The 57,671-nt window shown below is 70.5% G+C and carries 48 protein-coding genes and 1 tRNA gene (1 of these 49 running past the window's edge); 31 read left to right on the forward strand and 18 right to left on the reverse strand.

The annotated features are described in order from the left end of the window. Positions 1-129: 129 nt before the first annotated feature. From ABD213_RS07040 to ABD213_RS07060, 5 genes are all read left to right on the forward strand, one after another. A complete protein-coding gene (locus tag ABD213_RS07040; protein ID WP_344326300.1) occupies positions 130-1,056 on the forward strand; it encodes a Ppx/GppA phosphatase family protein in 927 nt (308 codons plus the stop codon). Beyond that, positions 1,053-1,985, forward strand: a complete 933-nt coding sequence (locus ABD213_RS07045) for a 2-hydroxyacid dehydrogenase (RefSeq protein ID WP_344326302.1) — start codon at positions 1,053-1,055, stop codon at positions 1,983-1,985. The genes ABD213_RS07040 and ABD213_RS07045 overlap by 4 nt, the downstream gene beginning before the upstream one ends. Positions 1,986-1,996: 11 nt before the next feature. Continuing rightward, positions 1,997-2,860 carry an aldo/keto reductase gene (locus ABD213_RS07050; RefSeq protein ID WP_344326304.1) on the forward strand — a complete coding sequence of 288 codons (864 nt, stop codon included), beginning with the start codon at positions 1,997-1,999 and terminating at the stop codon, positions 2,858-2,860. Between the two features lie 19 nt (positions 2,861-2,879). Next, positions 2,880-2,952 (forward strand) — tRNA-Leu (locus tag ABD213_RS07055). Positions 2,953-2,995: 43 nt separating this feature from the next. After that, complete coding sequence (locus tag ABD213_RS07060; RefSeq protein WP_344326306.1) at positions 2,996-4,273, forward strand: uracil-xanthine permease family protein; 1,278 nt, start codon at positions 2,996-2,998, stop codon at positions 4,271-4,273. Here the strand turns inward: ABD213_RS07060 and trmB are convergent. Beyond that, entirely contained in the window at positions 4,266-5,006 is a 741-nt protein-coding gene (gene trmB, locus ABD213_RS07065; protein WP_344326308.1) for a tRNA (guanosine(46)-N7)-methyltransferase TrmB, read from the reverse strand. The genes ABD213_RS07060 and trmB overlap by 8 nt on opposite strands. A gap of 239 nt (positions 5,007-5,245) precedes the next feature. On the opposite strand from trmB, the gene ABD213_RS07070 reads away from it, so the two are divergent. Continuing rightward, positions 5,246-6,103 (forward strand): Bax inhibitor-1/YccA family protein, encoded by an 858-nt coding sequence (locus ABD213_RS07070; RefSeq protein ID WP_344326311.1) that lies wholly within the window; start codon positions 5,246-5,248, stop codon positions 6,101-6,103. A 104-nt stretch (positions 6,104-6,207) separates the two neighbouring features. Here the strand turns inward: ABD213_RS07070 and ABD213_RS07075 are convergent, their stop codons facing one another. Next, entirely contained in the window at positions 6,208-7,131 is a 924-nt protein-coding gene (locus tag ABD213_RS07075) for an SGNH/GDSL hydrolase family protein (RefSeq protein WP_344326313.1), read from the reverse strand. A gap of 85 nt (positions 7,132-7,216) precedes the next feature. Here ABD213_RS07075 and ABD213_RS07080 point away from each other — a divergent pair, with 85 nt between their 5' ends. Beyond that, positions 7,217-7,918 (forward strand): tyrosine-protein phosphatase, encoded by a 702-nt coding sequence (locus tag ABD213_RS07080; protein ID WP_344326315.1) that lies wholly within the window; start codon positions 7,217-7,219, stop codon positions 7,916-7,918. Between the two features lie 15 nt (positions 7,919-7,933). Here the strand turns inward: ABD213_RS07080 and ABD213_RS07085 are convergent, their stop codons facing one another. Then, entirely contained in the window at positions 7,934-8,434 is a 501-nt protein-coding gene (locus tag ABD213_RS07085) for a GNAT family N-acetyltransferase (protein WP_344326318.1), read from the reverse strand. A gap of 73 nt (positions 8,435-8,507) precedes the next feature. On the opposite strand from ABD213_RS07085, the gene ABD213_RS07090 reads away from it, so the two are divergent. After that, a complete protein-coding gene (locus tag ABD213_RS07090; RefSeq protein ID WP_344326320.1) occupies positions 8,508-9,404 on the forward strand; it encodes a pirin family protein in 897 nt (298 codons plus the stop codon). A 65-nt stretch (positions 9,405-9,469) separates the two neighbouring features. Beyond that, complete coding sequence (locus ABD213_RS07095) at positions 9,470-10,291, forward strand: SDR family NAD(P)-dependent oxidoreductase (protein ID WP_344326323.1); 822 nt, start codon at positions 9,470-9,472, stop codon at positions 10,289-10,291. A gap of 75 nt (positions 10,292-10,366) precedes the next feature. Here the strand turns inward: ABD213_RS07095 and ABD213_RS07100 are convergent, their stop codons facing one another. Beyond that, entirely contained in the window at positions 10,367-10,798 is a 432-nt protein-coding gene (locus ABD213_RS07100; protein WP_344326326.1) for an Hsp20/alpha crystallin family protein, read from the reverse strand. A gap of 152 nt (positions 10,799-10,950) precedes the next feature. Continuing rightward, on the reverse strand, positions 10,951-12,948 hold the full coding sequence (locus ABD213_RS07105) for a M13 family metallopeptidase (RefSeq protein ID WP_344326329.1): 1,998 nt from the start codon (positions 12,946-12,948) through the stop codon (positions 10,951-10,953). A gap of 18 nt (positions 12,949-12,966) precedes the next feature. On the opposite strand from ABD213_RS07105, the gene ABD213_RS07110 reads away from it, so the two are divergent. Continuing rightward, a complete protein-coding gene (locus ABD213_RS07110; RefSeq protein ID WP_344326331.1) occupies positions 12,967-13,809 on the forward strand; it encodes a siderophore-interacting protein in 843 nt (280 codons plus the stop codon). Between the two features lie 694 nt (positions 13,810-14,503). Here ABD213_RS07110 and ABD213_RS07115 read toward each other — a convergent pair. Next, entirely contained in the window at positions 14,504-15,817 is a 1,314-nt protein-coding gene (locus ABD213_RS07115; protein WP_344326333.1) for a sugar nucleotide-binding protein, read from the reverse strand. Continuing rightward, on the reverse strand, positions 15,814-16,815 hold the full coding sequence (gene rfbB, locus ABD213_RS07120) for a dTDP-glucose 4,6-dehydratase (RefSeq protein ID WP_344326336.1): 1,002 nt from the start codon (positions 16,813-16,815) through the stop codon (positions 15,814-15,816). Before rfbB ends, ABD213_RS07115 begins: the two co-directional genes overlap by 4 nt. A 54-nt stretch (positions 16,816-16,869) precedes the next feature. Here rfbB and rfbA point away from each other — a divergent pair, with 54 nt between their 5' ends. From rfbA to ABD213_RS07140, 4 genes are read left to right on the forward strand one after another with little or no spacing between them, the layout of a single operon-like run. Next, a complete protein-coding gene (gene rfbA / locus ABD213_RS07125; protein WP_344326338.1) occupies positions 16,870-17,739 on the forward strand; it encodes a glucose-1-phosphate thymidylyltransferase RfbA in 870 nt (289 codons plus the stop codon). Between the two features lie 25 nt (positions 17,740-17,764). Continuing rightward, complete coding sequence (locus ABD213_RS07130; RefSeq protein WP_344326341.1) at positions 17,765-19,309, forward strand: DUF2142 domain-containing protein; 1,545 nt, start codon at positions 17,765-17,767, stop codon at positions 19,307-19,309. 37 nt (positions 19,310-19,346) lie between these two features. Next, complete coding sequence (locus ABD213_RS07135) at positions 19,347-22,805, forward strand: glycosyltransferase (RefSeq protein WP_344326344.1); 3,459 nt, start codon at positions 19,347-19,349, stop codon at positions 22,803-22,805. Position 22,806: 1 nt separating this feature from the next. Continuing rightward, on the forward strand, positions 22,807-23,952 hold the full coding sequence (locus tag ABD213_RS07140) for a glycosyltransferase family 2 protein (protein ID WP_344326346.1): 1,146 nt from the start codon (positions 22,807-22,809) through the stop codon (positions 23,950-23,952). Between the two features lie 15 nt (positions 23,953-23,967). Here ABD213_RS07140 and ABD213_RS07145 read toward each other — a convergent pair whose 3' ends face one another. Further along, on the reverse strand, positions 23,968-25,911 hold the full coding sequence (locus ABD213_RS07145) for a CmcI family methyltransferase (RefSeq protein ID WP_344326348.1): 1,944 nt from the start codon (positions 25,909-25,911) through the stop codon (positions 23,968-23,970). A 302-nt stretch (positions 25,912-26,213) separates the two neighbouring features. Between ABD213_RS07145 and ABD213_RS07150 the strand changes: the two genes are divergently transcribed. Beyond that, a complete protein-coding gene (locus tag ABD213_RS07150; protein ID WP_344326351.1) occupies positions 26,214-27,776 on the forward strand; it encodes a DUF2142 domain-containing protein in 1,563 nt (520 codons plus the stop codon). A gap of 58 nt (positions 27,777-27,834) precedes the next feature. Continuing rightward, positions 27,835-28,797 carry a glycosyltransferase family 2 protein gene (locus ABD213_RS07155; protein ID WP_344326353.1) on the forward strand — a complete coding sequence of 321 codons (963 nt, stop codon included), beginning with the start codon at positions 27,835-27,837 and terminating at the stop codon, positions 28,795-28,797. A 13-nt stretch (positions 28,798-28,810) separates the two neighbouring features. Here ABD213_RS07155 and ABD213_RS07160 read toward each other — a convergent pair whose 3' ends face one another. The 6 genes from ABD213_RS07160 to ABD213_RS07185 all read right to left on the reverse strand — a co-directional run bounded on the left by ABD213_RS07160 (position 28,811) and on the right by ABD213_RS07185 (position 34,934). Next, complete coding sequence (locus ABD213_RS07160; protein WP_344326355.1) at positions 28,811-29,560, reverse strand: ABC transporter ATP-binding protein; 750 nt, start codon at positions 29,558-29,560, stop codon at positions 28,811-28,813. Continuing rightward, positions 29,560-30,420, reverse strand: coding sequence for an ABC transporter permease (locus ABD213_RS07165; RefSeq protein ID WP_344326357.1), 861 nt, complete (start codon positions 30,418-30,420; stop codon positions 29,560-29,562). The genes ABD213_RS07160 and ABD213_RS07165 overlap by 1 nt, the downstream gene beginning before the upstream one ends. 97 nt (positions 30,421-30,517) lie before the next feature. Continuing rightward, complete coding sequence (locus ABD213_RS07170; protein WP_344326360.1) at positions 30,518-31,765, reverse strand: polysaccharide pyruvyl transferase family protein; 1,248 nt, start codon at positions 31,763-31,765, stop codon at positions 30,518-30,520. Further along, the gene (locus ABD213_RS07175) at positions 31,762-32,745 is read right to left on the reverse strand and encodes a lysylphosphatidylglycerol synthase domain-containing protein (RefSeq protein ID WP_344326362.1); all 984 of its coding nucleotides are present in this window, start codon (positions 32,743-32,745) and stop codon (positions 31,762-31,764) included. Before ABD213_RS07175 ends, ABD213_RS07170 begins: the two co-directional genes overlap by 4 nt. Beyond that, entirely contained in the window at positions 32,745-33,818 is a 1,074-nt protein-coding gene (locus ABD213_RS07180; RefSeq protein WP_344326364.1) for a nitroreductase family protein, read from the reverse strand. Before ABD213_RS07180 ends, ABD213_RS07175 begins: the two co-directional genes overlap by 1 nt. 108 nt (positions 33,819-33,926) lie before the next feature. Then, positions 33,927-34,934, reverse strand: a complete 1,008-nt coding sequence (locus tag ABD213_RS07185; protein ID WP_344326366.1) for a glycosyltransferase family 2 protein — start codon at positions 34,932-34,934, stop codon at positions 33,927-33,929. 141 nt (positions 34,935-35,075) lie between these two features. Here ABD213_RS07185 and ABD213_RS07190 point away from each other — a divergent pair, with 141 nt between their 5' ends. Further along, a complete protein-coding gene (locus tag ABD213_RS07190; protein ID WP_344326368.1) occupies positions 35,076-36,956 on the forward strand; it encodes a hypothetical protein in 1,881 nt (626 codons plus the stop codon). 9 nt (positions 36,957-36,965) lie between these two features. On the opposite strand, the gene ABD213_RS07195 is transcribed toward ABD213_RS07190, so the two are convergent. Continuing rightward, the gene (locus ABD213_RS07195; RefSeq protein ID WP_344326371.1) at positions 36,966-38,261 is read right to left on the reverse strand and encodes a UDP-glucose dehydrogenase family protein; all 1,296 of its coding nucleotides are present in this window, start codon (positions 38,259-38,261) and stop codon (positions 36,966-36,968) included. Between the two features lie 145 nt (positions 38,262-38,406). Here ABD213_RS07195 and glf point away from each other — a divergent pair, with 145 nt between their 5' ends. Then, positions 38,407-39,564 carry a UDP-galactopyranose mutase gene (glf, locus tag ABD213_RS07200; protein WP_344326373.1) on the forward strand — a complete coding sequence of 386 codons (1,158 nt, stop codon included), beginning with the start codon at positions 38,407-38,409 and terminating at the stop codon, positions 39,562-39,564. On the opposite strand, the gene ABD213_RS07205 is transcribed toward glf, so the two are convergent. Together ABD213_RS07205 and ABD213_RS07210 are read right to left on the reverse strand one after the other, a co-directional pair. Then, positions 39,542-41,077, reverse strand: coding sequence for an ArnT family glycosyltransferase (locus ABD213_RS07205; RefSeq protein WP_344326375.1), 1,536 nt, complete (start codon positions 41,075-41,077; stop codon positions 39,542-39,544). The genes glf and ABD213_RS07205 overlap by 23 nt on opposite strands. A gap of 38 nt (positions 41,078-41,115) precedes the next feature. After that, positions 41,116-43,023 (reverse strand): glycosyltransferase, encoded by a 1,908-nt coding sequence (locus ABD213_RS07210; protein ID WP_344326377.1) that lies wholly within the window; start codon positions 43,021-43,023, stop codon positions 41,116-41,118. Between the two features lie 101 nt (positions 43,024-43,124). Here ABD213_RS07210 and ispD point away from each other — a divergent pair, with 101 nt between their 5' ends. After that, a complete protein-coding gene (gene ispD, locus ABD213_RS07215; RefSeq protein WP_344326379.1) occupies positions 43,125-43,844 on the forward strand; it encodes a 2-C-methyl-D-erythritol 4-phosphate cytidylyltransferase in 720 nt (239 codons plus the stop codon). A gap of 6 nt (positions 43,845-43,850) precedes the next feature. Here the strand turns inward: ispD and ABD213_RS07220 are convergent, their stop codons facing one another. Continuing rightward, complete coding sequence (locus ABD213_RS07220; protein WP_344326381.1) at positions 43,851-44,816, reverse strand: glycosyltransferase; 966 nt, start codon at positions 44,814-44,816, stop codon at positions 43,851-43,853. An 81-nt stretch (positions 44,817-44,897) separates the two neighbouring features. On the opposite strand from ABD213_RS07220, the gene ABD213_RS07225 reads away from it, so the two are divergent. The 12 genes from ABD213_RS07225 to holA form a co-directional block, all read left to right on the forward strand. Further along, the gene (locus ABD213_RS07225; protein WP_344326383.1) at positions 44,898-46,244 is read left to right on the forward strand and encodes a TrkH family potassium uptake protein; all 1,347 of its coding nucleotides are present in this window, start codon (positions 44,898-44,900) and stop codon (positions 46,242-46,244) included. Then, on the forward strand, positions 46,237-46,911 hold the full coding sequence (locus tag ABD213_RS07230) for a potassium channel family protein (protein ID WP_344326385.1): 675 nt from the start codon (positions 46,237-46,239) through the stop codon (positions 46,909-46,911). Before ABD213_RS07225 ends, ABD213_RS07230 begins: the two co-directional genes overlap by 8 nt. A gap of 73 nt (positions 46,912-46,984) precedes the next feature. Continuing rightward, positions 46,985-49,870: a leucine--tRNA ligase gene (locus ABD213_RS07235; RefSeq protein WP_344326387.1), complete on the forward strand. Its 2,886-nt coding sequence runs from the start codon at positions 46,985-46,987 to the stop codon at positions 49,868-49,870. Between the two features lie 22 nt (positions 49,871-49,892). Continuing rightward, a complete protein-coding gene (locus tag ABD213_RS07240) occupies positions 49,893-50,756 on the forward strand; it encodes a DegV family protein (RefSeq protein WP_344326389.1) in 864 nt (287 codons plus the stop codon). 119 nt (positions 50,757-50,875) lie between these two features. Beyond that, positions 50,876-51,787, forward strand: coding sequence for a helix-hairpin-helix domain-containing protein (locus ABD213_RS07245; RefSeq protein ID WP_344326391.1), 912 nt, complete (start codon positions 50,876-50,878; stop codon positions 51,785-51,787). Continuing rightward, positions 51,784-54,027, forward strand: a complete 2,244-nt coding sequence (locus ABD213_RS07250; RefSeq protein ID WP_344326393.1) for a ComEC/Rec2 family competence protein — start codon at positions 51,784-51,786, stop codon at positions 54,025-54,027. The genes ABD213_RS07245 and ABD213_RS07250 overlap by 4 nt, the downstream gene beginning before the upstream one ends. A 134-nt stretch (positions 54,028-54,161) precedes the next feature. After that, positions 54,162-55,583 (forward strand): hypothetical protein, encoded by a 1,422-nt coding sequence (locus ABD213_RS07255; protein ID WP_344326395.1) that lies wholly within the window; start codon positions 54,162-54,164, stop codon positions 55,581-55,583. Beyond that, positions 55,584-56,219, forward strand: coding sequence for a hypothetical protein (locus ABD213_RS07260; RefSeq protein ID WP_344326397.1), 636 nt, complete (start codon positions 55,584-55,586; stop codon positions 56,217-56,219). It abuts the gene before it with no gap. 34 nt (positions 56,220-56,253) lie between these two features. Further along, positions 56,254-56,892, forward strand: coding sequence for a hypothetical protein (locus tag ABD213_RS07265; RefSeq protein ID WP_344326400.1), 639 nt, complete (start codon positions 56,254-56,256; stop codon positions 56,890-56,892). Between the two features lie 81 nt (positions 56,893-56,973). After that, a complete protein-coding gene (locus tag ABD213_RS07270) occupies positions 56,974-57,399 on the forward strand; it encodes a hypothetical protein (protein ID WP_344326402.1) in 426 nt (141 codons plus the stop codon). Beyond that, positions 57,344-57,610, forward strand: a complete 267-nt coding sequence (locus ABD213_RS07275; protein ID WP_344326404.1) for a hypothetical protein — start codon at positions 57,344-57,346, stop codon at positions 57,608-57,610. Before ABD213_RS07270 ends, ABD213_RS07275 begins: the two co-directional genes overlap by 56 nt. Positions 57,611-57,659: 49 nt before the next feature. Next, on the forward strand, positions 57,660-57,671 hold the start of the coding sequence (gene holA / locus ABD213_RS07280) for a DNA polymerase III subunit delta (protein WP_344326406.1). 960 nt of this gene lie beyond the right edge of the window; the window shows 12 of its 972 coding nt (coding positions 1-12); the start codon lies at positions 57,660-57,662; the stop codon falls past the right edge of the window.

The raw sequence follows: 57,671 nt of genomic DNA on the forward strand, positions 1-57,671 counted from the left end.
CATGTCCACCCCCGAAGCCCTGCGCTGCCTCAAACGCCGTCTAGCACGTGTCGTCTTCAACCACCTCACCACCGACCACACAGCCGCCCGGGCTTGCCTTCCGGCCGCGGCTTGACATAGGAGAAACACATGCCAGAGATCCGTCGGGTGGCCGCCATCGACTGCGGGACGAACTCGCTGCGCCTGTTGATCAGTGACGTCGGGCCCGACCGCAAGGACGACGTCGTGCGCGAGATGCGGGTCGTGCGTCTCGGCCAGGACGTCGACCGCACGGGACGCTTCGCCGACGAGGCCGTCCAGCGCACGCTGCAGGTCACGCGCGAGTACGGCGAGCTCATCGCGATGCTGGACGCGCGCACGGTGCGGTTCTGCGCGACGTCCGCCGCCCGCGACGCCGAGAACGGCGACGAGCTGCTCGAGGGCGTCCGCTCCGTCCTCGGCGTGGACGTGGAGATCCTGAGCGGCGAGGACGAGGCGGCCGCGTCCTTCCTCGGGGCGACCCAGGACCTCGCCGACACCGAGACGCTCGTGGTCGACATCGGGGGCGGGTCCACCGAGATCGTCACTGGCCGAGCACGACGGGTCGAGTGGTCGACGTCCCTCGACATCGGCTCGGTGCGCCTGAGCGAACGGTTCCTGCACGGTGACCCTCCCTCGGTGCAGGAGGTCTCGGAGTGCATCGCCCACCTCGACGCCGTGCTCGCGCCGTCGGTCTCGACGGTCGGGGAGGTGAGCAGCATGATCGGCGTCGCCGGCACGGTGACGACGGTCGCCGCCCACGTCCTGGACCTGCCGAGCTACGACTCGCGGGCCATCCACGGTGCTCGGCTCGCGGTCGACGACGTGCGCCAGGCGTGCCTGTCGCTGGTGCGGATGTCCGTCGCGGACCGTCGTGCCCTGCCGTTCATGCACCCGGGGCGAGCAGACGTGATCGGAGCCGGGGCCCTCATCCTCGACCGTCTCCTGGAGGCGGTCAGCCTGGGCGAGCCGGTGGTGACGGTGAGCGAGCACGACATCCTCGACGGCATCGCCTGGGAAGCGGCGGAACGCGCATGAGTCTTCGACTGAGCCTGCCGGACCAGCAGACGCTGGAGCGCTACACCGACCTCGCCGACTCCGGCGACGGTGTGGAGCTGCTCGTGTGGGACTTCGGGTCCGCACCCCCGGCCGGCGCCCCCATCGACCTCGCGCTGCGTCCCTACGTGCTCAGCGGCGACCTCTCCGTCCTCGACCCCGAGCGGTTGCGCGCGGTGCAGACACAGGCGCTGGGGTACGACGACGCCATCGGCCAGGTGCCCGAGGCGATCACCTGGTGCAACGCGGTGGGTGTCCACGAGGGACCCACCGCCGAGATCGCGATGGCGTTGATCCTCGCGTCGCAGCGGGGGGTGGACGACTTCGCCCGGGCCATGCCGTCGGGCGACTGGGCTCCGCGCCCGATGCGACCAGGGCTCCTCGGCGCCCGGGTGCTGCTCGTCGGGTACGGGGGCATCGGCACCGAGCTGCACCGGCGCCTCGACGGGTTCGGCACCGAGGTGGTGCGGGTCGCGTCCCGGGCGCGCAGCGACGAGCACGGGCCGATCCACGGTGTCGACGAGCTGGCCGCGCTGCTGCCGCACGCGGACGTCGTCGCCGTCGCGGTGCCCTACGGCGACGCGACGCACCACCTCGTCGACGACGCCTTCCTCGAGGCGATGGCACCGGGCGCCCTCCTCGTCAACGTCGCGCGTGGCAAGGTCGCCGACACCGACGCGCTCGTCCGGCACGCGGGTGACGGTCGGGTCCGGGTGGCCCTCGACGTCGTCGACCCAGAGCCACTGCCGCCGGACCACCCGCTGTGGACCACTCCCGGGGTGCTCGTCTCGCCGCACGTCGGCGGTGCCGTCACCACCTACGCCGACCGGGTCGAGGCCCTGGTGCGTCGCCAGGTGCGGCACCTGCTCGCCGGGGAGCCGCTGGAGTGCGTCGTCGACGTCTCCGGATGAGGATGGTGCCCATGCAGCAGCGCAGCATCGGGGACGTCCGCGTCGGCGCCGTCGGCCTGGGGGCCATGCCGATGTCGGTCGGCGGTCGTCCGGACCGGGACCGCTCGATCGCGACGATCCACGCCGCCCTCGACGCCGGCGTCACGCTGGTCGACACCGCCGACGCGTACCACCTCGACGCCAGCGACCCCGGGCACAACGAGGAGCTGGTGGCCGAGGCGCTCGCCTCCCACCCGGCCGGTGCCGACGTCCTCGTCGCCACGAAGGGCGGCCACACCCGACCGGCCGACGGCTCCTGGGCGCTGGACGGCAGCCCCGAGCACCTCGCGGCAGCGGCCAGGGAGTCCGCTCGCCGGCTCGGCGTCGAGGCCATCGGCCTGTACCAGCTCCACCGCCCCGACCCTGACGTCCCGTTCGCGGAGTCCGTCGGCGCGCTCGCCGACCTGCTCGACGCCGGCGTCATCGCCATGGCGGGCGTCTCGAACGTCTCGATCGCCCAGATCGAGGAGGCCGACGAGATCCTCGACGGGCGGCTCGCGTCGGTCCAGAACGAGTTCTCCCCGGCGTTCCTGTCCAGCCGCGGGGAGCTGGAGCATTGCGCCGCCCGAGGCATCGCGTTCCTGCCGTGGAGTCCCTTCGGGGGGATCGGCAGGGCCGGTGACCTCGGCACCGAGCACTCCGTGTTCCAGCACGTGGCCGACGCGCACGGCGCGAGTGCCCACCGCGTCGCCCTGGCGTGGCACCTGCAGATCGCCCCGGTCGTGGTCCCGATCCCCGGTGCGTCGCGGCCGGAGTCGGTCACCGACTCCGCCGCGGCAGCGGACCTCGTCCTGACCGACGACGAGGTCCGCTCCATCGATGCGTCGCTCGGCTGAGCACCTACGCTGTGGGCACGCTCCCGTAGCCCAACGGCAGAGGCAGGCGGCTTAAACCCGCCCCAGTGTGGGTTCGACCCCCACCGGGAGCACCCCGCGCGTGGTCCGGGCGGGCGGTGCGCCATGCTCTGAGCCATGCGATGGGACCTGCACGGCAACGGACGAGACGTCAACGACGGCGAGATCGTCGCCCCCCACGAGCGGTTGAGCTGGCCGCGGACCATCGGCTTCGGCATGCAGCACGTCGTCGCCATGTTCGGCGCAACCTTCCTCGTGCCGATCATCACCGGATTCCCGCCGTCGGCGACCCTGTTCTTCTCCGGTGTCGGGACCCTGCTGTTCCTCGTGGTCACGCGCAACCGCCTGCCCAGCTACCTGGGCTCGTCGTTCGCCTTCATCGCTCCGATCACCGCCGCCACGGCCGGCGGCACGCAGGGCAACGCGTTCTTCGGCATCCTCGCGGTGGGCGTCCTGCTCGCGCTCGTCGGTCTGGTCGTGATGGTCACGGGCACCGGGTGGATCGAGGCGGTCATGCCACCGGTCGTCGCAGGGTCCATCGTGGCCCTCATCGGCTTCAACCTCGCCGGGGTGGCCACGGACAACTTCGAGGCGGCGCCCTGGACGGCGCTGATCACCCTCGTCGTGGTGCTGCTGGCCGCCGTGGTCTTCACCGGGTTGCTCGCGAGGCTCTCGATCGTCCTGGGTGTCCTCGCGGGGTACGTCGTCGCGGTCCTCGCGGGCGCGATCGACTTCCGCCCGGTCGGCGACGCGGACTGGTTCGGGTGGCCGGACTTCGGGACGCCGGAGGTGTCCTGGGTCGTGATCCCGGCCTTCCTCCCGGTCGTCCTGGTGCTCGTGGCCGAGAACGTCGGTCACGTCCGCGGCGTGGCGCACCTGGCGAGGGACGAGTCCATCAAACGGCTCACGGGGCGTGCGCTGTTCGCCGACGGCGTCGCGACCACGCTCGCCGGCGCGGGTGGTGGCTCGGGCACCACCACCTACGGCGAGAACATCGGCGTCATGGCCGCCACCCGGGTGTACTCCACCGCGGCGTACTGGATCGCCGGACTCGTCGCGATCGGTCTCGGCATGTCGCCCAAGGTCGGAGCGCTGATCAGCACGGTGCCTGCCGGCGTCCTCGGAGGCGTCACGGTCGCGCTCTACGGGCTCATCGGCATCGTCGGCATCAAGATCTGGATCGACGCGGGGGTGGACTTCTCCCGGCCGGTCAACCAGCTCACCGCCGCCGTCGCCCTCGTGATCGGGATCGGCGACCTGACCATCGGCTTCGGCGACGTCGTCTTCACCGGCATCGCGCTCGGCTCGATCGCCGCGATCGTGGTCTTCCACACGATGGACCGGATCCAGCAGCTGCGGGGGACCACCCCGGGCGACCCGCCGGTGCTCAGCTGACCGGAACCGCCCGCAGGTCGTGGATCGTGCGCCCCTTGGCCAGTCCCTTGGTCTCGAAGCGGGTCACGGGCCGGTGTTCGTAGCGCTCACACCGACCGCCCTCGAGCACGGGTGACTCGACGATGACCTGCTCCATCTGGTCGGCGTAGTCGGCCCAGTCGGTGGCGAGGCGCCACACGCCGGACGGCTCGAGGGCACGGGCCACCAGGTGGGTGAAGTCCACCGTGACCAGGCGCCGCTTGTGGTGCCGCGTCTTGTGCCAAGGATCGGGGAACCAGGTGTGGAGCTCGGTCAGCGAGTGCTCGGGCAGCCAGGTCGCGAGGGCCTCGGGGGCGTTGACCTCGGCGAGGCGGACGTTCGTGAGGCCCTCGCGGCGGATGGTCAGCAACGTCTGGGCGATGCCCGGCACCCACACCTCGAACGCGAGGAAGTCGACGTCCGGACAGGCGGCCGCCGCGGCGCAGACGGTGTCGCCGTGCCCGGAGCCGATCTCGACGACGAGGGGCGCGGTCCGTCCGAAGGTCGCCGGGACGTCGAGGCGGGCGTCCGGATCGACCGACGTGCTGGCGCCGGCGCGCGGCACCTCGAGCACGAAGCGGTCGCCGATCTCGTCCCAGACCCGCTGCTGACGCTCCTTCAACCGCCCCCCGCGACGAGTGAAGGAGACGAGCTCGCGGCGGTGGCCGGGCGCCAATTCGTCGTCGGGGCTGGTCGAGCGGCGGCTATCGGTCACCGACGAAACTCTAGAGGCGCGCGTGCGCGACCGGGAACAGGGCGACGCGGTCGGGGCGCCCTCCTGCGTGCGAACGCGTCCGGCTACCGTCATCGGCACCCCGTGGTCGTATGCGGTCGGCCACTGACGGTTTCGCGCCGAAACCTTCGGGATTCGGGAGCAAATCGGGGGCACCGAGCGTTATGTAGAGTGGACGTACCAGACCCCCTCGAGGGGCCGATCCTCACTCGGAGGCAACGATGCAGAGCAAGAATCCCGTCTTCGCGCGATCCGAGGGGTTCAACGGCCGCGGTGGCGCCGCCACGACCTCTCCCGCCAGCTGGCAGATCAACCTCGACGGTTCCACCACCGGCCAGGGCTCGACCCCCGGCCTCGTCGACGACGACCGCATGAGCGTCGCGAGCGTGATCGAGAAGACCGCGATCTCGCTCGGCCTCGTCGTGGTCGCGGCGGCCGTCACGTGGTTCGTCATCGGTGATCTCGACCCCAACAGCCCCGACGCCGACCGCAACCTCGCGCTGCTCGGCGGCCTCATCATGGTCGGCATCTTCGGTGGCCTCGCGCTCAACCTGGTCAACAGCTTCAAGAAGGTCGTCAGCCCGCCGCTCGTGCTGGCCTACGCCGCCGTCCAGGGCGTGTTCGTCGGAGCGTTCTCCAAGGCGATCGCCTTCTACGTCGTGGGAGACCCCACGATCGTCTTCCAGGCCGTTCTCGCCACCTTCGTGGCGGCCGGTGCCACGCTCGCCGCGTACAAGTTCTTCAACATCCGCGTCAGCGACACGTTCCGCAAGGTCATGACGATCACGCTGTTCACGGTCTTCGGCATCATGATGGCGAACTTCGCGCTCAGCATGTTCGGCGTGCTGGAGTCCGGCGGCCTGCGCGGCTTCAACACCCTCGGGCTGGTCGTCTCCATCGGCCTGGCCGTCCTCGCCATCTTCACGCTGGTGATGGACTTCGACTTCGTCGAGCGCGGCGTCGAGGCGGGACTGCCGGCCCGTGAGTCGTGGCGCGCGGCCTTCGGCCTGACCGTCACCCTGGTCTGGCTGTACATCGAGCTGCTGCGGATCCTCGCGATCTTCGCCAGCCAGGACTGATCATCGGTCCCCTCGGGGACCGCACACGGATCGACGACGACGGCCGACTCCCTCAGGGAGTCGGCCGTCGTCGGTGTGTCGTGCGCAGGTGCGCAGCGACGGACTCAGCCGCGTCCGCGGCGCAGCGTGCGGGCCCAACGGCCCTCGCGGTGGACCTCGGTGCCGGGTCGCCGACCGGCTCGCTCCGCCGCCTCGGTCAGGCTCAGCGACTCCGACGGCCCGAGGGCGTGGGCGACGGCGAAGTCGCGGTCACGTTCGCGCCACGCCGCCGCCAGGGACGGGACGAGCGCGGCGACCATGTTGGCGTAGCCGGTCTCGGAGGGGTGGAAGCGGTCCTCCCCGAACATCTCCGACGAGCGCTCGGTGAACAGCGGACCGAGGAGGTCGCCGAGGGAGACGGCGCGCCCCCCGGCGCGCATCGTGGCGATCATCTGGCGCTTCGCGAGGCCGCGGCTCTTGCGACGGGCGATCTGGCGCAGGGGCTGGGGGATCGGCTCGACGGTGCCGAGGTCGGGACACGTGCCGACGACGACCTGTGCCCCGGCCTCGACGAGCCGTGAGACGGCGGCGTGCAGCAGGCGCATCGAGACGTAGGAGGGCACGCGGTGCGTCACGTCGTTGGCGCCGATCACGATGACGGCGAGGTCGGGCTCGTGCTCCAGGCCGGCGTCGATCTGCTCGCGCAGGTCCGCGGTCGTGGAGCCGACGACGGCGTGCGAGCGCATGTCGACCGGACGGTCGAGCACGTGGGCCAGGCCGATGCCGATCATCGCCGTGGGGGTGGCGTCGGGGCGCCGCATGCCGTAGCCGACGGCCGCGGAGTCGCCGAGTACCAGGACGCGCAGCGGCTCGCCGGGGAGGTCGTCACCGTAGACGCCGTCGGCGCGCGGCCACTGCTCGTCCTTGATCCCGATGGCACGCTTGGCGATCAGCGCCTGGGTCATCACCATGCCCTGGTAGCCGGTGATCACCGCTCCGGAACCGACCGCGGCGCGCAGGGCGGTGCGCGCGATGGGACTGGGAAGCATGGGGCCATTCTAGGGACGCCGCCCCTCCCGGCAGTCCGAGCGCGGGCGCGCGGACGGTGTGGGTGCTCACACCTACGATGTCGACGTGACCGACATCGCAGCCCGTTCGCCCTCCGTGCCCAACCTGCGTGACCTCGGTGGGCTCGCGGCGCGCGACGGCGGGACGCTCGCCCACGGTCGCCTGCTGCGCAGCGGGCTGCCGCACGCCACGGACGTCGTGCCGGCCCACATCGAGTGGCCGCCGTCGCTCGTCGTCGACCTCAGGTCACCGGTCGAGCACGGCGGCGATCACCCGCTCACCCCGTTGAGCCCGCGGGTGGTCAACCTCCCGCTGCTGCACTCGCTCGCCCCGGGCTGGTTCACCGACTCCACGCTCGCCGACCTCTACGCGGTGGTGGTCGAGGACTCCGCCGACCTGCTCGTGCGCCTGGTGCAGGAGGTCGCCTCGGCCGACGGGGCCACGCTCGTGCACTGCGCGGCCGGCAAGGACCGCACGGGGGTGGGCGTCGCGCTCGTCCTCAGCCTGCTCGGTGTCGACGTCGCGGCGATCGAGGCCGACTACCTCCGCACCGCCGAGGAGCTCGGGGCGATCGACGCCCGGCTGCGGCCGCCGGGGACGAGCCCGGGATACGGCATCAACCCGGTCTTCCACGCCGTCGACGTCGATGCCCTGCGCGTCGCGCTGGACCGCTGGCACGGGCACCGCGACGGACCCGCCGGGTGGTTCCTGGAGGCCGGCGGCGGACGTCGCGACCTCGAGCGGCTGGAGTCCTCCCTGCTGACCTGAGCCGGGGGGTCCGGGTCAGTCCACGCGCGTCGCGAGGTCGTGCAGGGTCGAGCCCGTGACGCGGTAGGAGATCCATCCGGCGACACGCTCGGCGCCCAGCGCCTCGTAGAAGCCGATCGACGGGGCGTTCCAGTCCAGGCAGTCCCACTCCAGGCGCCCCCAGTCGTTCGCCTCGGTGATGCGCGCCAGGGCCGAGAGGAGGGCCTCCCCGCGTCCTGTGCCGCGCGCGTCGGGTGCCACGAAGAGGTCCTCCAGGTGCACCCCCGGTCGGCCGACCCAGGTGGAGAAGGTCCGGTAGGCGACGGCGATCCCCACCGGCTCGCCGCCGGACTCGGCGACGAGGGCGAAGGCCACGGCACCGGGGCCGAACAGCGCGTCGTGCAGGCCCGCCTCGGTGGCGACGACCTCCTCCTCGGCGCGTTCGTAGCGGGCGAGGTCGACGACCATCCGCAGCACCGTCGCGACGTCGTCAGGTCGGGCGGGGCGCACGCCGTCGGGAAGCTGCGGGATCCTCATGTGTCGAGCCTAGGGCGTCGCGCGGGTCCGTCGGGACCGGGCCGGTGCCCGCGGACCGATCTACAGTGGTCCCATGCCTGCCGACCAGCTCCTGGAGTCCCGCGACGTGCCGCTCGGCGGGCTGCGCGGACTCACCGTCCACCGCACGCTTCCGCAGCGCGCCATCCCCACGATCGGCGCGTGGTGCTTCGTCGACCACTTCGGTCCGACCACCGAGCCGATGGCCGTGCTGCCGCACCCGCACATCGGCCTGCAGACCGTCACCTGGCCGATCGCCGGGCAGATCCGGCACCGCGACAGCCTCGGCAGCGACGTCGTGCTGCGTCCGGGCGAGCTCAACCTGATGACCTCCGGCGACGGCGTCTCGCACTCGGAGTTCTCCGTCGGCGACCCCGAGGCCCCCATGCACGGGATCCAGCTGTGGGTGGCGCTCCCGGAGGCCACCCGGGCCGGTCCGGCCGACTTCGAGCACGTGACTGACCTCCCGCAGGTGGAGGGTCCCTGCTGGTCGGCCCTGGTGATCGTGGGGACGCTCGCCGGCAGGACGTCTCCCGCGCGCACGCACACCCCGCTCGTCGGTGCCCAGCTGTCGGTGAAGGCCGGACGCGCCGAGATCCCCGTCGACCCGGCCTTCGAGCACGGGGTCCTCGCGGTGGACCAGGACGTGACCGTGGCGGGGGACTCGGTCCCGCACCGTCAGTTGCAGTACCTCGCCCCGGGGCGGGAGACCATCGTGATCGAGAGCGACGTCGACACCACGGTCCTGCTCATCGGGGGCGAGCCGTTCGAGGAGGACATCGTGATGTGGTGGAACTTCATCGGGCGCAGCCACGAGGAGATCGCCGCCGCCCGGGTCGACTGGGAGGAGGCGGCGCGGCGCTTCGGTCGGGTCGACGGTCACGGTGACCAGGTCATCCCCGCACCGCCCATGCCGGAGGTCCGCATCAAGCCTCGCCGTCGGGAGTCTTGAGCCCGCACCGGCCCTCGGTGTAGCCTCCTTCCAGATACCGTCGGTATCTGGAATCGAGGAACGTCATGACCACCTACTTCACCGACAAGGTCGCCGTCGTCACCGGAGCCGCCTCCGGCATCGGCCGGGCCCTGTCCGTCGAGCTCGCCCGCCGCGGAGCGCACCTCGCGATCAGCGACGTCGACACCGCCGGACTCGCCGAGACCGAGGCTCTCGTCGCCGCCCACGGCGGCCAGGTGAGGGCGAGCTTCCTCGACGTCGCCCAGCGCGAGCTGCTCGTGCAGTACGCCGAGGACGTCGCCGAGCACTTCGGGCGGGTCAACATGGTCTTCAACAACGCCGGCATCGCCTACACCGGCTCGGTCCAGGAGATGGCCTTCAAGGATCTCGACCGCGTCATGGACGTCGACTTCTACGGCGTCGCCAACGGCACCAAGGTCTTCCTGCCGCACCTGATCGCCTCCGGCGACGGGCACGTGGTCAACATCTCCAGCCTGTTCGGGATCCTCTCGGTCCCCAGCCAGAGCGCCTACAACGCCGCCAAGTTCGCGGTGCGGGGCTTCACCGAGGCCCTGCGTCAGGAGATGATCCTCGGCGGCCACCCCGTCAAGGTCACGTGCGTGCACCCCGGCGGCATCAAGACCAACATCGCCCGCAACGCCGAGCAGGCCGACAGTCGCAACCACGACGAGATCGCCACGTCGTTCGACAAGCTCGCACGGACCAGCCCGGAGCGGGCCGCCCAGATCATCCTGCGGGCGGTGGAGAAGGGTCGCGCCCGTGTGCTCGTGGGTGCCGACGCCAAGGTCCTCGACGCGCTCGTGCGAGCCAGCGGCTCGCGGTACCAGGGCCTCGCAGCGGCGTTCGGCCGTCGCAACGGTCTCTGAGCGCGGTCTCCAGCGCAGCGATCGACCCCTCGCCCCACCTCGGTGAGGAGGGAGCGAGGGGTCGACGTCTGCGGCTCAGCTCTCGATCGTGATGCGCGTCGGCTCGGTGCCGGCGTGGACGCCCGCGACGCGGACGCTCAGGATGCCGGCGTCGTAGGACGCGGTGACGGCGTCGGCGCCGATGCCGGACGGCAGGGCGAACGACCGCTCGAAGGAGCCGTAGCGGATCTCGCTGATGCGACGCTGCTCGGCGTCCTCGGAGCGCTCGTCGCGGCGCTCGCCCTTGACGACGAGGCGACCGGACACGACCTCAACGGCGACGTCGGAGGAGACGTCGATGCCCGGCAGCTCGAGCCGGACGATGACGTCGTCACCGTCGCGGATCGTCTCGACGGCGGGGGTGAAGGCGAGGTTGCCGTCGCCGCCCGCACCGAGGGTCGACCGCACGAGGGCGTCGAAGTCGGCGAAGAAGGGGTCGCGGCGGGTACGCAGGGACAGGGTGGACATGAGGACCTCCTCGAGATGCGGATCGGTGACAGGTGGCCGGCATGACCGGCTACGTCTCATTGAACATGAGTCGACCCGACTCAATTCCGGGTGCCGCTCGATGTTCGCCACGGGCGAACGCATGGCGGTCCCCGTCCGGACGTCCCAGGCGCTCACCAGATCGTGACGCGCTCTCCAGGCGCGAGCCAGAGGGCGTCGCCCTCCGCCACGTCGAACGCCTCGTAGAAGGCATCGATGTTGCGCACCACCTGGTTGCACCGGAACTCCGGCGGCGAGTGCGGATCGACCGTCAGGCGTCGGACGGTCTCGGCCGGTCGCACCTTGCCCTGCCACGCCTGCGCCCACGACAGGAAGAAGCGCTGCTCCGGCGTCAGTCCGCCGAGACGCCGGCCCGCACCGTCGCCGCGGTCGGCACCGTCACGTTCCTGGGCGATGCGGAACGCCTTGAACGCGATGCCCAGGCCGCCGAGGTCGCCGATGTTCTCCCCGATCGTCAGCGAGCCGTTCACCGTCTGCCCGTCGGCACCCTCGGGGGAGAGGACGTCGTACTGGGCGACGAGGTCGGCGGTGAGCCGCTCGAAGGCCGCGCGGTCGTCGTCGGTCCACCAGTTGCGCAGGGCGCCGGTGCCGTCGTACTGCGAGCCCTGGTCGTCGAACCCGTGCCCGATCTCGTGACCGATGACGGCGCCGATCGCCCCGTAGTTGACGGCGTCGTCGGCCTCGGCGTGGAAGAACGGAGGCTGGAGGATCGCCGCGGGAAACACGATCTCGTTCATCGTCGGGTTGTAGTACGCATTGACGGTCTGCGGCGTCATGTACCACTCGTCGCGATCGATCGGGGACCCGATCTTGGCCAGCTCGCGGTCCATCGCCACGGCGAGCGCTCGCCGGGCGTTGCCGACCAGGTCGGTGGGGTCGGTCTCCAGCGCGGAGTAGTCCTTGAAGCGCTCCGGGTGACCGATCTTCGGCGTGAACGCCTCCAGCTTGGCGAGTGCCTCGGCCTTGGTGGCCTCGCTCATCCACGTCAGCTCACCGATGCTGCGACGGTACGCCTCGACGAGGTCGGCGATGAGGACGTCCATCCTGGCCCGGGCGGTCTCGGGGTACTCGCTGCGGACGTACAGGCGGCCCACCGCCTCGCCCATCGCGGACTCCACGAACCCGACGCCACGCTTCCAGCGAGGACGCAGCTCGTCGGTACCGGAGAGGGTGCGGCCGTAGAACGCGAAGTTGGCCTCCACGAAGGCGCTGGACAGGTAGGGCGCGGCGGCGTGGACGACGTTCCAGCGCAGCCAGTCGCGCCAGGACGGCAGGAGGTCGTCGGTCAGCAGCGTCTCCAGGCCCTCGAGGAAGGACGGCTGTGCCATCACCACCTCGGCGAGCACGGCGTCGGGCATCTGCGCCGCACGGGCCCACGTCGTGAGGTCGAAGGACGGGACGAGCGCCTGGAGCTGCTCGAGGCTGAGCAGGTTGTAGGTCTTCTGGGCGTCACGGCACGAGACCCGGTCCCAGTGGTGCGCGGCGATCCGCGTCTCGAGGTCGAGGACGCGTTCGGCGCGCGCCGCCGCCGCGTCCTCCCCGTCCCCGTCCAGGCCGGCGAGGGCGAACATGGTGCGCAGGTGCTCGGCGTACGCCGACCGGACCTCCGCGAAGCCCTCCTCGCGGTAGTAGGCCTCGTCGGGCAGACCGAGCCCGCTCTGGACCGCGTTGACGACGTAGCGGTCGGGCTGCCCCCGGTCGGGAGCGATGTAGAGGCCGATCACGCTGGAGACCCCGAGTCGCTCGAGGTGCCCGAGCGTCCGGGCGAAGGCCGGCACGGTCCGGACGTCGTCGACGCGGGCGAGGTCGTCGGCCAGCGGATCGGCACCGAGGGCCTCGATGCGCTCCTCGTCCATGAAGCTGGCGTACAGATCGCCGATCTTGCGCTGCTCGTCGTCGCCGTCGGCGGGGGAGTCGCGGCACGTCTCGACGATCGACCGGACGACGGCCTCGGCCTCGTCGACGAGGGTCACGAACGCCCCGGCGGTGGCCCGGTCGGGAGCGATGGTGGCCTCGCGCAGCCACGGTCCGTTCACGTGGCGGAAGAGGTCGTCCTGGGGGCGGACCCCCGGGTCGAAGGCGTCGATGTCGAGGGCGTCGCTGTGGCTCACCCTGGCTAGGCTACCGACGTGTCGAAGAACCGCCCGGCCCTGTTGAGCGTGCTGCGTCGCGAGCAGGTGACGCCGAGCGTGACGCGCCTCGTCCTCGGTGACGTGCCGGGCTCGCGCGTCGGCATCGACGCGTTCGCGAACCGGTGGACCGGGTGCACCGACGCCTACGTCAAGCTCGTCTTCCTCGCCGTCGGGCACCGCTACCCCGAGCCGCTGGACCTCGCGGAGGTCCGGGAGACGATGCCGCCGGAGGCCTGGCCGATCCTGCGCACCTACACCGTGCGCCGCTTCGACGCGCACGCCCGCGAGGTGTGGATCGACGTCGTCGTGCACGGCGACGACGGAGTGGCCGGCCCGTGGGCCGCTCAGGCGCAGCCGGGCGAGACGATCCACGTGCGTGCGCCCGGTGGCGCCTACCGTCCGGGCTCGGACGTCGACCACCACCTGTACGTCGGCGACGAGGCGGCTCTCCCGGCGATCGCCGCGTCGGTGGAGTCGCTGCCGGCCGGGGCCCGGGCGACGGTGTTCTGCGAGGTCGCCGGGGCGGAGGAGGAGCAGCCGCTGGTCTCGGACGCGTCCGTCGACGTGCGCTGGCTGCACCGCCGCGGGGCGGCCCCCGGCACCACGTCGCTGCTCGACGACGCCGTCCGTGCGTGGGAGTGGCCGGGCGGCCGCGTCGAGGTGTTCGTGCACGGCGAGGCGGGCCTGCTGACCACGGTGCGCCCCTACCTGCTGCGCGAGCGGGAGGTCGCGCGCGCCGACGCCTCCGTCTCGGCCTACTGGCGCCGTGGGGACACCGAGGAGTCCTTCCGGGAGTGGAAGTCCCAGCAGAGCGAGCCCATCCTCCGCCCCACTTCCTGACCTTGACCCCCGGACCTCTGAGCCGTGAAGGTCGCTGGCCCCGAGTCTCCGGACCGTCGTGCCCCGTCCTGCTCGACCGCCGCGTACAGGTCGAGCCCGCTGGAGTTCCAGTGGTGGAGTGCTCAGAGTCGGCCCTCCGGTGCGCGCTGGACGTGCTCCGGCCCTGGCTGGGGGGGCGAGCCCGATGTGCTCGTCCTGGTCCAGACGACGAGTCCCTCCATCGCTGCCGACCGGCTCGCCGAGGCGATCCGCGCCGTCCGTGCCGACAAGTGCGACCTCGCCTTCAGCGTCACGCGATCCCACGTCCATCTCTGGCGCCACGGCCTCGCGGGTCCGGAGGGGATCAACCGCGAGGCGGCGGTGCGGCAGCGCCGCCAGGACATGGATCCGGAGCTCACCGAGAGCGGCACCTTTCACTCTCCGCGGTGCGCTGCACGGGAGCGGGTTGCTGGGCTCGCTCGACGACTTCGTCGCCGGGTCGTTCGGCACTCCGGGCCCGTCGTGGTGCGAGAAGGACTGCGTCGACGCTCCCGGCGAGGACACCTGGCTGACGACGATGGAGGCGCTCGTGTGTCGACGGCGCGCGACCGGCCTCCCGTCGTTCTCCGAGCTGCCGGGGCCGTCCCGCACCGGCTGTGACGCGTCTGTTCGCTGCCGGCTGTGCAGCCGGTCGGCCGGGCCCCGTCCGGGTGTCTCAGTCCAGGCGCAGCGTGCTGTGGCGCGGCCGCGGAGCGAGGGACTTGCCCGCGCCGTATTGCTCGGTGGAGACCGGGGTGACCATCGCCGGATCCTTGCCTGCCTCGGCGTAGACCTCACGGGCGATCTCGAACCAGCTGCGGGCCGGACCGCCGCTGGTGACGTTGTAGGTGCCGTAGGGGCGGCGCTCCCGCAGGATCTCGACGATGCCGGCCGCGAGGTCGTCGGCGTAGGTCAGCCGGCCCACCTGGTCGTCGACGACGGCGGGCGCAACGTCGCGCTCGGCGAGCGAGCGCATCGTGCGAACGAAGTTGGGTCCGTCGCCGACCACCCAGCTCGTGCGCACGACGTAGTGCCTCGGGGCGACCGCGACGGCGAGGTCACCGGCGGCCTTGCTCGCGCCGTAGACGCCCAGCGGCGAGAACGTCTCGTCGGTGGTGTGCTCGATCTCCACGCCGTCGAAGACGTAGTCGGTGGAGACGTGAACCAGCGTGAGGTCGTGCTCGACGGCGGTCCGCGCGAGGTGGGTCGCAGCGTGCGCGTTGACACGCCAGGCGTCACGACGCCCCTGCTCGGTCTCGGCCTCGTCGACCTTCGTGTAGGCCGCGGCGTTGATGATCGTGTCGACGTCCGACCAGTCGAAGGAGGCGTAGGCGGCCGGGTCGGCGACGTCGAACTCGGCCGACGTGAGGGCGATCGCGTCGGGCAGCAGCCGCGCGAGCGCTCGGCCGAGCTGTCCGCCGGCACCGGTGACCAGGGTGCGACGGGGCGCCACCGGGTCGACGTCGGCGAGCCGGGGGTGCTCCCGGTCCTTCTGGGACGTCTCGGCCACGTCGAGGGGGATCGGCCAGTCGATCGCGACGGTCTCGTCGGCGAGGTTGAGGAAGGTGTACCGCGCGTCGGCGCTCCAGTGGGCGTTGACGAGGTAGGAGTAGGCGGTGTCGTCCTCGAGGGTCTGGAAGGCGTTGGCCACCCCGCGCGGGACGAACACGGCGGCCTCGGGGCCGATCTCGTGCGTCACGACGGTGCCGAAGCTGGGTCCCTTGCGCAGGTCGACCCAGGCTCCGAACACCCGCCCGGTGGCGACCGAGACGTACTTGTCCCACGGCTCGGCGTGGATGCCGCGCGTGGTGCCGCGCGTGGCGTTGAAGGAGACGTTGTTCTGCACCGGGCCGAAGTCCGGCAGGCCGAGGGCGACCATCTTCTCGCGCTGCCAGTTCTCCTTGAACCAGCCGCGGTTGTCGCCGTGGACCGGCAGGTCGAGCAGCAGGAGGCCGTCGATCGCGCTCTCGTGGACCGCGAGCCCGCTCATGCGTGCCCAAGCTCGACGTACTTGGCCTCGGTGGCGGCCTTCTGGGGTCGCCACCACGCCTCGTTCTCGCGGTACCAGTCGATCGTGGCGGCCAGACCCTCCTCGAAGTCGGTGTACGAGGGGCTCCAGCCGAGCTCCTCGCGCAGCTTGGACGCGTCGATCGCGTACCGCAGGTCGTGGCCGGCGCGGTCGGTGACGTGGTCGTAGTCGTCGCTCGGGCGACCCATGAGTCCGAGGATCAGCTCGACGACCTCCTTGTTGTTCTTCTCACCGTCGGCGCCGACGAGGTAGGTCTCGCCGATCTGCCCGGAACGCAGGATCTCCAGGACCGCGCTGCTGTGGTCGTCGGCGTGGATCCAGTCGCGCACGTTGAGGCCCTCGCCGTAGAGCTTGACGCGTTCACCGTCCAGCAGGTTGGTGATCTGGCGCGGGATGAACTTCTCCACGTGCTGGCGGGGGCCGTAGTTGTTCGAGCAGTTGCTGAGCGTGGCCCGCACGCCGAAGGACCGGGCCCACGCTCGGACGAGGTGGTCCGAGCCGGCCTTCGTGGAGGAGTAGGGGCTCGAGGGGTTGTAGGCGGTGCTCTCGCGGAACTTCTCCGGGTCGTCGAGCTCCAGGTCGCCGTAGACCTCGTCGGTGGAGATGTGATGGTAGCGCACGTCGTGCCTGCGCACCGCCTCGAGCATCGAGAACGTGCCGATGATGTTGGTCTCGACGAACGGTCGCGGGTCGTGCAGGGAGTTGTCGTTGTGCGAGGCGGCGGCGAAGTGGACCACCGCGTCGACCGAGGCGACGAGGGAGTCCACGAGCGTCTCGTCGCAGATGTCGCCGACCACGAGCTCGACCCGGTCCTCGGGCAGACCGGCCAGCGATGCGCGGTTCCCGGCGTACGTGAGCTTGTCGAGCACGACCACCTGGGCGTCGGTGTGGGCGACGACGTGGTGGACGAAGTTCGAGCCGATGAAGCCGGCTCCGCCGGTGACCAGGAGCGATCGCATGGCCACGAGCGTACCGTCGCCGCCGGGACGCGCGGCGGGGCTAGGGTGGCGCCCATGCGCGGAATCATCCTGGCCGGCGGCACGGGCAGTCGTCTGCACCCGATCACGCAGGGCACGAGCAAGCAGCTGATGCCGGTCTACGACAAGCCGATGATCTACTACCCGCTGTCGACGCTGATGTCCGCAGGCATCCGCGACGTGCTCGTCATCACGACCCCGCACGAGGCGGAGAGCTTCCAGCGGCTGCTGGGCGACGGTTCGCAGTTCGGCATCTCCATCACCTACACGCAGCAGCCGTCGCCGGACGGCCTGGCGCAGGCGTTCGTGCTCGGTGCCGACCACGTCGGGCAGGAGTCCGTCGCGCTCGTCCTGGGGGACAACATCTTCTACGGCTCGGGCCTCGGCAGCCAGCTGGGCCGCTTCGACTCCGTCGACGGCGCCACCATCTTCGGCTACTACGTCTCCAACCCCCGTGCGTACGGCGTCGTCGACTTCGACGACGACGGCAAGGTCGTCGCGCTGGAGGAGAAGCCGGAGCACCCGCGCAGCAACTACGCCGTGCCCGGGCTGTACTTCTACGGCCCCGACGTCGTCGACCACGCCCGCGAGCTGCAGCCCTCGGCCCGCGGAGAGCTGGAGATCACCGACCTCAACCGCGTCTACCTCGAGCAGGGCCGGCTCACCGTCAGCATCCTGCCCCGCGGCACCGCCTGGCTCGACACGGGGACGTTCGACGACCTCAACGACGCCTCCAACTTCATCCGCACCGTGGAGAAGCGGCAAGGCCTCAAGATCGCCTGTCCCGAGGAGATCGCCTGGCGCAACGGCTTCCTCACCGACGACGAGCTGCGTGAGCGGGCGGAGCCGCTGCGCAAGAGCGGCTACGGCACGTACCTGCTCGAGCTGCTGGAGCACGGCAAGTAGGTGTGATCGGAGGATGATCAGCGCCGTGTCGACCCGACGCAGGGGATGGGGGGCGTACGAGGTTGCCGTCGCCGCACTGTTCGGCGTCGTCCTCGTCGTCACCGTGGCATGGGGCATGCTGCTCCCCGCGTTCGACGGTCCCGACGAGCCGTGGCACCACAACTCGGTGGCCCGGCTCGTCGACGGCGGCGGGTGGCCACCTGCCTACGAGGCGATGGTCCTGGAGTCCACCTGGAACGCCGTCTGTGAGAGTGGCGCCGCGGTCCCGGGCGAGGCCGGCCGGTCGACTCCGACCTCCCCGGGGGAGCGAGGGCCGCTCCTCGACGGGACGTCGCAGGGTTCCGCGGTCCCCGACTTCATGCTCCAGCACCCGCCCGCCCACTACGGGCTAGTCGCCGTCGTCGTCACCGCGGCGGGCGGAGGAGACGTTGCCTGGGACCGCGCACAGCTCGTCATGCGAGCGGTCTCGGCGGTCCTCGTCGCGTCAGCGGTCGCTCTCGTCGTGGGAGCGGTCCGCTGGGCCACGGGTGACCGTCGCGCCGGACTCGTGGGAGGGGCGTCGGTCCTTGCCATCCCGTTCTTCACCAACGCGGGCGCCTACGTGTCCAACGACACGCTCCTCGTGGCCGCCTGCTCGGCGACCCTGTACCTGCTGCTGCGCGCGGTCAGGGAACCAGGAGCGGCGGCCTGGCTCCTCCCCGCCGCAGGGGCTGCGTACGGTCTCGCCCTGCTCACCAAGGGGTTCGCACTGTTCCTCGCCCCGGTCGTGGCGGTGCTCACCGTCCTGGTCGTGATCGGCCGCCGTGACGATCGTCGACGCTCCGTGCTGCAGGCGGGGGCGGCGGCCGTGCTCTGCCTGGGGATCGGGGGCTGGTGGTGGATCCGCAACTACCTGACCCTCGGTACCGTCCAGCCGAGCCGCCTCGGAGCGCGCGAGCGGTCGGAGAGCCCGATCGACGGGTACTCGCTGCAGGACTTCGCCGTCGGCGCGCTGGACCGTCTGAACGCCACCTTCTGGGGCAGGGGCGGGCGCCCCGAGGTGGCGCTGCCCGACGTCGTCCCGTGGACGCTCTCGGTCGTCCTCGGCATCCTCGTCGTCGTCGCGCTGACCCATCGAGGAGCACGGTGGCTCCTCGTCGTGCTGGCGTTCTACCCCGCGGCGGTCGCCGGGACCGTGATCCTCAACGCGCACGGCATCTACTGGGACACGGGCCGACCCTTCCAGGGGGTCCAGGGACGGTACCTCTACAGCGGGGTGGCGGCGTTCTGCCTCGCGGTCGGCAGCGCTTTCCACGTCGTCTCGCGCCGCCTGCCTCCACGCATGGACCGGGCGGCCCTTCCGGCCCTGCTCATCATCCTGGTCGCAGGGTCGGTGGCGGCGCAAGTGTGGACGCTGACGCGGACATGGGCCAGTCGCGACCCGGGCTCGGCGCTGCTGCGCGGAGTCGCGGAGGGCTCGCCGTGGACGCTCTGGTCGGTCCTCGCCGTGGCCGTCGTCGGCGCGAGCAGTGCGGTGCTGGTGACCGCAGCCGCACGGGTGCAGGTGGAACATCGGGCGCCTCACCTATGATCGCCTGCGAGATCCGTACCTCGACGAGGGGGAGCTGTTGATCAGTCGGGTGAAGGACCTGGCACGGCGCGCGACCCGGAGCCGCCGGGCGGCTCCGCTGTTCGCCTTGGGCGCCAGCCGGTACCGACGCGGTGGGCGTCGCGGGACGAACCCCGTCGTCGCCACCCACTACGGCATGCTCGTCGGTCGCCACTTCGAGGACGACGCCGCCGCAGCGCGGCACTACTTCTCCTCGGGCTGGCGTCTCGGGGTCGTGCCGACCCCCTTCGTGGACGTCCCGGGGGCGCACTTCTCCCTCGCGAAGTCCCTGCGGGTGCGCAACGCACTCGCCCGGGTCACGCGCGGTGCGGACACCGCGTCCTTCCTCGGCGGCCCCAGTCGCCTCGTTCCGGAGGAGCTGGCGCTCGAGGTGGTCACGGCCGCCGGGAGCGACTGGCTGGCGGCCCTTACCCGCCTCGCTCGCGCCGGTCGCGTGCCGGTCATGCTCGGTGCCGACGAGACCTCCTGGGGCCGCTACCTCGCCCGCTGTCGCGAGCTGACCGACGCGGCACGCATCGTGCACGCCGAACGGTTGATCGACCTCGACTTCTACCAGCACCAGGTCGGCGGGCCGCCGTTCCTGTCCTCACCCGCGGCCCTCGACGACCTCGTCTCGAACGGCGAGGTCGACGGCCGCACGCCCCATCCCTTCTTCGAGCCGGAGTGGTACCGGGCCCACGATCGTTCGCAGATCAGGCGTGGCCGTCCCGCGAGCCAGCTGCTCGACTTCGTCTCGCGCGGCGAGCTGGGGCAGGCGGGTCCGCACTTCTGGGGCCAGGAGTACCTGACCCGGCTGGGGGACGACCGTCCGAGCTCGCTGCTGCGCCACTTCACCGACCACGCCGGTCCCGCGGCGCCGTGCCCGTCTTCGAGCGGAGTGCCGGCCGTCGACCGTTCGGTGGCCGAGGCCGCCGCCCGCTCCCGCGTGGGCGACTACCACCGCGGGCTGCAGCGGCTGCAGGCCCACGGTCCGGTGCTCGACAGGCACCACCTCGTCGACAGCCCTCCGGCGCGGGACACCTCCTGCCTCGTGGTCATCGACGAACGCCACCTCTTCGCGGGGCTCGACGGCCTCACGACGGTCGTGGAGCAGGTCGTCGACGGCCTGCGCGTGGTCGTGGTCGAGGACGTCGGGACGGTGCGGAGCCCCGCTCTGCAAGACCTCGTCGACCGCACCGCGTGCCTCGACGTCATCGCCCGCCGGCCCGGCGAGACGATCGGTTCCATCGTGCGACGGCTGCTGGACGAGGTCCGGCCCGAGTTGTGGGCACGCTGGTCCCCCGGTGATCGCTGGGACCCGGACTTCGTCGCGACCGCGGCGTCGGCGCTGCGCCTGCACCCGGACGCCCCGGCCGCCGCGACGATCGCCGACGGCGTGCCCCAGCCATGGCTGCGCACCGATGACGCTGTGTGGGTGGACGACCTCCGCGGGTCCGGCGTCGTGCTCCGGGCAGCGGGCCCGAGCGCGGCGCTCCCGCGCGCCGACCTCGACCGCGGGTTCGTCGAGGAGATCCTCATCGGACTCGCGTCGGCCGGGCCGTGCGTCGTGCTGACCCGCCCGCTGGCGCGAGCGCGCCCGGCGGATCCCTTCGAGCACGACGTCAGGGCCACGGCCAACGCGGCTCGCGCTCGACATATCGTGCGGTTCGAGGCCCCGACGGTCGACGTCGGCGTCGCGATCCCTACCTACGAGGACTGGGAGATGACCCTCACGGCGGTACGCCGCGTGCTGGAGACCTGCGGCGAGCACGACGTCCGCGTTGTCGTCGTCGACAACGGATCCCGACGCCCGGTCGCATCGATCCTGGCTGCGTGCTTCCTGGACGACCCCCGTGTGGAGGTGCTGCGGGTCCCGCGCAACACTGACTTCGCCCTCGGCTCCACCCTCGGGGCGGCCGCGGCGCGCGGTCGCACGACCGTCTTCCTCAACAACGACACCTCCGTGCAGCCGGGCTGGCTCGATCCGCTGCTCACGGCGCTCGCGGAAGGCGCGGCCGGTGTCCAACCGCTGCTTCTCTACGGTGACCGCACGGTCCAGAGCGCAGGCACCGTCTTCCTGGGCGGTATGACGATGCCCAGCCACCTGCTCAGCGGGGTCCACCCGCGCGACGTCGGGTCACAGGTCGACGACTACCCGTTCTCCGCCGTCACCGCCGCCTGCCTGGCGGTCCGGACCGAGCACGTGGCTGCACTCGACGGATTCGACCCGCGTTACGTCAACGGCATGGAGGACGTCGACTTCTGCCTCCGTCTCAAGGACCTGGCCGGCGCGCCGCTGCGGGTCCGCACGGACTCGAGGGTGGTCCACTTCGAGAGCCGTTCGATCGGGCGCGGCGACCACCACGACGCGAACCGCGACCGCTTCGCCGAGCGTTGGTCCGCGGCGCTGCAGGAGCTGGACGACCGACGGATCCTCGATGCCGGGCCCGTCGCACTCGATCGTGTCGAGCGGATCAGGTGGCCGTCGAGCCCCCTGTGGACCGGGCGGACCGTGCTGACGCCACGCCGCGACCCGATCCAGGTGACCGAGCACCGACCGCGTCTGCGGTGGGCGATCAAGTCCGCCGCTACAGGGGACCTGCTCGGTGACATGTGGGGCGACACCTTCTTCGCCGAGTCGCTGGCCGGCGCCCTGCGCCGGTTGGACCAGGACGTCGTCGTCGACCGGGAGCCGTCGCACAACCGCGTCTCGGCAGGGTGGGACGACGTGACGCTGACGCTGCGGGGTCTGACCGAGTACGTCCCGCAGCCCGGTGCCGTCAACCTGCTGTGGATCATCAGCCACCCCGACCTCGTGACCCGGCACGAGCTGTCGTCCGGCTTCGCCAGGATCTACTCCGCCGGGGCCGGGTGGGCGCGCGACGTCCGCGAACGGTGGGGGATCGACGTGCAGCCGCTGCTGCAGGCCACCGACGTCGAGAAGTTCCACCCCGGCGTCGACCGTGGACCCGATCGCCAGGGCGTCCTGTTCGTGGGACGCACCCGCGGGGTCCCGCGCGTGATCGTCAAGGACGTCATCGAGGCCGGGGGTGAGCCGGAGGTCTACGGCGACGACGGGTGGGAGCAGTTCATCGAGCCACGGTTCGTCAAGGGCACCGGCATCCACAACGACGACGTGCCGCAGGCGTACGGGTCCGCAGCGGTGGTCCTCAACGATCACTGGGCCGACATGGCCAAGCACGGGTTCTTCTCCAACCGTCTGTTCGACGCCGCGGCCACCGGGGCCCGGGTCATCAGCGACCGAGTGCCCGGTCTGGCCGACCTGTTCGGTCCACAGGTGCAGGCCTACAACTCCGTCCAGCGGCTCCGCGAGCTCCTGGACCCGTCCAGCCCGCACTGGCCCGAGGAGGACGAGCTCGCTCGTCTCGCCCACCGGGTCACGCAGGAGCACTCCTTCGACGCCCGAGCACGGGTGCTCCTCGACGACGCACTCCATGCCATCCGCGAGAGGCGCTGACATGTCCGAACCGACGATCGTGATGACCCTGATGGTGCGCGACGAGGCCGACGTCGTCGCCGCCATGATCGAGCACCACCTCGCGGAAGGGGTGGACCTCGTCATCGCGACCGACAACGGCTCGGTCGACGGGACGCGAGAGATCCTCGCCGACTACGCCCAGACCGGTCGGCTCGAACTGCACGACTACCTGCAGCACGACAAGAGGCAGAGCCAGGTGGTCTCGTCCATGGCCTCCCGAGCGGCGACCGAGCACGGTGCCACCTGGGTGATCAATGCCGACGCCGACGAGTTCTTCGTGGCGGTCGACCCGTCCATGACGCTGCGCGACGCGTTGCGCGCGACGCCCACCGGTATCGGGTCCTTCGCGGTGCCGGTGACCAACCTGACCGGCGCCCCTGCCCGTCGCGGTGCGGCGTTCGAGCGGCTCGTGTGGAGGGACCTTCGCAAGGAGTCCACGCTCATGGAGACGGTGGCACTGCACGCCCACCCGACGAGTGACGTGATCCACGTCGGGCGACCCGGCGTCACGGTGCAGCAGGGCAACCACGGGGTCGACATCCCGAGCATGGGTCGGCCCGACCCCGCTCACGCGATCGAGGTGCTCCACCTCCCGTGGCGCACCTACGAGCAGTACAGCCGCAAGATCGACCACATGGGCAGGGCTTACGAGGCCAGCACGACGCTCAACCCCAGCCCCCGGCACCACGGGATGCGTGACTACCGGTTCCTGCGGGCGGGTCACCTCGAGGCTCTGTACATGGTGCGTCACCCGGGCGACGAGCCCGGGGAGGACTTCGAGCACGAGCCCCGCGTCCTCCACTCCCTCCAGCGGGTCCTCGAGTCGGGGCAGGCCGTGCGACCCGACCGCTTGCGGCCCCTCCTCATCGGCGGCTGGGACGGGTACGTGCCCGAGGAGTGCGCCGAGGCCGCCCGTGTCGCGGCCGTCGTCATCCCGCTCGAGCTGGAGCACCTGAAGGCAAGCACGCGGTGGCGGGACCTCTACCGGACCGAGGCGGCCGGACGCCGTAGGGCGGAGGAGCAGTTGGAGCTGGCGGCCCGCGACGACCGGTCGACGGCCCGACGACTCGCCTCGCGGGTCCTCGGGGCCGTCCGGCGTCGAGTGGCGGCACTGCGGCGCCGCTAGGGACGCGCTTCGTCGTCAGGCGCCGTGGCCGAGCGTGCGGACACGCTCTGCCACGGCTTCGCCGAGTGGCCTGCCGAGCTCCGCCGGGACGTCGAGGGCGCGGTGACGGCTGAGGCCGAGTGCCTGGCGCGCCGCCTGGTCCAAGGCCGCTGCGATCCCCTCGGGTCCGGGATCGGCGAGGTGGAGGCCCTCGACCCATGCCGAGCGGGCACCGAGGAAGTCGTTGGTCACGGTCGGGATCCCGGCCATCGGCATCTCGAGCGCCAGGTGGCTGGGATGAGGGCTCAGCATGAGCGCCAGTCCGAGGTCGGTGCGGCTTAGCTCGTCGTAGTACTCGGCGAACGACACCTTCCCGAGATTCCTGACCTCCACGTCGTCACCGAGGAACGGCGGTACGCTCATGGTCTCGCCGGCCAGCGTGACGACAAGCCGGGCTCCGGGCTCGCGCGCCGCGATCCATCGGCGCAGACCGTCGACGCCTGCGCTGTAGAGGTTGCGGGGCTTGGACGGCCGGGCGTAGAAGAGCACACGCAGGACGTCGGGCTCCGGCTGCCAACGGTCGGCGGCGGCGCGCAACGGTGCAGTCTCGATGGTCGGCGCGAAGACGAAGCGGTCGTCGACGTCCGCGACGCCCTCCCGCCGCAGGAACCGGGCGAGGGACGACGAGTTCACCAGCGGGGCGAAGCCGAGCTCGTAGGTGCCCCGCGCATCGATGAAGTCGCGCCCCCAGGGGTGGAAGGCGGGCTCGAAGTCCTGGACGAGGTAGACGACGTTCTGGCGGTCGACGCGGCCGTCCCCGACGAGCCCGTCGAGCGCGACCGCGGTCGTCCAGTAGGTCGCGATCCAGACGTCCTCGGCGTGGTGGTCCGTCTCGCGGCGACCCTCGACGCTGACGCTCAGCCCGGCCGCCTGGTCCGCGAGGTCCTCGTCGCTCAAGATGCCGACGATCTCCGCCGCGAGGGCGTCGCCGTCGAGCTCCTCGACGTCCGCCACGACGACGCGCAACGGACGCCCGAGCTCACGCCCGACGGCGGCAGCCGCCACGACCGCAGTGCGGATCCCCGCGAACATCTGGCCGGCCCTGACCCCGGGGAGGACCAGCGCGACGCGTGGCGCGTCGGCATCGGTGGCGACGCCGGCGAGGGCGGCAGCGGCCTTCTCCTTCGGGGTGCCAGGACGCCTCGTCGACACCTCGGTCGAGACGGGAGCCGGGTCGACCGCCCCTGTCGACGTGCGCCGGAGGTACCCGGACGGGTTCTGGGTGAGGTAGTAGCGCTCCGCCCGTAGGTCGACCTCGAAGGAGTCGGTGCCAGAAAGGAAGTCGTGCACCGCCTCCCACGGTCCCGGACCGTGCTGGGGGGCCACCGGGTGTCCGTTGACGTTGGTGTCCTCGACGATCAGGTACGAACCCTCCGTCACGAGGGGCGAGTAGGCGCGCAGCTCGTCGGCGACGTGGGCCTGGGAGTGGTCGGAGTCGAGGATGACGAGGACCGGCGACCCGTCGGCGGGGAGCCGGCGCCGGACCTCCGCGAGGACGTCCTCCGACGTCGACGACCCGACGAGGTACGTCAGCCGCGGGTGCTGCGGCTGCTCCGGGCGCGACGTGATGTCCACCGTCACGACCTCACCGTGCCCGTTCTCCTCCAGCCGATCGGCGATGAACAGTCCGCTGCCACCGCGGAACGTCCCCGTCTCGACGACGAGTCCGGGACGGAGGTCGTGGACGAGCTCCTGGTAGACCCACATGTCGGTGGGGCACTTGTACACCGGGACGCCGCGGTAGAAGGTGTCCTTCCAGGTGCGCGCGGAGACGTGGTAGTACAAGCGGTTGACCTGCGTCGTGATCGCATCACGGACGACCGGGTCCGGCTCGCCCACCGGTTGCCCCTCGGGGACCCACAGTCGTGCGAAGGCCTCGGCGACCGCCGCCTGCACCTCCCTCGTGCTGCTGGCATCCACCGACGCCAGTCGATGCTCCAACAGAACGTCGATCCCGGCGATCTCCCGGTCGTCAGAGGAGTCCGTGAGCAGTCGGTGTCGCACCGCATCGACAGGATCCCGGCGGAGATCGACGGTCAGGATGCGGCGAGCGACGCGCCCTAGGCGTCCGAGACTGGAGTTCACCCCGTCAACTTAGCGTCCCGTGGTGGCTTCGAGCCGCCACGCCGCCGACCGTGGGTCGCTCGCTGTGCGGAGCCGGATATCGTTGGGACGACGTGCGCTGACCGCGCGATCGACTTCGCTGACTGGAGGCGCGCTGCGTGACCGAGCCATCGACCGATCGTCGTGCGCCGGGTCCGGTGACGCGGTCGGAGCGGAACGCCGTCGTCGCACTGACGATGGCGTTCGTCGCGGTGTGCGCCGCGTGGGCCGTCCTGACCCCGGTCTTCACCGTCCCCGACGAGCCGGCCCACCTGAACAGCGCCCTGCGACTCACCGACGGCTTCTCCTGGCCGGCGCCGGGGGAGGCGAGGATGGCGCCGGAGGTCCTGGCCGCGCGCGACGAGGGCGATCTCCCCGCCGACGATCGCTCCAGCCTCGGCGAGCTGGCCGAGCGCAACGAGGCCAGCGGGGTCGACCAGATGACCCAGCACCCGCCGCTGTACTACGGCCTGGCCGCCGGAGTGCTCACGGTCGCGGACCCCGAGGACACGCGAGCCGACCTGACCCTGCTCCTCCTCCGACTCGCCGGGCTGGTCTTCGCCGTCCCCCTGCCCTTCCTGGTCTGGAGCGCCACGCGTCGCCTCACCGGGTCCCCACGGGCGGGGGTCGTCGGCGCGGCCTCCCTCCTCGCCGTCCCCCAGCTGGCGCAGGTGCTCGGAGGCGTCTCCAACGACGGGCTCACGATCGCGCTGTGCTCGGTCGTGACCTGGCTCGCGGTGCTCTGGATGACCGGTGACACGCGCCGACGCGTCCTCGCCGGACTCGGCGTCGCGCTCGGGCTGGCGTTGCTGACCAAGGGCACCGCCCTGCCGTTCGTCGTCTTCGTCGGGATCGTCCTGACGGTCTGGCCCCGGGAGGCGACGATCCTGCGACGACTCCTCACGGCCGTCGCCACCCTCGCGCTGGCCTTCGCGGTCGGTGGCTGGTGGTGGCTGCGCAACCTCCTGCGCTTCGGGGACGTGCAGCCCAGCGGGCTCGCCGGCACCCGCCCGACCAAGCCGTGGGAGCCCGGCACGGGACCGGACCCCGTGCAGTACCTGGACCTGTTTTGGTCGCGTGTCTCCGTGCGCTTCTGGGGGGAGTTCGGCCTGCTCGACTACCCGCTCCCGGAGATCCTGACCGACACCCTGAGCGTCCTCGCCGTGGCCGTCGTCCTCGGGTACGCCTACACCCGGCACCCGCGACGTCTGCAGACCGTGGTGCTGAGCCTGCTGCCCGTCGTCGTCGTGCTGATGCTGCTCGCCAACACGTGGCGACACTTCGTCCGGACGCAGCTCACGGCCGGGATGCAGGGGCGCTACCTGTTCGTCGCCATCGTCGCGCTGATCGCCGTCAGCGCCGTGGCGTGGATGCGATGCATCCCTGCGGACCGCCACCGACGCGCCGGCGTGGCCGTCGTGCTCGGCTCGACCTTCCTCGCCGTCCTCGGACCCTTCCGTCAGTACATCGGAGCGTACGAGAACTCTCTGTACCGGGTGACCGGTGACGGCATTGGGGCGATGTTGACGGCTGCGCCGGCCGGAACGGTCGGTGTGGCGACCGCCGTGGTGGCGACGGCCGTCGTCGGCACGGTGGCGCTGGTCCTCGTCGTCGGCTACGTGAGCAGGCGCGACGGACGACCGCGACGACAGCGGTCGTCGCCGGCGCAAGGACTGACATGATGACCACACGCAGGGCCGAGCGTCGTCCCTGCGGACCCCGCCGAGGAGAGACCTGACCGTGCCCGAAGTCGCGATCGTCGTCCGCACCCAGAACCGTCCGATGCTGCTCGAGCGGGCCCTGCGAAGCATCACCGGCCAGACCTTCGTCGACTGGGAGTGCGTAATCGTCAATGACGGAGGTGACGCGGGGCCGGTGGTCGCCCTGATCGATTCGCTCCCCGCGTCACAGCGCGAGCGTGTGAGCGCCGTCCACCACGAGCACGCGCGAGGGCGGTGGGTCTCCGCGAACGCCGGCGTGCTCGCCACCTCCGCGCCGCTCCTCACGATCCACGACGACGACGACACGTGGCACCCCGAGTTCCTGCAGCGCGCCCATGACCACCTCGACGCACATCCCGAGGCCGACGGCGTCGTGTCCAAGGTCGAGATCGTGTGGGAGCGCTTCGCCGACGACCGGATGGAGGAGACCGGCCGGGAGGTCTTCCAGGAGCAGCTGCAGGACGTCACCCTCGCCGACACGCTCCTGTTCAACCGCTTCGTCCCCATCGGGCTGCTCTACCGCCGCTCCCTGCACGAGGAACTGGGCCTGTACGACGAGTCCCTCCCGGTCGTCGGTGACTGGTCGTTCTACCTGAAGGTGCTGCAGCGGGGTCCGCTGTCCTATCTCGGCCCGACGCCGTACGCCTACTGGCACCAGCGGGTGGGGGTCACCGGGTCGCAGGGCAACAGCGTGATCGCCGAGGACGGCGCCCACGCGAGGCACGACTGGCTCATCCGCGACGAGGCGCTGCGCGAGCACGTGGCCGAGCACGGTCTCGGACTCGTGCTCTACCTGACGAAGTTCGTCGACCAGAGGATCGTCGCGGCTCAGGAGGAGCTCCGCCGCGAGCACGACCTGACCCGTCGCGTCATGGTCGACCAGCACGACCAGACCCGGCACGTGACGCAGGGGTGGATCGTCCGGGTCGTCCGATTCGTCAAGCGACGCCGGATCGAGCGCGCCGAACGGGCCGCGGGCTAGAACGGCCAGGCGGTCAGTTCTCGAGGTAGGCGACGGCCTCGTCGATGTCGCCGTCGAAGATCTTCTTGCCGCGGTTGATGACGATGCCGCGGTGGCACAGCTGCTTGACGGTCTCGGAGCTGTGGCTGACCACCAGCATGGTGACGCCCCGCTCGGTGAGCTCCTGGATCTTCGCGGTGCACTTGGCGCGGAAGGGAGCGTCGCCGACGCTCAGGACCTCGTCGACGAGCAGGACGTCCAGGTCGACGTGGATCGCCACGGAGAAGGCGAGCCGCATGAACATGCCCGAGGAGTAGTGCTTGACCTCCTGGTCGATGAACTCGCCGATCTCGCTGAACGCAACGATGTCGTCGAAACGCTCCTGGGTCTCCTTCGCCTGCATCCCGAGGATGGCGGCGTTGAGGTAGACGTTCTCCCGGCCGGACAGCTCGGGGTGGAAGCCGGCACCCACCTCGATGAGGCCGGCCACGCGGCCGCGGGTGAACACCGACCCCCCGTCGGGTTCCAGGACGCCGGATATCAGCTTCAGCGTCGTGGACTTGCCCGAGCCGTTCAGGCCCAGGACGGCGACGGACTCGCCCTCTCCCACCTGGAAGCTGACGTCGTCGAGCGCCGTGAAGGTGTCGGACTTGACCTTCTTGCCCTTGGTCCAGCTGATGAAGGCTTCCTTCATCGAGTGGGTGTTCCGCTTCAGGAACCGCTTGGAGACGTGGTCGACGATGATCGCCGGCGTGGTGCTGGTGGTGGGGACGATAGTGGTCATCACAGGTCCTGGGCGAAGGTGCGTTCGAAGCGGCGGAAGGTGAGCTGTCCCAGCACCAGCGAGAGGATGCACAAGCCGATGGCGACGAGGGTGTGCAGGAGGAACTGGTCCGGGTAGCCGTGGGTCTGGGAGGCGGTCGGGTCCCAGAAGCCGAAGTGGAACATCTCGACGGCGAGCGTGATCGGGTTGCTCATGTACACGTGCACGAACCAGGAGGGTGCGACGTCCTTGACCAGCGTCCAGGTGTAGAGCACGGGGGAGGCCCACACCGAGACCATGCGGATGATCTCGACGAAGTTCTGCGCGTCGCGGTACCGGACGTTGATGCCGGCGAAGAACATCCCGACACCGAGCGCGAAGGAGACCACCAGCAGGACTCCCAGGAGGATCGCCGCGAGTCCGAGGAGTGACGGCACCCATCCGACGAGCAGGCATGCCAGCAGCAGCACCGCCAGCTGCGGGACGAAGTGGATGAGCGCGACGATGATCGCCGCGATCGGGAACAGCTCGCGCGGAAGGTAGATCTTGCGCACCAACGAGCTGTTCTCCACGATCGACGTGGTGGCGTTGCCGAACGCCTCGTTGAAGAGGTTGACCGCCACGATCCCCGAGAACAGGTACACGGGGAAGTTCTCGACACCGCGGTTCAGGCCGAGGACGATCCCGACGACCAGGAAGTAGACGAGGAACTGCACGCCCGGCTTCACGTAGGACCAGGTCCAGCCGAGGACGGAGTTGCGGTAGCGGGTCGCGGTGCCCTTGCGGACGATGAGCTTCAGCAGGTAGCGCCACTGGATCACGTCCAGCAGACCCCGGCCGCGGCCCGGGACGTCGAAGTCGCTCAGGTCGATCGCTGTCACAGGGGTACTCCTCCGCGGGGTCGTCCAAAGAGCAAGGGTGATCCTAGCGCGCGTACCCCTCGATCCCGGTCCTGGCGGTCCGTGGCGTCGACCACGCTCACCCGCGCACGATCGCAGCGATCCGGTCGGCCTGGGCGCGGGAGGTCGCCTTCACCTCGGGCAGGTGGGCGTCGAGGGTGGCCTTGACCTCCTCACGACGGCCCTCCAGCTCGGAGAACCGCTGGGCGAGGTAATCCGCGCTCAGCTGGTCGGAGCCGAATGCCCACTCCTCGGCGCCGAACATCTCGAGCACCTCGCGGTACTTGTGGCTCCAGCCGATGACCACGGTCGGCACCGCCATCGCGAGGGAGGAGACCATCGCGTGGAACCGGCTGGCGACGAACAGCTCGCACTGGCCGATGAGCCACCGCAGCTGCTGGGAGGTCAGCTCGCGCTCCACGAACAGCACGCCGTCGGAGGAGGGCAGGCGCGAGAAGATGTCGCGGCACAGCGGCAGGTCGTTGTTGTGCGTCTTGTCGGTGCCGGTGCGGACGCTGTGGGGGATGAGCGCGACCTTGCGGCCACGAGCCTGCAGCGAGGCGATGAAGTCCGCGATGATCTGCGCGTAGTCGCCGCCGGCGGCGTCGACCTTCTTCTGCATGACCACGCTAGGGCAGATGCCGACGACACCCTCGCCCTCGGCCAGGCCGTCGAAGAACGACAGGTCCACGAGCGGGGCGACGGCGTCGCGCTCGGTGCCGTCCATCTCCAAGGAGAAGGCGTAGTCGGCTCCTGCGACGATGTTGCGCAGGCCGAGGCCCTCGGCGTACTCGTGGGTGATGCGCCCGCGCGTGATGATCGTGTGGGCGCGGGGCAGGAACAGTTTCGAGGCGATCCGGTTGATCCGCCCTGTGAACGGGCCGATCGCCTGGGCGCACTTGAACACCGGCGTCCCGACGAATAGGGCCGGGAGGATCGAGGCCACGTTGTAGAGCAGGAACTTCTCGCGGCCGTCGGTGAACGTGATGCCGCCCTGGTCCAGGAGCACCTGGGATGACGCGAGCGCACGGATGGACGCCGAGCGCTTGCGCAGGACCGGCCGCAGCGGTGGCAGCAGCCGGTAGAGCAGGGCGAGAGAGTTGATCGTGACGCCCAGCTGGCGCGGCGCGGCCGGCACGATCGCGAGGTTCGGGTAGTGGTTCTGCGCGGCGTCCTCGGCCGGGTACATGCTCAGGAGGGTGACGTCGACGTCGCCGACCTTCTCCTCCAGCGTCTGCATGGCCGACTCGAGCATCGCGGCCGCGCCCTTGTTGCCGGACAGGGCCGAGCCGATGATCGTGACGTGCGGCCTGGCGGGTGCGGTCATGGCCGGATCTCCTTGGGGATCGTGCGGCGGGTGAGGACGTACACGAGCGCGACGAGCGCGTCTCCGACCGTACTGCACAGCCTCGCCAGCACGGAGACCACGATGGCCGCCGCGATGCCGACGAAGGGCGCGAGCACAGCGACGATCACCGCCTCCCGGACCCCCAGCCCGCTGGGCACGAGGACCGCGAGGATCCCGATCGCGCCGGCGAGCACGTAGGCGGCACCGAAGACGGCCCACTCATCGGGCGGGACGTCCGTGACGGCAGTGGCCAGCACGACGAACCCGGCGGCGTTGAGGAGCCTCGGCACCGTAAAGCCGACCAGCAGCACCAGCGTCGCCCGGGTGGACAGGAAGAAGGAGCGCGGGACCTCGCGCTTGAGGGCGCGTCGCGCTGCGACGTCAACGGCCCTGTGGAAGGCGGGCCGCCACAGGACCAGCGCCATGGGCAGCAGCGCGAGCAGGGGCAGCGCCAGGACGTACGGCTCGTCGCCGAGGACCTGGGGACCCAGCGCCGCCACGACGATCGCGGCGCCCGGCGCCAGGGAGCACACCTGCAGGAAGACGTTCTCGTAGACGACGGAGATGAGCACCGCGCCGCGGCTGATCGACTTCCTGCCAGCCCAGAGGACCTTGTTCAGGGTCGAGCCGACCTGGCCGGGGATGTACTTCAGCAGCCAGGAGGCGCTCTGCACCGAGACCGCCTCGGTGCGGGTGACGACGGCGTCGGGCTGCAGCCGCAGCAGCAGGGAGCGCCACAGCAGCCCGGTCACCGGCACGGCCGCTGCGAAGAGCGCGATCGCCACCGCCCACCACCAGGACGGGGTCAGGTCCTGCTCGCGGACGTCCTGCCAGTTGCGGGACAGGGAGATCGCGAACAGCACGGCCACGGCACCGACGACGAAGGTGGTCAGCGTCAGGCGCAGCGCCCGCCCCTTCCACCACGGGGTGCGCCGGGCGACTGGCGCGGGGTCGGTCATCAGTTGTAGCGGCGGAAGGTGTCGAGCTCCTTCTTCTGGGAGAACGGCACCATCCCCTCCGGGTGCGCGTAGCCGACGGCGATGAGCATGACGACGCGGTCGGTGAGGTCGAGGTCGAGCTTCTTCTGCATCTTGCGCTCGAGCGGCTCGAAGTCGGGCCAGTTGATGACGCTCGAGCTCAGGCCGAGCGTCTCCAGCCCGAGCATGAACGACATCGCGGCGAGCGAGCCGTCGACGTAGATCGCGTGGCGGTCACGGGGGCTGAAGTACGACTCGAGCCGTCCGACGACCACCACGACGCACGGGATATTGTGGGAGTAGCCGGCGGTGCCGAAGGGGATCGCCGAGACCTCCTTGACCAGTGCCGGGTCGTCGAACACGCGGAACTCGTACGGCAGGCGGTTGCAGGCCGTCGGTGCCTGGCGCGCGATGAGCAGAGCCTGGTCGATCTGGTCGCGCGGGACGGGGCGGTCCTCGAACCAGCGGACGCTGCGTCGCTGCATGACGAGGTCCTCCAGCTCGGCGTAGGAGATCTGCGACAGCGACTTCTTGACGTACGGCACCTTGCCGGTGAACTCGGCGTCGTGCCCAGCCTTCTCGAAGCGGGCCCGGGCGGCGTCGATCATGGCGTCACCGGGGCGGACGGCCGTGAAGTACTCGGTGAGCACGTCGTGCGCCCACTCCATCTCGCTCGACTCCATCGAGGCGGGATCGCGCCGGAGCTGCTCGACGGCCTGCTCGTAGAACTCGATGGTCTCGGTGACGTAGTCGCGAGCGAACACCTCGCGCCGGGGCATCATGATGAGCCCCTTCTCCAGCCGGTGGACGTTGCGGCGCAGCTCGACGTGGGTGCGGCGGTCGCGCGATTTGTTGCGGTAGTAGTTGCGACGCCCGCGCAGCACGGCCGCCTGCTCGCGGTTGAAGGTGACGAAGCTGGCGGTGTAGTACAGGTGCGACAGGATGCGCGAGGAGCCGAACGACTCCAGGAACACGCGGTTCACCAGCTCGTAGACCTTGCGGATCCAGGTGATCGCGAGCAGCGCCTTGGCGACGTTCTTGAGCTTGTTCAGCACGGACGACGGCCTTCGTGTCGACGACGGGGACAGGGGTGCGACGCGTCGGCGCACCGCGACAGATTACCCCACCCGGGCGAGTCGACCGTCATCACGGACGGCGGGTGCTCAGTCGTGGGTCAGGCCGGTTCGCGCGACGTGGAGCTCCTCGGGCGTGTGCGGGTCCAGCAGACGCTCGTCGGCGTACTGGACCAGCTTGATGCGCTCCATCGCGTCCTCCAGCAGCACCCGGTTCGTGCGCAGCATGTCCGAGATCACCAGGAGCGCGATGCACAGCAGGCTCGCCACCAGCATGCCGACGCCGAAGACGAGCGACTGGATGTTGCCCGAACCGTTGCCCGACAGGAACAGGACGAGGAACCGGACGAACGGGATGGCCGCGGCGACGAAGAACAGCACCGCCAGCGTCGTGAAGACGGCGTAGGGCTTGAAGATCAGGTAGCTGCGGATGATCGCCTGGCCCGAGCGCGCCATGTGCTGGAAGATGTTGGAGAACAGGCGCGACTCGCGCGTCTTGGGGTTGGTCTTGATCGGCACGCTCGCGATGCGCAGCCGCTTGTTGCCGGCCTGGATGATCGTCTCCATGCAGTAGCTGAACTGCGTGACGACGTTGAGCCGGATCAGTGACTCGCGCGAGTAGGCGCGGAAGCCGCTGGCCGCGTCGGGCAGGTCGGTCTCCGCGGCGTAGTTGACGACCTTGCTGCCGAAGGCCTGCATGACCTTCTTGAAGGGCGAGAAGTGCTCGATCGTCTTGGTCTGACGATCGCCGATGGCGATGTCGGCCTCGCCGCGGACAAGCGGCTGGACGAGCTCGGCGATGCTCTGCTGCGGGTACTGGTTGTCGCCGTCGGTGTTCACCACGATGTCGGCACCGTGCTGGAGGGCGTAGTCGACGCCGTCGCGGAACGAGCGCGCGAGTCCCATGTTGCGGGTGTGGAACACGAAGTGCTTGACCCCGTGCTCGCGCGCGACCTCGACCGTGCGGTCGGTCGAGCCGTCGTCGATGATCAGGACGAAGATCTCGTCGATGCCCTCGATCTGCTTCGGGATCGACTCCAGGACGAGCGGGAGGGTCGCCTCCTCGTTGAGGCAGGGGACCTGGACGAACAGACGCATGAGCACCTTCCTGGACAGCCATGGCGGTTCGCCGGGCTCTGGACGACGAGTCGACTCTACCGATCCTCGAGGCAGGACCGGTCCGACGGGCGCCGCCGAGTAGATTGAGCCGGTCCGTCGTCGAGCAAGAGGCGCCACACGATGTCCCAACCCGAGAGCGAGCAGGTCGCTCCACGTTCGCACGGTGCCGTGAGCCCGTCACCCACGGTCCGGCCGAGTGAGCCGAGCGTCGGGTCAGGTCGTCCCTGGCGCGTGCTCGCCGTCGCCTCCGTGCTGGTGTGCCTGGCGGTCAACGTCCACGTGCTGTGGGGCACGGACTGGCCGGCCTTCCCCTACGACGAGGTCACGCTGCTGCAGATGGCGCGGATGATCGCCGGCGAGGCGGTCCCGGACATGATCCGCGGAGCCGGGTACTACCCGGGCTGGGCCGTGGTGATCGCGCCCATCTGGTGGTTCACCGACGATCCCTCCGTGGCCTACCGGGCGTCCCTGTGGGTCGGGGTCGTCGTCTCGCTCGTCACCATCTGGCCACTCGCCCGCGTCGTCACCAGGTTCGGCCTGCACGCCTCGGCGGCGGTCGTCGTCGCGTCGTTCGTCATGACCCTCCCGGCACGGGCGATCCAGGCGGACTACTCGATGAGCGAGCGGCTCGTGACGCTCTTCGCGGTGGTGTCGGTGCTGGCGGCCTACCGTCTCGCCGAACGGCCCACCGTCGTGCGCCACGGTGTGTTCGCGCTCCTCCTGGGTCTGCTGCTCTTCTCCCACGTCCGGATGACCGTCGTCCTGGCCGCCGCGGCCGTGTGGCTGCTCATCCGCGCGGTGCGGCACGTCTGGCCATCGCTGGTCGGGCTTGCCATGGTGGTGCTCGCGTACCTGCTCGCTGACGCGGCCGGCAACGCCCTCAGCGAGGCGCTCCTGCGCCGCTCGGTCACGCGCGGCGACGACCTCGTCGAGCGCATCTCGAACTCGCGGTGGCAGCTGTTCATGCGGGTCGCGATGGGTCAGTCGTGGTACCAGAGCCTGGCCTCCTACGGCCTCGTCGCCATCGGGCTGGTGGTCGTGCTCCTCCTCGTCTGGCGCGAGCTGCGTCGTTGGGACTTCGGGGCCACGACGTTCGTGCTCGGGGCGACGATCGTCGTCGCGTTCATCTCCCTGGCCCAGTGGGCGGATGTGTTCTGGCTGTACACCGCACCGTGGGTGCGGCTCGACGCGTGGGTCTACGGCCGGTACATCGACCCGATCGCGACGGTCGTCGTGGCGATCGGCGTCGCGGCCCTCCTGCGGGGCGTGTCACGCTCGGTCCTCGCCTGGGGCGTGGGTTTGAACGTCCTCGTCGCCGTCGTCGGAGCCGGCTACCTCACGCGCGAGGTGCCGACGTGGGGCTGGGTGACGCCCGCGCACATCCCCGGCATCCTGCCGTGGTGGCGCCTGCTGCCCACCGAGCCGTGGTCGCGGGAGGTCGGCATCGTGCCGACCCTGGTCAACGAGAACCGCATCTGGATCATCGCCCCGCTGTGCGTGCTGCTCGTGCTGCTCGCGGCGATCGCCCTGCGACGCCGCCCGGCGATCGTCGCCGGCGGCCTAGTGGCGCTCGCCGTGGTCGGCACGCTGCTGTCTGCTCCTCGGTCGGCCTTCTTCCACGAGGTGGAGGCCCAGTCGAGGGACATGCGTCCGATGGTCACACCGTTGGTCGAGCTCGGCGCGGACGAACCGATCGGCTACGTCCGCCTGTGCGGCTTGCCTGGTGGGCAGGAGGCGGCCGGCCAGAACTACTTCGGTTACGCGCTGTCGCCGTCGCCCGTGCAGCAGATCGTGGAGCCCTCGGACATCAGCTCCGACCAGACGGTGGTCCTCGCGTGCTCGCGCTGGATCGATGGCGAGTACCGCGGTGCACGGCGGCTCGAGGGCCAGTCGATCTACGGGACCTTCGTCTGGATCATGCCGGGGGCGCTCCAGGACCGCCTCGAGTCCGAGGGGCGTCTCCTGCCGGAGTTCGAGACGGCTCCACCCGCGTCGAGCTGACCGGCCCGCTCAGGGGCGCCCGAGGCCCCGGTAGGTCCACCCGGCCGCGCGCCAGGCCTCGGGGTCGAGGACGTTGCGTCCGTCGATGACCACCGGCGACGCCACCTGTGCGGCCGTCGAGGCCGGGTCGAGGTCGCGGAACTGAGGCCACTCGGTGGCGAGCACCACGGCCTCGGCACCTTCGAGCGCCTCGTCTATCCCCGACGCGAACGCGAGCTGCGGATGAGCGGCGCGGGCGTTGTCGACGGCCTGCGGGTCCCAGGCCACCACGTCGGCACCGAGGCCGTGCAGCTGCACGGCGACGTCCAGGGCAGGGGAGTCGCGGATGTCGTCACTGTCGGGCTTGAAGGCCAGACCGAGCACCGTGACCCGACGCTGGTACGCCGACCCGCCGAGGACCTCCTTGACGAGGTCGATGACGCGCTGCCGACGGCGCAGGTTGATCGCGTCGACCTCCTTGAGGAACGCGACGGACTCGCCGCGGCCGATCTCCTCGGCCCGCGCGGCGAACGCACGGATGTCCTTCGGCAGGCAACCTCCGCCGAAGCCGACGCCGGCGTTCAGGAACTTGCGGCCGATGCGGACGTCGTGACCGATCGCGTCGGCCAGCTGGGTGACGTCGGCGCCCGTGGACTCGGCGATCTCGGCCATCGCGTTGATGAAGGAGATCTTGGTGGCCAGGAACGCGTTGGCGGCGGTCTTGACGAGCTCCGCGGTGGCGTAGTCCGTCACGATGCGGGGCGTGTCGTGGGACATCGCCTGGGCGTAGACCTCGTCGAGGAGGTCGACCGCGCGCTGGCTGCGCACGCCGTAGACCAGCCGGTCCGGCTCGATGGTGTCCTTGACCGCGAAGCCCTCGCGCAGGAACTCCGGGTTCCAGGCCAGCTCGGCGCCGGTGGGCTCGATGAGCGTGGCGAGGCGCTCGGCGGTGCCGACCGGGACGGTCGACTTGCCCACCACGAGGTCGCCCGGCGACAGGTGCGGCAGCAGGCCCTCCACTGCGGCGTCGACGTAGGTGAGGTCGGCGCCCGCGCCGTCACGTCGCTGCGGGGTGCCCACGCCGATGAAGTGGATGCCGTAGCCCTTCACCTCGCTCACGTCGGTGCTGAAGCGCAGCTGGCCGGTCTCATGGTTCTCGGTCAGCAGCTCCGGAAGGCCGGGCTCGTAAAACGGCGCCTTGCCCGCGGCGAGCGACTCGATCTTGGCCGGGTCGACGTCGATCCCGACGACCTCGTGGCCGAGACTCGCCATCGCCGCCGCGTGGACGGCACCGAGGTAGCCGCAACCGATGACCGACATCTTCATGAAGACCGCTCCTCCGCGTGTGAATGACGACGCCCAGGGAATGACGACGTCTCAGCGTATCTGCTGCCCACGCCGAGCGGCTCCCGGCTCGATGCGGGTGTCTCGATAGACTGCACCGTCACTCTTCGTCGACGAGGGAGCACGCATGGACGCCGATCTGGTGATCGTCGGTTCGGGATTCTTCGGCCTCACGGTCGCCGAGCGGGTCGCCCGCGAGCTCGACCGCAAGGTCGTCGTGATCGACAGGCGCGACCACATCGGCGGCAATGCCTACTCCGAGGACGATCCGGAGACGGGCATCGAGGTGCACCGCTACGGCGCCCACCTGTTCCACACCTCCAACGAGACGGTGTGGGAGTACGTCAACCGCTTCACGACCTTCACCGGCTACCAGCACCGCGTCTACACCCACCACAAGGGAGTCGTGTACCCGCTGCCGATCAACCTCGGCACCATCAACCAGTTCTTCGGCGCGGCCTACTCGCCCGACGAGGCGCGCGCGCTCATCGCCTCCCAGGCCGAGGAGTTCGACACCGCCACCGCGGCGAACCTCGAGGAGAAGGCGATCTCGCTGATCGGGCGCCCCCTCTACGAGGCGTTCATCCGCGACTACACCGCCAAGCAGTGGCAGACCGACCCGACGGAGCTGCCCGCAGAGGTCATCGCGCGTCTGCCGGTGCGCTATACCTACGACAATCGGTACTTCAACGACACCCACGAGGGTCTGCCCACGAAGGGCTACACCCACTGGCTCGAGAACATGGCCGACCACCCCAACATCGAGGTCCGGCTCGGGGTCGACTTCTTCGACGAGTCCCAGCCGCTCAGCAAGGCCTCGACGGTCGGCCAGGTGCCCGTGGTCTACACCGGCGCCGTCGACCGCTACTTCGACTACGCCGAGGGCGAGTTGTCCTGGCGCACCCTCGACTTCGAGCGCGAGGTGCTGCCCACCGGCGACTTTCAGGGCACCAGCGTCATGAACTACCCGGACGCGCAGTTCGACTACACGCGCATCCACGAGTTCCGGCACTTCCACCCCGAGCGCACCGAGTATCCCGACGACAAGACCGTCATCATGCGCGAGTTCTCCCGGTTCGCCGAGCGCACCGACGAGCCGTACTACCCGGTCAACACCGACGCCGACCGTGAGCGGCTGCAGGCCTACCGCGGACTCACGGCGGGCGAGAAGGACGTGTTCTTCGGCGGCCGGCTCGGAACCTACAAGTACCTCGACATGCACATGGCCATCGGTTCGGCGCTGACGATGTACCGCAACGAGGTCAGCCCGCTCCTCGGCGGCTGACCGCGGTCTCCGAGGACGACCTCGCGACGGTCTCGTCGTCGAGGGGGTTGTCGTCCGCGCAGGCCCGCAGGATGGTCACGAGCGTCACCACGGCCGCGACCGCGGTGAGGGCGACGACGATCAGGTGCTGCCACGGCTGCAGCGGCCCAGCACGCACCATCGCCTCGTACGCCGAGGCGAGACCGTCGCCGCCGACCCACCGGACGTGGAACGCGAAGAGGTAGGCGCCGACCACGCTGGCGGTGCAGGCGACGGCGACGGTCGTGGCGAGGACGAGCCCGGTGATCCGTCCACCGCGGCGTCTTACCTCCACCCACACCAGTGCCAGCGCGAGGGCGAGGAAGGTCAGCCCGCTGTACAGGTAGCGTCCCTGGACACCGGCCACGACACCGCTGTTCCAGTAGATCCTGAAGGCGTTGACCGTGAAGAGCGTCGCGACCAGTGCCGGGTAGATCAGTGTCAGGAGCAGCACTCCTCTCCGGCGGGAGAGCACGAGTGCTGTCATGACGACGACCAGGCCCAACAGACCCATGGCGACCACAACGGACCCGTCGTAGGCAGCCTGGGGTCGGATCGAGGCCCAGAACGTGCGATTGAGCCGCGCCACGACGGCGATGGCGAAACCTGCCGGGCTGTAGTCGTCGAAGGGTTCGGCCGCGCGAGGTGTCTGGTTGTTGCTGGACTGGACCTGTCCGAACACGAGGATGTTGCGTAGCCACCACCAGCCCCCGACCACGAACGCGACGACCCCGCCGAGCAGGGGCGTCCAGAACCGGGGGACCCACCCCGGGCCCGCGCGGCGTCCGGCGAGCAGCAGGAAGACGGCCAGCACCGCGACGGCAGGGAGCATGAGCCCCTTCGTGAGGAGGCCGACACCGAGGGTCACCCCGCCGATGACCGAGGACGAGAGGAGGGTCTCCGGGCGCATGAACGCGCGCAGGCAGACGAACATCAGCACCGAGCCGAGGAACGTGACCATGGCGTCGTTGGTGACGAGGCTGTGGGTGTTGGCGAGCTGCGGGACGAGGAGGAAGACCCCGGCCCCGACGAGAGCCGCCGGCGTGCTGCCGGTCACCAGGTGCACGGAGCGGGCGACGAACGGCACGGACGCCGCGGTGAGGAGCACCGAGACCATGCGCATCACGAGCAGGCTGGTGTCCCACCGCTGGTCACCGGGCGAGAGCGTGTCGGCCGTGACGACCGCCGCGGCCGAGATGCCGTAGTACAGCGGCGGGTGCTGGTTCATCCAGTCCCGGCGCGGCGTCGGTGACTCCGGCTCGCTCAACGTGAGCACCGCGCTGCGGTCGGCCCGGGGGACGCCCCGCTCGGCCTCCTCCGCGGCCACGGCCGACGCCTCGAGCATGACCGCCTCGCGCGGAGGCGGCCAGCCCCCGCCTTGCACGAGCCGGAGGACGGAGTTCGCGTGACGGGGCTCGTCGACCGTCGCGAACGGCGGTGTCAGAGTCGCCCACAGGGTCAGCACGCCGAACAGCATCACGGTCAGCCAGGCCACGCCCTGCCGGAATCGGCGTGACGAGGTCGGGCGGTGGCTCACCGCTGGTTCTCGAAGGTGCGCTGCCACGCCTCGACGGACGTGTACTCCGGAAGGGCCTCGCGGTACTGCCGCGACAGGGAGGCCCACCGCCTCTCCAACGTCCGGTGCAGGGCGCGGCTGTCCTTCCAGAGCCGACGGAACGTGGCCCGGTCGCGCTGGTACAGGGACTGGCCGCGACCGTCGGCACTGGTGATGAGCGCGGAGTCGTAGGACGGGACCCGCCACCAGCGGGCGTTGATCTTGGCCAGCTCGACCTGGGGACGATCGCGGTTGCCCTGAGGAACGGCGGCACGCCAGTGACGGACCGCAGCCTTGGCCGTGAACATCATCAGGGAGAGCCCCGTCGGGTCGGTCCGCTTGTCGTCGTCGTCGGGGAACACCTGCTTGCCCTCCCACGTGGTGGGGAGGAGCTCGGGGTCGGTGATCACCTTCGTCTCGGTGAAGCCCTTCGTGGCTGCCCGGAGCTCGGGCATCGTGCTCGCCATCGTCGCGTGCAGGTGGTCGGGGCCGCGCAACAGGTCCCGGATGGCGCGGTGACGCATGGTGGCCGCGTAGTACTGCATCGTCAGCAGGTGCTTGAGGTCGAGGCGCCGCGAGTTGCTCAACAGCTTGCCGCCCTTGGCGTGGGGCGAGTGCAGCAGCCCCGCCAGGATCCGGTTGCGCGCGTGGTAGTACGCCTGCCAGTCCTGCGAGTCGTCCTTGTCGATCCACGAGACGTGCCACAGCGCACTGCCCGGCAGCGACACCGTCGGGTAGCCGCGGTCCCGGGCCCGGAGGGCGTACTCGGCGTCGTCCCACTTGATGAACACCGGGAGGGACAGGCCGATGTCGCGGATGACCTGCGTCGGGATCATGCACATCCACCAGCCGTTGTAGTCGGCGTCGAGGCGCTGATGCATCCACGGGGTCTGGCGCAGGTTGGAGCGGCGGAAGTCGTGGCGCATCTGGTCGGGCAGGACACCGCGCCACATGAAGTAGTAGGTGTCGATCATCTCGGCGAACGCGTGCAGGATCGGCTTGTCGAGCAGGTCGAACATGTGGCTGCCGACGATGGTCGGGGTCCGACAGAAGCGGGAGAACTGCACGGAGCGACGGATGCTCTCCGGCTCGACTTCGACGTCGTCGTCCAGCAGCAGGAGGAAGGCGCTCGTGTCGGCCGCGAGGGTCTCGACCATGGCCCGGGAGAACCCTCCGGAGCCGCCGAGGTTCGGCTGGTCGACGATGCGCAGCTGCAAGCCCAGGGCCTGGGCGGTCTCGGCGAAGGCGGGCTGGTCCGCCACCTTCTGGTCACCCTGGTCGACCACGTAGATGGTGTCGACGTCCTGCAGCACCGATGCGGAGGCAGCGAGGGTGGCGAGGGTCCGCACGCAGTAGTCCGGCTTGTTGAAGGTGGTGATGCCGAGGGAGACGTTGCCCGGCGTGATCGGTTCGGCGTCGGTCGCCCACTCGCCGTGCTCGAGCACGACGTCGGTCTCGTCGGCGACGACGTCGAACCAGTACCAGCCGCCGTCGGCGAAGGTGCGCAGCGGCAGCTCGAAGGTCGACGTGCTGGTGCCCTCCACCTGCACGGACTCGACGCGCTGCTGGACGCCCTGAGCGTTGGAACGCAGCACGATCACGGTGCCGGTCCCGTTCGTCCGCACCGTGAGCCGGACGGAGTCGACCACCGTCCAGCGCTGCCAGTAGGAGGCCGGGAACGCGTTGAAGTAGCTCGCGAAGGACACGCGACGTCCACTGCGCACCCGGAAGCTCGAACGGGTCAGGACGTCGTCGACGTGGGCGTCGTCGCTGACGCGCACCGGCTTCTTGGCGATCGTGGTCCACACGTCGGGGTCGCTGTACAGCGGTAGAACGTCAGGGTCGCGCTCCAAGGGGAAGAGCACGTGCTGCAGGACGTGGGTCATTCGTGGACTTCTCCAGGATCTGGGCGACGCTCGTCCGACGACAGATCGGCGCGGGACTCGTTCGAGGGTAGTACGCACGCACCTGCGCTAGCCTCACCGGCGTGGACGACGCGCGAAGGACCTGGGCGGTGGTCCTGGCCGGTGGGCTCGGGTTGCGTGTCGGGGCCGACCGGCCCAAGCAGCTGCTGGAGCTCGGCGGCCGGACGGTCCTGGAGCGCAGCGTCGCCGCCTTCGTCGACCACCCGCGCGTCGACGCGGTCGTCCTCGTGTGTCCGCCCGGACGTCGCGAGGAGATGGCCGCACTCGTCCCGCAGGACGTCACGACCGTCGAGGGCGGCGCCGAGCGCAGCGACTCCACCCGCGCTGGACTGACTGCCGCCGTCGTGGCGGGCGCCGCGGACGACGACCGCGTCCTCGTGCACGACGCCGCCCGCCCGCTGGTCGCGGCGGAGACGATCTCCGCGGTCGTCGAGGCGCTGGACGCCCACGACGTCGTGGCCCTGCTCGTGCCGACGCCGGACACGATCGTGCGCCTCGACCCGTCGACGGGCCTGCCCGGCCCGCCGATCCCGAGGGACGAGCTGCGCCGTCACCAGACGCCGCAGGGCTTCACCCTGGGAGTGCTCGAGCGGTCGCACCGCGAGGCGCGATGCGACGCGAGCCTCGTCGTCACCGACGACTGCACGCTCGTCATGACCCTCGTGCCGGAGGCGAGCGTGGGCGTCGTCTACGGCGACCCCCGCAACCTCAAGATCACCGACCCGTCGGACCTGCTCGTGGCGCGCGCGCTCCTGGCCGCCGAGGACGACACGCCGCGCTAGGTCGCGCTAGCCCCTCGGACCCGACGGCACCTCGGCCGGGTCCATCGGTCGCCACGAGGGGTCGCGCCAGATGCGTCGGGACTCGCGGGCTCCACGCACGAGGTCGCCGAGACCCTTCAGGGTGTGCTGGACGACGACGAGGCGGAAGACCTCCTTGGCGAAGGTGAGCACCGTGCCGAGGGCGAACCCGAGTCGGTTGAGCTTGCCGTACTCGGCGAAGTACCGACCGACGTGCGCCCTGTTGCGCATCACGTGGAAGCGGAACAGCGCGCTGCCGTCGTTGAGGTGCCGCACCCCGAGACTCACCTGCTGCTGCTCGCGCTTGCGCTGCAGCACGAAGGCGTCCATGTAGACGACGTCGGTGTGCTGGGCCGCGAGCCACGCGTACGTCGCGTCGTCCCACGTGATGAAGAAGCGGGGGTCGGGCAGCCCGATCGTGCGGACGACGTCGGCGTGCACGAGCATCCCCTCGAACGTCCCGGAGTTGGTGATCGCGTAACCCTCGTCGTCGAAGACCTTGCGCAGGCCGTAGGGGAGCGGAACGCCGAGGAACTGGTTGAACTTGGCCTGCCAGTAGAAGGGCGAGCCGTCGAAGTCGTAGCGGCGCCCGTGGATCACCTGGAACCGCTCCATCGCCGGGGCGAAGCGCTCGAGCGCCTCCGGGAGGATCTCGACGTCGTCGTCCATCAGCCAGCACCACTGCGCACCGAGCTCGAGCGCGACGCGCGTGCCCTCGCAGAACCCGCCCGAGCCGCCGGTGTTGGTGGCGAGCCGGTGGTTGACGAGCACGCCGTCGTCGAACCAACCGGCCGCCTCGGCGAGCACGTCCTGCGTGTCGTCGGTGCTGGCGTTGTCCACGACGACGACCCGCCACGGCGCCGTGGTCAGTGTCGTGGCGCTGCGCAGCAGGTCCGCCAGGTAGGCCGACCGGTTGTAGGTGACCACGACGACGGCGAGGTGGGGTGAGGACATCCGCGCCAGCCTAGCGGTCCGGGACGCGCGATCGCGGAGGTCCACCCCACGGGTGGCCCCACCAGGAGTAGCGTCGGGCCGGTGAGTCGCGTGCGCCTGCCGGCCGTCGTCTCCCATCCCGTCCGGCTGCTCCCCCTGAGCTTCCTCATGCTCATCCTCGTGGGGACGCTCCTGCTGCTCATCCCCGCGGCCACCACGCAGAGCGGTTCGGCCGGGTTCGTCGACGCGCTGTTCACCGCGACCTCGGCCGTCACCGTCACCGGACTGGCGACGGTCGACACCTCGGCGTACTGGACCCCCGCGGGACAGGGGATCATCCTCTTCCTCGTCCAGGTCGGCGGTCTCGGGATCGTCGCCATCTCGACGGTGCTCGGGCTGTTCATCGGCGGTCGCCTCGGTCTGCGAACCCGTCTCGTCGCCCAGACCGAGATGCACGTGGTGAACATCGGCGAGGTGCGTCCGCTGTTCCGACGCGTCGCGGTCATCATGATCGGCTTCCAGCTCGCCATCGCCGCGCTGCTCACCATCCGGTACCGCGAGGAGTACTTCGAGACCTGGGCCGACGCGCTCTGGCACGGCTACTTCGACGCGGTCATGGCGTTCAACAACGCAGGCTTCTCCCTCAACGCCGACAGCCTCACCACGTACGCCGGCGACGGGCTGATCATCCTGCCGATCTGTCTCGGCGTGTTCATCGGCGCGATGGGGTTCCCGGTCCTGGCAGAGCTCTTCAAGGACTGGCGCAACCCCGACCGCTGGACCATCCACACCCGCCTGACGGTCTGGGGCTCGATCATGCTGCTGGTCATCGGGGCGGCGGCCTTCATGGCGCTGGAGTGGTCGAACCCCGCGACCCTCGGCGCGCTGCCCTGGCACGAGCGGATCATCAGCGGCATCGAGGGCGGCGTCATGCCACGTTCGGGCGGGCTCAACAGCTTCGACTGGGGTGCCGTGCAGGGCGAGACGCTCTCGATGGGCACCGTCCTCATGTTCATCGGCGGTGGCAGCGCGAGCACCGCCGGCGGCATCAAGGTGACGACGTTCCTGCTCCTGGGGTTCGTGATCCTCGCCGAGCTGCGCGGCGACCCGGAGGTCTCGATCGGCAACCGGTCCATCGGTCCTGCCGTCGTGCGCACGGCGCTGAGCATCGCGCTCATCTCCGTCATGCTCGTCACGAGCACCACGTGGCTGCTCATGCTGCTGACGGACTTCAGCTTCGAGGACGTCCTGTTCGAGGCGACCTCGGCGTTCGCCACGGCAGGTCTGTCGACCGGGATCACCCCGGATCTCCCGCACAGTGCCAAACTGGTCCTCGCCGCCTTGATGTTCATCGGTCGAGTCGGCACGATCACGGCCGCGTCGGCCTTCGTCCTGCGCCGACGCGTGACGCGGTACCACCTTCCCGAGGAGCAACCGATCATTGGCTAAGCAGAAGGACACCCCACCGAACGCACCCGTGATCGTCCTCGGTCTCGGTCGCTTCGGACTGGCCACGGCGCGCTCGCTCGTGCAGCTGGGCCACGACGTCCTGGCCGTCGACGAGCGCACCGAGATCGTCCAGCGGCACGCCAGCGACTTCACGCACGTCGTCGCGGCCGACACCACCGACACCGAGGCGCTGCGCCAGATCGGCGCCGAGCAGTTCGACGTCGCCGTCTGCGGCATCGGCACCGACATCGAGGCCAGCGTCCTCACCGTGCTCGGGCTGCTCGACCTGGGTGTCAAGGAGGTGTGGGCCAAGGCCATCAGCGGCAAGCACGCCGCGATCCTCGAGCGGGTCGGCGCCACGCACGTCATCCGCCCGGAGTCGCAGATGGGCAAGCGGGTCGCCCACCTCGTCACCGGCACCATGACCGACTTCATCGAGTTCGACGATGGCTTCGCCATCGCCCGCACGCGCGCCCCGGAGTGCACGGCCGGGCGCACGCTGACCGAGTCGGACGTGCGCCAGAAGTACGGGGTCACGGTGGTCGGGCTCAAGACCCGCGGCGAGGACTTCACGTACGCCCAGGCCGACACGTACGTCACCGAGGGCGACGAGCTGATCGTCTCCGGTCAGACGTCGAAGGTCGAGGCGTACTGCGCGCTGAGCTGACCTCGTCCCCGGGGGCCGCTCGTCGTCCGGGTGGAGGGACGAGGGGCCGGTGGCGGCCCGATAGCATCGCCCGGTGAGCACCTCAGGACCGCACGTCGACGCGCCCATCGCCCCGCACCGCTACGGGGCGAGGCTGGCCGCGGAGATCGAGCAGCGCTGGCAGGACCGGTGGGAGGCCGAGGGGACCTTCCATGCCGACAACCCGGTCGGCGAGCTGTCGTCGGGTGCGGATCTGCCGGCGGAGAAGTACTTCCTGATGGACATGTTCCCGTACCCGTCCGGTGCGGGGCTGCACGTCGGGCACCCACTGGGCTACATCGCCACCGACGTCATCGGCCGCTACCAGCGGATGCTGGGCAAGAACGTGCTGCACGCCCTCGGCTACGACGCCTTCGGCCTGCCCGCGGAGCTGCACGCGATCTCCACGGGCGAGCACCCGCGCACCAACACGCTGGCCAACATCGCGAACATGCGCCGTCAGCTGCGTCGTCTCGGGCTGGCCCACGACGACCGGCGCTCGTTCGCGACGATCGACCCGGACTTCGTGCGCTGGACCCAGTGGATCTTCCTGCAGATCTTCGAGTCCTGGTACGACGAGGAGCAGCAGCGCGCCCGACCCATCGCCGAGCTCGTGGAGAAGCTCGGGACCGACGACCCGGACGTCATCGACGCCCACCGCCTGGCCTACATCAGCGAGGCGCCCGTCAACTGGTGCCCGGGCCTGGGCACGGTCCTGGCGAACGAGGAGGTCACGGCCGAGGGGCGTAGCGAGCGAGGCAACTTCCCGGTCTTCCAGCGCAGCCTGCGGCAGTGGAACATGCGGATCACCGCCTATGCGGACCGGCTGATCGACGACCTCGACGGCCTGGACTGGCCCGAGCCGGTCAAGCAGATGCAGCGGCACTGGATCGGGCGCTCGCACGGCGCCGAGGTGGACTTCGAGGTGCCCGAGGTCGAGAACGCCTCGATCCGCGTCTTCACCACCCGGCCCGACACGCTGTTCGGGGCGACGTACATGGTGTTGGCGCCCGAGCACGAGCTCGTCGACGCCATCGTGACCGACGCCTGGCCCGAGGGCACCGACGAGCGATGGACCGGGGGAGCGCCGTCCCCGACCGAGGCGGTCGCCGCCTACCGGGCGGCCGCGGCGGCGAAGACCGACGTCGAGAGGCAGGAGAACCGCGAGAAGACCGGCGTCTTCACGGGCGCCTTCGCCGCCAACCCGGTCAACGGCGCGCGGGTCCCGGTGTTCGTCGCCGACTACGTCCTCGTCGGCTACGGCACGGGCGCGATCATGGCGGTGCCGGCGCACGACGAGCGCGATTTTGCCTTCGCGACGGCGTTCGGGCTGCCGACGCCCCGCGTCGTGGCCGGACCGGACGGTGTCGACGACGAGCTGCCGTTCACCGGTGCCGGCACGGCGGTAGCCTCGGCGAACGACGACGTGAGCCTCGACGGGCTCGACGTCGACGCCGCCAAGGAGCGCATCATCGCCTGGCTGGAGGCCGAGGGGCGCGGCACGGGCACCACCACCTACCGCCTGCGCGACTGGCTGTTCAGTCGCCAGCGCTACTGGGGCGAGCCGTTCCCCATCGTCTACGACGAGGACGGGCACCCGCACGCCGTGCCGGACCACCTGCTGCCGGTCGAGCTGCCCGAGGTGCCGGACTACTCGCCGCGCACGTTCGAGCCCGACGACGCCGACAGCGAGCCCGAGCCGCCGCTCGGCCGGGTGCAGGACTGGGTGCACGTGACCCTCGACCTCGGCGACGGTCCTCGCCCCTACCGGCGCGAGACGAACACGATGCCCAACTGGGCCGGGTCCAGCTGGTACGAGCTGCGCTACACCGACCCCACGAATCGCGATGCCCTGTGCGACCCGGAGAACGAGCGGTACTGGATGGGGGCCGGGACGGGGGCGGCGAACAGCACAGGCGGGGGTGCCGGGCCGGGGGCGGCGAACAGCACAGGCGGGGGTGCCGGGCCGGGGGCGGCGAACAGCACAGGCGTGGACCTGTACGTCGGTGGTGTGGAGCACGCGGTCCTGCACCTGCTGTACGCCCGCTTCTGGCACAAGGTGCTGTTCGACCTCGGGCACGTCTCGGGAGCCGAGCCGTTCCACCGGCTCGTCAACCAGGGCTACATCCAGGCGCACGCCTTCACCGACGCGCGGGGCACGTACGTGCCGGCCGAGGAGGTCGTGGAGTCCGTGGACGAGTCCGGCGCCACGGTCTACACCCACGACGGCGTCCCGGTCGCCCGCGAGTACGGCAAGATGGGCAAGAGCCTGAAGAACGTCGTCACCCCGGACGACATGTACGACGAGTACGGTGCCGACACCTTCCGGGTCTACGAGATGAGCATGGGTCCGCTGGACCAGTCGCGCCCATGGGAGACCCGGGCGGTCGTCGGGTCGCAGCGCTTCCTGCAGCGGCTGTGGCGCCTCGTGGTCGACGAGGACACCGGCGAGACGCAGGTGGTGGACGAGCCGACCGACGAGGCCACGCGAAGGGTCCTGCACCGGACCATCGCCGGTGTCCGCGACGACCTCGAGTCGCTGGGCCTGAACACCGCCATCGCCAAGCTCATCGAGTACGTCAACCACCTCACGAAGGTCGGCGCCCGTCAGCGCGAGGCGCTCGAGCCGCTGCTGCTCATGGTGGCGCCGTTCGCTCCGCACCTGGCCGAGGAGCTCTGGTCGCGGACGGGGCACGACGGGTCGTTGGCGTTCGAGCCCTTCCCGCAGCCCGACCCGTCCCTGCTGGTCGAGGACACCGTGACGTGCGTCGTGCAGGTGCAGGGCAAGGTGCGCTCGACGATGCAGGTGCCGGCCTCGGCGGACGACGCGGAGCTGACCGAGCGCGCCATGGCCGAGGCCAACGTGCAGCGCGCGATCGACGGCCGCGAGGTGCGCAAGGTCATCGTGCGCGCCCCCAAGCTCGTCAGCATCGTGGTGTGATGTCGCAGTGAGAGCGGACCCGGTGGACCCAGCCTCGACGCGGCGGCGCATCGCCGTCGTCACCGACTCCACGGCCTCGTTGGACCATGCCGACGCCGAGCGGGAGGGCATCACGGTCGTGCCGCTCAAGGTCGTCATCGGTGCCGACACGTTCACCGAGGGCATCGACGTGACGCCCGACGACATCGCCGCCGCGCTGCGCGAGTTCACGCCCGTCAGCACCTCGCGCCCGACGCCGGAGGAGTTCCTCGAGGTCTACCGGCGCCTGGCCGACGACGGCGTCGACGCGATCGTGTCGGTGCACCTCAGCAAGGCGATGTCGGGCACCTTCGAGTCCGCTCAGCTCGCGGCGGCGAAGGCGTCGGTCCCGGTGATGTGCGTCGACTCGACACAGGTCGGCATCGCGACCGGGTTCGCGGCGGGTCGAGCGGCCCGCGTCTGCGCGGCGGGAGGCTCCGAGGCGGAGGCCGTCGCCGCCGCGCTCGGCGCGGGAGAGGCCACGACGGTCATGATCTACGTCGACTCGTTGGAGTACCTGCGCCGTGGAGGTCGCGTCGGCTCGGCCGCCGCGCTCATCGGCTCGGCCCTGGCGGTCAAGCCCCTCCTGACGCTGGAGAGCGGCACGGTGGTGCCGCTGGAGCGGGTCCGCACCACGAACAAGGCGCTGTCACGGCTCGTCGCCCTGGCTGCCGAGGCGGCCGAGCTGGCGCCGGACGGCGTCGACATCGGGGTGCAGCACCTGGCCAACGCCGAGGTCGCGCTCGACGTCGCACGTCGCGTGGCCGAGAGGACGGGTCTGGAGCAAGTGCCGGTGAACGAGGTCGGGGCGGTCATCGGGGCACACGTGGGTCCGGGCACCGTCTCCGTCACGGTCACACCGCGCTGACGACGCTCCTGGGACGGTGCGGGACTCGTCGTCCACAGCCGCGATCTCGCGAGGGTGTCGTCCACAGGCGTCGGCTCGGTCGGTGACGTCGCCGTGGCTGTTCTCCTAGCGTCGCCTGGGTGAACCGAGGGTGGCAGGACGACGCGGGGGAGACCCGTGCGGAGATCGCGCGACGTCGACTCGCGCAGCTCGACGCGTCGTTCCGCGCCCAGGCCGACCCGCCCGTCGCCGAGCACGCCGGGACGCGCACCGGGGCCGGCGCAGGAGCCGACACCGGGACCGACGTGCTCGACGCCGACGAGGCGAGCGGTCGACCCTCGATCCCCTTCCCGACAGACCGGCTCCGCAGCCCCGGCGAGCCGGCCATGACCGCGCCCGGGCGGCGGAGCCACCGGGCCGATCCACAGCGACCGCGCCCGATCCTGCTGGCCGCCCACCTGCGGCTGGTCGCAGCGGCCGCCGTCGCTGCCGGCGTCCTGCTCACCTGGTGGGTCCTGGCCGAGCGGCCCGAGCTCGCCGAGGAGCACGTCGACCTCACCGCCCCGGCCGCATCGGGCACGCAGGAGGAGCAGGACGGCAGTCAGGTGGCGGAGACCACCGACGAGGTGATCGTCGACGTTGCGGGCAAGGTGAAGCGACCGGGGATCGTGGTGCTGCCCGCCGGGGCACGCGTGCACGAGGCGATCGAGGCGGCCGGTGGTCTCGACGGAACAGTCGACACCACGTCGCTCAACCTGGCCCGCGAGCTCAGCGACGGGGAGCAGGTGCTCGTCGGCGTCGAACCGGCACCGTCGGCCACCGGCACGTCACCCGGCGGCCCGGGGTCCGGCGGTGGCGGGTCCCTCGTCAACCTGAACGCGGCGTCCCTCGAGGAGCTCCAGTCCCTGCCGGGCGTGGGACCGGTCACGGCGCAGTCCATCCTCACGTGGCGCGAGGAGAACGGTCGCTTCGCCTCGGTCGACGACCTCCTCCAGGTCTCGGGCATCGGGGAGAAGACCCTCGCCACGTTGCGCGACCTCGTGAGCGTGTGAGGACCGACCTCCGGCTCGTCGCCCCAGCCGGGCTCTGCTGGCTGGTCGCCGCCCTGCTGGTGAGGTCACCGAGCGTCGTCGCCGTGGGCGTGGCGGTCACGGCCATCGTGCTGGCGGGCGTGCTCGCCGGCGTCCGATGGTCACGCCGCTTGATGGTGCGTCACGTGGTCCTCCTCGCGCTCTGCGTCGGTGCCGTCGCCGCCTCGTGCGCCTGGCGCGTGGCGCAGGTGGAGTCCTCCCCGCTCGCCGACCTGGCGCAGAAGCGGGCGATCGTGGTGGCCGAGACGCAGGTGGTGCTCGACGCGCGCGAGTTCTCCCGCTTCGGTGCCACGTCCTCCGTGGCGGGACTTCGAGTCGACCGGGTCACGGCGCACGGACGCACCATCTCGATGGGTGACCGCGTGACCGCCTTCCTCGACGGGCCCGCCGACGGTCTGGTCATCGGCCGTCGACTCGTCGTCACCGCTCGCCTGACCCCCAGCGAGGACCCGCGGGAGTCGGCCGTCCTGAACGTCATCGAGCGCGGTGAGGTCGTCGACGCGGCCACCTGGTGGGAGGGCTCCGAACGTCTCCGACAGGCGATCCGCGACGCCGTCTCGCACCGCAGCCCGGAGGAGGCCGCGCTCGTGCCGGCCCTGGTCGCCGGCGACGACGCTGCGCTTCCCGAGCAGGTCGAGGAGGACTTCCGCCGTACCGGCCTGACGCACCTGCTCGCGGTCTCCGGGACCAACCTGACGATCGTGCTGGCCGTGGTGCTCGCGCTCGCCAAGGCCGCTCGCGCCTCGCCGCGAGTCCTGCTGGCGGTCGGCCTGCTCGGCGTCGTCGGCTTCGTGCTCCTCGCGCGACCCGAGCCGAGCGTCCTGCGGGCCGCAGCCATGGGCGTGGTCGGTCTCGCTGCTCTCGGCTACGGCGGCCGTGGCGGGCTCCGGGCGCTGTCCGTGGCCGTCGTCGTGCTGCTGTTCATCGATCCGTGGCTCTCGACGGCCGTCGGCTTCACGCTCTCGGTGTGCGCGACCGCGGGCATCCTCGTGGCGGCGCCACCCCTCACCGCGCGCCTCTCGGCGTGGATGCCTCGATGGGCAGCGCTCTCGATCGCCGTGCCGCTCTCCGCACAGCTGGCCGTGACGCCCACGATCGCGGCCTTCTCCGGGGAGGTCTCGATCGTGGCGGTCGCCGCGAACCTCGCGGCGGGACCGGTGGTGGCGCCCGCGACCGTCGCGGGACTCTTCGCCGGGCTCACGACGCTCGTGTGGCCGTTCGGCGGCCGGCTCCTGGGCACCGTGGCCGGTCTGTGCGCCGGCTGGATCGTGCGCGTCGCACGCTGGGCGTCCGGTCTCGACGGTGCTGCGGTCGCGTGGGACGCGCAGTGGTGGTTGCTCCTTCCCGTGGTGCCGGTCGTGGCCTGGGCGTTCTGGCGATGGGCCCACCGTCCGGTGGTGGTCATCGGCCTCGCCGTCGGCCTGGGGATCGCGCTCTGGCGTCCGCCCAGTCCGGGCTGGCCACCGGACGGGTGGGTCGCAGCGGCCTGCGACGTCGGGCAGGGCGACGCGATGGTGCTGAGGACCGGCGACGACTCCGCCCTCGTCGTCGACGTCGGCCCCGACAGCGCGGCTGTCGACCGGTGCCTGCGGAGCCTGGGGGTGCGCCACCTGCACGGGGTGGTCCTGACCCATGACCACGCCGACCACGTCGACGGGTTCGACGGCGCGGTGCGTGGTCGGGGGTCCCCACCGGTCCTCGTCGGCACGTCGGGCGAGGCACCGCCCGGCTACGTCGAGCGCACGGTGGCGACCGGCGACGTGCTCGAGGTCGGTCCCTGGCGCCTGGAGGTGCTGTGGCCACCACCAGGTGAGCGAGTCGAGTCCGCGGAGCCGGAGGGTGCCGCAGCCAACGACGCGAGCGTCACCATGATGGCGTCGGCACACGCCATGAGCATGCTCCTGACCGGAGACCTGGAACCCGACGGACAGGAGGCTCTCCTACGCACAGGCGCCGACGTCACGGCAGACGTGCTGAAGATGCCGCACCACGGAAGCGGGCGACAGTCCGAACGGTTCTTCGAGGCCGTCTCGCCACGCATCGCGACGATCAGTGTCGGCGCCGACAACGACTACGGGCATCCCGCCGCCGGAGCGTTGGAGCTGCTGGAGGACGTGGGTGCCCGCTGGTGGCGCACGGATCGGGACGGCCACGTCGTGCTGGTGGTCAGGGACGGCCGGCTGTCTGTGGCCACCAGGTGACCACAGGACCGTGGGCTCGACTCGTGCGGTGGCGTCCGTCGGCCTGCGCGTCGATGCCTCACCGCTCGGCGAGCGGACGATGGACCGGTCCCGGGGCCTGCGCTACCGTTGGCGCGTCCGATGAAGGGGGAGAGATGGCCGGGACGGAGGCGTTCCCTGACTTCCGCGGCCTCCACGGTGTCGGGGCCGGCGATCAGCGTCAACACGCGACGGCGCTGGAGCAGGCGTCGGGCGAGTACGCCTCGATCGCGGGTGCCCTCAGCTGGCGGGCTCTCGTGGCGCGCATGGAGGTCGAGGGCTTCCTCACCGGCCTGCTCACCTCCGGCACCGATCCCACGATCGAGGGGGCACGTGAGCTCGGCGGGGCCTCGGTGTTCGCTGCCGTGGGGCTCCGCCGCTGGGCCGACGCGATCGAGGTCTTCGACGGCGCCGTCGCGACGCTGAACCGCACCTTCGACGCCCGGGTGGAGGAACGCCTCACCACGCAAGGGAACACCGAGTCCTACCAGGAGATCCGCTCCGCTGTGGAACGGCAGCTCCGGCCCTCCTACGAGCGCGCCGAGGACGACCTGCGCGCCGTGGGCGACGACGTCGCGGCGATGCTGGAGCGCGGACCCGACTCGGCGTCGCTGAGCTCCATGCTCGAGTCCGGTGAGATCCCACCGTCGGCCCTGGGCCTCTTCGCCGGCATCGAGGTCGACGAGGACATCCTCGCCGTGGCGCGGGCCCGCGAGACCATGGACACCCTGGTCACGGAGGGGCTGCTCGACGGTCCCGTCGACGAGGACAGCCTCTACTTCCAGTGGCTCGTCAACGCCGGCCGGCGTGGCGTCTCCATCAACACCATCCGAGACATCGTCCGCGACCACGACATCGGGCCCGACGACTTCGACGTGCTCGACGGGCTCGAGGAGTTCGTCGACCGCGACGACAAGTCGTTCTTCCTGCTGCCCGACGACATCGACGGCGACGCCGCCCGGCGCTCCGTGCTGATGACCTACATCTTCAACGCCGGCACCGACTACGGCGACGCCGACAGGTACAGCGACACCGAGAACGACTTCGCCGAGACCCCCTACTCCTCGGCCGAGGTCCAACGGATCATCGACCGCCAGGAGGCCAACGACTGGAGCTACTCGCAGGACGTGGGGTTCGTCCACCGCAACGGCGGTCGCCTGGTCACCACGCCGAACGGCATCATGATGGGCCTCGGTGGCAACTGGCTCCAGGGTCTGTTCAGCCAGAAGGGCGGCACGGCCTGGGGCGACACGTTCATGGTCAACATCGACGATCCCGACGATGCGGGGGAAGTCCTGCGCGACATCGTCGAGAGTGGCGTTCGGCCGATCAACGACTCTGATCGAGGTCCAGGTGGCCCTGGCCCGCAGGAGCGAGACCGGCTCGACCTCGATCGGCTCCTCCACCACGAGGAGCGCCACTCGCGGCAGTGGGCCGAGCACGGTCACGGAGGGTTCCTGCGGCGGTACATCGGTGAGCAGCTGACCGGGAGCAACCGGACCGAGGAAGAGGCCGGACTGGCCGATGGGGGCTACTGAATGATCGTCTTGCTGGTGTCGTTCCTCGTGGTGGTGGCTGTTGTCCTGACGCTGCTGGTGGTGGCCGCGCGCCCGTCGGTGCGGCCGTGGGTGCGATGGGTGTCGGGTGTCGTGGCCGCGATGGTGACCGGTCTGATCGGATTCCTGGTCTGGTCGGTGAACAACCCGGAGCTGGAGCAGCGGGAGATCGACGCTCCGATCATCGCCGGTCTCCGCGTCGACGGTGACGAGCTGTCGGTCTGGCCGGGCGAGCAGTGTCGAAACGTGCGTACCGCATCGGTCCGGGTGAGCGTGCGCGAGCCTCGACGTCTCGAGGTGCTGAGGTTGGAGGGACCGGAGCCCGGTGGTGACCTCGGTCCGTTCTCGGTCTCGGAGCTGCAGGACGATCCGCCGGAGGGTCTGAAGGTGTCCGAGCGGTGGTCGGAGGGGATCGACCTTGCGCAGTTCGAGACTGTCGTCGTGACGGTCAGTGGTAGTCACCAGACGTCTCTCGAGCCGGTGATCGAGGGGTCGGTCGACCATCCGGGGGAGTACTGGTTCGGTGACGACCTGGGGTGGATGAGCGTGCAGGAGGCCATGCAGCAGGACGGCGAGGACTTCTACTCCCTCTGCGCGACCGGCATGACCTACGAATGAGCCTCGTCGAGACGTCCACGCACACAGGCCACCGATGATCGTCGGGTTGGTGCCGCTCCTGGTCGTGGTGGTGGTAGGGGTGCTCCTCGCGGTCGGCAGCTCGCGGGCCGCTTCCGGATCCTTCGCCCGCCGGCTCATGGCCACGGGTGCTCTGTTGGTGGCGGCGCTGGTGGTGCTCGCGGTGGCGGCGGTGTTGAATCCGCGAGGGCAGCCGCTGGAGCCCGATGCGCCGGTGCTGATGGGGGTGCGGGTCGACGCTGACGATCTGGTGGTGTGGGTCGGTGCACGCTGTGAGGATGTCGAATCCCTCAAGGTCACCGTCTCCGTCCGTGAGCCTTCCCGCAGAGTCGATCTTCGTCTCGAGTCGGACGAACCCACCACGGTGGAGGGGCCGCTGCGGGTGCGCGACCTGCAGGAGGACCCGCCTGGATCCTTCGAGGTGGTGGAGCGCTGGCGAGACCAGATCGACCTGGCGGACTTCGATGCGATCAGTGTGCTTGCTCCGGGCGGCGGCGCCGTCGCCTCGATGGACGAGGTGGTCGAGGGTTCCGTGGAGCATCCAGGAGAGTTCTGGTTCGGTGACGACCTGGGGTGGATGGACCTGGGCGAGGCGGCCCGCCGCGACGGTGAGGACTTCTACTCGCTCTGCCGGACCGACATCACGTACGAGTGACGTGGGGATGACGCTGGCCCTGGCCCACGAGCAGACCGCTTCCTCCGCGTCGGCGATCGACCCGGCATCGGGGAGCCGACGATGATCGTCTTGCTGGTGTCGTTCCTCGTGGTGATGGCCGTTGTCGTGACGCTGCTGGTGGTGGCCGCGCGCCCGTCGGTGAAGCCGTGGGCACGATGGGTGTCGGGTGTGGTGGCTTCGATGGTGACCGGTCTGATCGGATTCCTGGTCTGGTCGGTGAACAACCCGGAGCTGGAGCAGCGGGAGATCGACGCTCCGATCATCGCCGGCCTGCGCGTCGACGGTGACGACCTGTCGATCTGGCCGGGCGAGCGATGTGAGGGGCTGCGGTACGTCTCGATCTTGGTGTCGACCGACGATCCTCGCCGGTTGGCCGAACTGCGTCTGGAGGGCTCTGAGCCAGGGGGGAGACCTCGGCCCCTTCTCGGCCATGGAGCTGCAGGAGGATCCTCCGGAGGGTCTGGAGGTTTCCGAGCGGTGGCCTGAGGCGCTCGACGTCCGCGAGTTCGAGACGGTCACCGTGACGGTGAGCGGTAGTCAGCAGACGTCTCTGGAGCCGGTGACCGAGGGGTCGGTCGATCATCCGGGGGAGTACTGGTTCGGTGACGACCTCGGGTGGTTGAGCGTGCCGGAGGCGATGCGGCGGGACGGCGAGGACTTCTACTCCCTCTGCGCGACCGACATGACCTACGAATGACCCGCCACGGCCGACGGAACTGTCCTCGGGCGGCGATATCGTGACGGTCATGGCGACGGCG

Origin of the sequence: Aeromicrobium halocynthiae, from assembly GCF_039531385.1 — a bacterium.
In the GTDB taxonomy this organism is placed as follows: Bacteria; Actinomycetota; Actinomycetes; order Propionibacteriales; family Nocardioidaceae; genus Aeromicrobium; species Aeromicrobium halocynthiae.

Coding starts and splice junctions, on each gene's coding strand:
- ABD213_RS07040 (WP_344326300.1), top strand. CDS start 130: ATGCCAGAGATCCGTCGGGTGGCCGCCATCGACTGCGGGACGAACTCG.
- ABD213_RS07045 (WP_344326302.1), top strand. CDS start 1,053: ATGAGTCTTCGACTGAGCCTGCCGGACCAGCAGACGCTGGAGCGCTAC.
- ABD213_RS07050 (WP_344326304.1), top strand. CDS start 1,997: ATGCAGCAGCGCAGCATCGGGGACGTCCGCGTCGGCGCCGTCGGCCTG.
- ABD213_RS07060 (WP_344326306.1), top strand. CDS start 2,996: ATGCGATGGGACCTGCACGGCAACGGACGAGACGTCAACGACGGCGAG.
- ABD213_RS07070 (WP_344326311.1), top strand. CDS start 5,246: ATGCAGAGCAAGAATCCCGTCTTCGCGCGATCCGAGGGGTTCAACGGC.
- ABD213_RS07075 (WP_344326313.1), bottom strand. CDS start 7,131: ATGCTTCCCAGTCCCATCGCGCGCACCGCCCTGCGCGCCGCGGTCGGT.
- ABD213_RS07085 (WP_344326318.1), bottom strand. CDS start 8,434: ATGAGGATCCCGCAGCTTCCCGACGGCGTGCGCCCCGCCCGACCTGAC.
- ABD213_RS07090 (WP_344326320.1), top strand. CDS start 8,508: ATGCCTGCCGACCAGCTCCTGGAGTCCCGCGACGTGCCGCTCGGCGGG.
- ABD213_RS07095 (WP_344326323.1), top strand. CDS start 9,470: ATGACCACCTACTTCACCGACAAGGTCGCCGTCGTCACCGGAGCCGCC.
- ABD213_RS07100 (WP_344326326.1), bottom strand. CDS start 10,798: ATGTCCACCCTGTCCCTGCGTACCCGCCGCGACCCCTTCTTCGCCGAC.
- ABD213_RS07115 (WP_344326333.1), bottom strand. CDS start 15,817: ATGAGCGGGCTCGCGGTCCACGAGAGCGCGATCGACGGCCTCCTGCTG.
- rfbB (WP_344326336.1), bottom strand. CDS start 16,815: ATGCGATCGCTCCTGGTCACCGGCGGAGCCGGCTTCATCGGCTCGAAC.
- rfbA (WP_344326338.1), top strand. CDS start 16,870: ATGCGCGGAATCATCCTGGCCGGCGGCACGGGCAGTCGTCTGCACCCG.
- ABD213_RS07140 (WP_344326346.1), top strand. CDS start 22,807: ATGTCCGAACCGACGATCGTGATGACCCTGATGGTGCGCGACGAGGCC.
- ABD213_RS07160 (WP_344326355.1), bottom strand. CDS start 29,560: ATGACCACTATCGTCCCCACCACCAGCACCACGCCGGCGATCATCGTC.
- ABD213_RS07170 (WP_344326360.1), bottom strand. CDS start 31,765: ATGACCGCACCCGCCAGGCCGCACGTCACGATCATCGGCTCGGCCCTG.
- ABD213_RS07175 (WP_344326362.1), bottom strand. CDS start 32,745: ATGACCGACCCCGCGCCAGTCGCCCGGCGCACCCCGTGGTGGAAGGGG.
- ABD213_RS07185 (WP_344326366.1), bottom strand. CDS start 34,934: ATGCGTCTGTTCGTCCAGGTCCCCTGCCTCAACGAGGAGGCGACCCTC.
- ABD213_RS07190 (WP_344326368.1), top strand. CDS start 35,076: ATGTCCCAACCCGAGAGCGAGCAGGTCGCTCCACGTTCGCACGGTGCC.
- ABD213_RS07195 (WP_344326371.1), bottom strand. CDS start 38,261: ATGAAGATGTCGGTCATCGGTTGCGGCTACCTCGGTGCCGTCCACGCG.
- glf (WP_344326373.1), top strand. CDS start 38,407: ATGGACGCCGATCTGGTGATCGTCGGTTCGGGATTCTTCGGCCTCACG.
- ABD213_RS07210 (WP_344326377.1), bottom strand. CDS start 43,023: ATGACCCACGTCCTGCAGCACGTGCTCTTCCCCTTGGAGCGCGACCCT.
- ABD213_RS07220 (WP_344326381.1), bottom strand. CDS start 44,816: ATGTCCTCACCCCACCTCGCCGTCGTCGTGGTCACCTACAACCGGTCG.
- ABD213_RS07255 (WP_344326395.1), top strand. CDS start 54,162: ATGGCCGGGACGGAGGCGTTCCCTGACTTCCGCGGCCTCCACGGTGTC.
- ABD213_RS07260 (WP_344326397.1), top strand. CDS start 55,584: ATGATCGTCTTGCTGGTGTCGTTCCTCGTGGTGGTGGCTGTTGTCCTG.
- ABD213_RS07265 (WP_344326400.1), top strand. CDS start 56,254: ATGATCGTCGGGTTGGTGCCGCTCCTGGTCGTGGTGGTGGTAGGGGTG.
- ABD213_RS07270 (WP_344326402.1), top strand. CDS start 56,974: ATGATCGTCTTGCTGGTGTCGTTCCTCGTGGTGATGGCCGTTGTCGTG.
- ABD213_RS07275 (WP_344326404.1), top strand. CDS start 57,344: ATGGAGCTGCAGGAGGATCCTCCGGAGGGTCTGGAGGTTTCCGAGCGG.